This window comes from Paenibacillus sp. G34, assembly GCF_056856875.1.
This window is the reverse complement of record NZ_CM166469.1, coordinates 2,364,528-2,422,198: the sequence shown is the minus strand read 5'-3', so window position 1 is coordinate 2,422,198 and position 57,671 is coordinate 2,364,528. Positions and strand designations below refer to the sequence as shown.

The window sequence follows — 57,671 nt, the reverse complement described above, 5'->3', positions numbered from 1 at the left end:
TACGGAAAACCTCTCCATACATAAAACAAGGTACCCAGCGTATACATCAGACCTCCTGCAACCAGTAGCACGATTCCACCTGTCGGAATAGCTACCACAAGCGGTTGCCAGGCAGTAACGATTAGCCAGCCCATCGCGATGTAGAAGATTGTGGACATAAACAGGAACTTCTTTGTAAAAAAGGCTTTGAAAATAACTCCAGCGAGAGCAATGCCCCAGATGATACCGAACAGTGTCCAGCCAAGTGTTCCTCGGACAGCAACGAATAAAAATGGCGTGTATGTCCCTGCAATAAACAGATATATGGAGGAGTGGTCAAAAAACTCAAACAAGTCTTTGGCCTTCCCCTCTTTGAGTGCATGCACGAGTGTTGAATTCGTATAAAGCATCAGCATTGTAATACCATAAATCGTAAAACTGACAACATGCCATGCCGTGCCTTTCATACTGGAAAATACAATCAACAGCACTAACGCAGCCACACTAAGCGCAGCACCAATTCCATGTGTTACAGCATTTGCGACCTCTTCACGGCGGGAATAGGTATAAGTATTGGCCATATCAACCTTCCTTTCTAACCCATGGCTATTTCGATTATCTTCCATTATACACGTATTGCCGATGACATTACACGTGAGCTCTCACATGATGCAGCGGCAATACGATAAACCTAGTTATTCATTTAAGCCCGAGATCAGGCTTGTGTATTCTCGTCTTCCGCGACCTCAGCTGACTGCTCCTGAATTAATCCGGCAAACAGCGCGTGTACAAACTGCTCGGAATCAAACTCCTGCAGATCGTCAATCTTCTCCCCGAGACCAACCAGCTTCACAGGCAAATCCAGTTCCTGCCGAATCGCAACTACGATTCCGCCTTTCGCTGTTCCATCCAGTTTTGTTAAAACTAGACCCGTCACACCACTTTTCTCTCCGAAAAGTTTAGCCTGATTCAGGGCATTCTGTCCTGTCGTTGCATCGAGCACCATCAGCACTTCATGCGGCGCGCTCGGAATCTCACGCTGAATGACACGATAGATTTTGTTGAGCTCATCCATCAAATTGCTTTTATTTTGCAAACGACCTGCCGTATCACACAGCAGTACGTCGGCCCCACGCTGTTTCGCAGCTTGGACCGCATCATACATGACAGCCGCCGGATCAGAACCGGATTGTTGCTTGATCACATCTACTCCAGCACGCTGTCCCCATACTTCAAGCTGCTCGATTGCTCCGGCACGGAACGTATCTCCCGCAGCCATAATCACTTTTTTTCCTTGCTGCTTGAAACGATGCGCCAGCTTGCCGATGGTTGTTGTTTTACCAACACCATTCACACCGACAAACAAAATGACCGTAATGCCGTCCGGATTCATTTTCAGTTCATTGTTTTGCTCACCGCGAAGCAAATCCGTCAATTTCTCAGACAACACCGGCTGCAACTCAGCCGCATCCTCAATTTTACGTTTTTTCACTTCTGCACGCAGATCTTCAATGAGATTCATGACGGTATTGACGCCTACGTCTGCCCCGATCAGAATCTCTTCGAGTTCCTCGTAGAATTCCTCGTCAATTTTTTTGCGGCGAATAACCAGATCGGTAACTTTCTCCACAAGCCCCTTACGAGTCTTTTCAAGTCCATCTTTGAACTGTTTGGTTACCGACTCCGTTTTACTTGCGATGCTGTCTCTCAGCTTTTTAAAAAAACTCATAAAGCCCCTCCATCGTGTACATGATCAAATCGTAATTGGTAATGATTTTTATAAGAAATTCAATGAGTCCTGCTTTAAGGGAGCACAACTGTCTCGATTCAATCAGGCAATTTCAGCTTCGTCATCTTCCAGTTTAACCGAAACGAGCTTAGATACTCCGCCCTCTTCCATGGTAACCCCGTACAGAACATCTGCTTCTTCCATCGTGCCCTTCCGGTGCGTAACCACAATAAATTGTGTTTGTTCAGAAAACTCACGCAAATATTGTGCAAAACGAACAACGTTGGCCTCATCCAGTGCAGCCTCTACTTCGTCCAGTACGCAGAATGGCACAGGTTTCACATGCAGAATCGCAAACAGCAGAGCCATAGCCGTTAAGGCCCGTTCTCCACCTGACAACAGCTGCAGGTTTTGCAGTTTCTTGCCTGGCGGCTGGGCTACAATATCAATCCCTGTATCAAGAAGCCTTTCAGGGTCCATCAGCACAAGATCGGCACGTCCCCCGCCAAACAGCTTCGTAAAGACGGTACCAAATTCACGGCGAATGGCATCAAACGTAAATTTGAACCGCTTGGCCATTTCATCTTCCATCTCTTTGATGACCTGATACAGTGTTGTTTTGGCTTCCACCAGATCATTCTTCTGTTCATTCAGGAACTCATACCGCTCATTCACCCGCTGGAATTCTTCAATCGCACCGAGGTTAACATCACCAAGAGCGGAGATCGCACGCTTCAGCTTCTGAACCTCTGCCTGTGTACTCTCCACATCCTCCGGTACCGGATAACGTTCTTTGGCAAGTTCATAACCCAGTTCATACTCATCTGTCAGCTTGCGCAAAATATTTTCCAGTTCAACATCCAGCCGGTTTACGGAAATTTCAGTCTGACGCATCTGCTCTTCTACCGCTTTGAGCTGTGTGCGTTGCTCCTTCGTCTCACTCTCAGCCAGCTCCAGCTTCTTCGACAATTCACTTCGCGCAGCACGTTTGAAGTCGAGCTCCTGCGAAGTCTTTGTCTTCTTCAGCTTGTACTCATTCAGATCTTCAATCTGTTTTACACTCTCGGTCTGTGTTTTCTTGAAATCAGCTTCCATTGAAGCGAGCAACGTTCGATTCTGGCGAAGATCTTTTACAAGAGAATCGACCTCACGTTCCAGCCTCCGTAGTTGCTCCTCATTTGAAAAGCGTTCCTGGTCCAGCTTACCTTCCCGCACTTTCAGTTCGGTCAGCTGAGTCTGCAATTCTTCTTTTGCAGATTCATTTGCTTTCCGAGCAAATTCTGCTGCATGAATGGCACGGTGAGTTGCTTTTTCCTCTTCCTCAAGCTGCTCGAGCTTTTTCTCAGCTTCAACTCGGGATTTGTCCAGTTCCTTGATCTCTTCGGTAAATCCACTCTTTTCCTGACCTGCCACAGCAACCTGCTCCAGCACATGGCGCAGTTCATGTTCAACCTGCTTCATCTCCATGGAGGCTTGCTGTTCGGCGTTCCGGGTATCATCACCAGACTGGCGCAACTGATCCAGCTTGTCCTGACACTGTTCTAGCTGAGCTTTGACATCGTCCACGCTACGATGCAGCTTCACAATCTGCTGCTCAGTGTCCAGAATATCCTGATCCAGTTGATCCAGTTGTCGCTTGCGACTGAGCAAACTGCCATTCTTTTTGTGCTGACTGCCGCCTGTCATGGAACCGCCAGCATTGACGACGTCCCCTTCCAGGGTCACAACACGGAAACGATATTGACAGCGTGCCGCAATTTTATTTGCAAACTCCAGTGTTTCCGCAATAATGACATTACCAAGCAAACTCCCAATAATCGAGGCATATCTTGTATCATACTGCACAAGTTCTGCGCCGATACCAACGAAACCGTCCATACCCTCAACCATCGAACGCTCTGCTGCCCCAATTGCCCGCGGGCGAATAACATCCAGTGGCAAGAAGGTAGCACGTCCCAACTGACGCTGCTTCAGGAAAGCGATAGCCTGTCTCGACACCGCCTCGTTCTCCATAACGATATGCTGCAGCGCAGCACCCATTGCTGTCTCTACTGCAAGCTCGATCTTCTCGGGAACTTTAACGAGTTCTGCTACTGCACCATGTACTCCGTTTAACGTTCCTTTTCGCGAAGCTTTGAGCACTTCTTTTACACCCAGCATGAAGCCGTCGAAATCATCCTGCATTTCTTTCATCGTGTCCCGGCGGGACACCTGTGCTTCCCGTTTTTGCTCCCATTTACGTACGGTGCTCCGGCTTTCTTCCAGAAGCTTTTGCAAAGACTGCAACCGCTCACTTTCCGATATATATCCCCCGCGCAATTCACTGATTTCCTTACCTAGCTGAACAACTTTTTTCTGGATTGCAGCCTTGCGGCTTTCCAGCGTTTCTTTCTGTTCTTCCCATTTGCCGGATTCCTCTGATGCACGGTTCATTCTGCGCTCCAGCGTTTCTTTTTGCTGGTCCACATACCGAATTTCGTTCCGAGCCTGCGCCATCTGATTCATCAGTTCCAAAAGGTTTCCCTTGAGACTTTCTTCCTGCTGCTGACTTATGCCACCCGTAACACCGATCAGCTTGGCTTCTTCCTCGGACAACCGATTTTTCACATCAGCCAGTTCCAGTTCAAGCTTGCCAAACTTCTCCCGCAAGGCAATCAGTTCAGCTTCACGCTCCCGATGTCTCTCCTCGCTCACCGCTAGCGTTTCTCTCAGTTGCTCCTGGTTCGCTTGCAGATTACGCGCACGTTCCCGAAGAAGTTCTCCATGTCCTTCGCTTTTTTCTGTTGCCTCACTGAATTGCAGCAAAGCAGCCTGAAGCTCTTCCGTCTCCGTTTCCAGCAGACGCAGGGCATTTCGATCATTTTCCAGCTTGGCATCATGTGTGGATACAATCGCAGCTAAGCCAACCTCTTCATGTTTGAGCGACTCCAGACGTTCACTCGCCTTACTCCAAGAAGCATGGATCTGTTCAATCTGATACACATACATCGAAATTTCCTTCGATTTGAGTTCAGAACGAAGCTGCTTATAATGCATAGCTTTCTCAGATTGTTCCTTAAGGGGACCAATCTGATCTTCCAGTTCAGTAACAAGATCGTGAATACGCAGCAGATTCTGCTCGGTTTCATCCAGCTTGCGTGTCGCATCCCGTTTACGAGATTTATATTTAACAATTCCTGACGCCTCTTCGAAGATTCCCCGACGATCCTCCGAACGAGTACTCAGAATTTCTTCAATTCGTCCTTGTCCAATAATCGAGTAAGCTTCTTTACCGATCCCCGTATCCATGAACAGTTCGGTTATGTCTTTCAGACGACAGGATTGTTTATTGATAAAATACTCGCTGTCTCCGCTGCGATGAACACGACGGGTTACGGTTACTTCACCAAAATCCAGGGCTAATGCATGATCCTCATTATCGAGCGTAAGCGAAACCTCTCCGTAGTTGACGGCTTTACGCGCATCGCTACCCGCAAAAATAATATCTTCCATTTTGCCGCCACGCAGTGACTTGGCACTTTGCTCCCCGAGTACCCAGCGGATACCATCAGATATATTACTTTTACCACTTCCGTTCGGACCGACAACCGCCGTAATGCCACGAACGAATTCCATTTCCGTTTTGTCGGCGAATGACTTGAATCCACCCAATTCTATTCGTTTCAGAAACATAGGGCTTCTCGTCACCTCCTCTTGCAAATTTCAAACAATGCTTGTAGCACCTAGTTAAAGATCCGAAGATTTCCTCCCGAGTCTCTTTACAAAAAAAAGAGCAAAAAGCAGTCCGGCCGTTTACTTCCGCCGGGGCGGGCCCGCGGGCTGCTCTTTGCTCTTCGTTTGTCTAAGCGTTGCCTGGTATAATTCAGGCTTCCGGAAGCTTCAGCCGTTCAAGCGCCGCAGATGCCGCCTGTTGTTCCGCCTCTTTTTTGGAACGTCCTGTACCTCGGCCAAGCCGTTCTTGACCCATATGGACTTCCGAGACAAACTCACGTTCATGGGCTGGTCCCCGCTCTTCTACGATCCGGTATTCCAGAGCCCCCATATTGTGATGCTGTGTGAGTTCCTGCAACTCTGTTTTGTAATCACTCATTTGCAGCTTGCTGCCAACAACGATTAACGGGAAAACATGCTGATCCAGAAATGCTCGCACAGGTTCAAGACCCTGATCCAAGTATAATGCACCAATAAATGATTCAAACACATCCGCTAGAAGAGCCGGGCGTGTACGTCCTCCAGTTAATTCCTCACCTTTTCCAAGAAGTACATATTGACCAAAACTAAGCGCTTCAGCAAATTTGACAAGGGAAGGTTCACAAACAATGGATGCTCGCATCTTTGTTAGTTCTCCTTCCGGACGGTTAGGATACAGATGATACAAGTACTCCGATACAGTCAACTCCAGTACAGCATCGCCCAAAAACTCAAGCCGCTCATTATCCTGATGTTGACTGAATCGGTGTTCGTTTACATAAGAAGCATGGGTAAACGCTTGTTTTAGAAGCTGCCTGTTGTCAAATTTGATTTGAAGTTTTTGTTGTAACTGCTTCAGATCTTCACTCAAACGAACTAGCCCCTTATGCTTCAAATTTTTTGAGAATGATGGTAGCATTGTGACCGCCGAATCCAAATGAATTGGACATCGCTACATTCACTTTGGTTTGACGTGGAACGTTAGGCACGTAATCCAGATCACATTCAGGGTCCTGATCCTCCAGATTAATCGTTGGAGCCAGTGTCTGATGTGTCAGGGATAATCCGCAGATTACAGCTTCCACGCCACCTGCAGCACCAAGCATATGGCCTGTCATGGATTTCGTCGAACTAACTGCCAGCTTGTACGCATGATCACCAAACGCCTTTTTGATTGCCAGTGTCTCGGAACGGTCACCAACCGGTGTTGAAGTTCCGTGTGCATTGATGTAGTCCACTTCTTCTGGATTAATGCCTGCATTGCGAAGTGCCATCGTCATGCAACGTGCTGCTCCATCTGGATCTGGTTCAGTCATATGATGCGCATCACCTGTCAGACCATAACCGATCACTTCGCCATAGATGCGTGCACCACGAGCCTGAGCATGTTCCAGAGATTCGAGAATCAGAATACCTGCACCTTCACCCATCACAAATCCGTCACGACCTGTATCAAAAGGACGGCTTGCCTTCGCAGGATCATCATTACGTGTAGACATCGCACGCATCGCACAGAAACCTGCAAGTCCTGTTGGCCTAATGGTTGCTTCAGCACCGCCGCAGATCATCGCATCTGCATCACCATTTGCAATCAACTTGAACGAATCTCCAATGGAGTGTGTTCCAGTTGCACAAGCGGTAACAACGTTGATATTGGGACCTTTGGCACCAAGTGAAATGGACATCTGTCCAGATGCCATGTTTGAAATCATCATCGGGATAAAGAATGGACTGACACGTTTAGGACCCTTTTGCAAGAGCGCGTTGTGCTGATCCTCCCAAGTTCCCAATCCACCGATACCAGAACCAATGGATACGCCAAAACGCTCTGCATCAATGTTCTCGTTGATCTTGAGACCACTGTCTTCTACGGCTTTGAAACCGGCTGCTACAGCGAACTGTACAAAACGATCCATCTTCCGTGCATCTTTTCGATCCATGTACTCTTCCGGGTTGAAATCTTTGATCTCGGCTGCAATCTGTGTCGTGTATTCACTAACATCAAACGCCTCAATCTGAGAAATTCCGGACTTTCCTGCCATTAAACTGCCCCAGAACGTTTCTAAATCTTTTCCGAGCGATGTCATTACGCCCATTCCGGTAATTACGACTCTTTGTTTCAACCGACTCACCTCTATATCGACTGCATTACGCAAGTATTTTGTGGGAATATCCGCAGACTCAGATGCGAGACGCCTTTCCAAAGATCAGCGTAGCACCCCTGTCTGCGGGATGTGAAAAACCAATGAATGATGAGAAGTCCCGCCTGTTCAAAAACAGGAGCGGGACTAAATTGACTTTAGGTATGAGATTGTATGTAGTTTACAACTTCACCTACGGTCGTAATTTTTTCTGCATCTTCATCAGAGATTTCCAAATCGAATTCATCTTCCAATTCCATGACCAATTCCACTACATCCAAAGAATCAGCACCCAAATCTTCTTTGAAAGATGCTTCAAGTGTAACTTCAGCTTCGTCTGCGCCCAAGCGGTCGACGACGATGCGTTTTACACGCTCCAATACATCGGACATCCGGTTCACCTCCTCCTTGGTATTATACGAGAATCGCAGGCAAAATGCCATAGAAGACATATGCGGCTCCCGGCCGGGGAACCCGGCCTTTTTCCGGCATTTCGGATCGTCCAGCGCCCGTTCCCCGACTGTAAGTTCAAGTCCAGGAAATTTACATGTACATGCCGCCATCGACATGCAGTGTTTGACCTGTCATATAAGATGAAGCTTCTGATGCCAGGAATGTAACCACTCCTGCAATTTCATCGGGCTGACCCAAACGGGACAACGGAATGCCACTAAGCATACCATCGACCAGCTCTTGAGACAATTCCTTTGTCATATCGGTTTCAATGAAACCTGGTGCAACACAATTCACCGTAATCCCACGAGAAGCAAGCTCTCGGGCAGAAGCCTTCGTTAAACCGATAACTCCCGCCTTGGCAGCTACGTAATTGGCTTGACCTGGATTACCCAGAACACCGACAACAGAAGAAATGTTAATAATTCTTCCTGAACGCTGCTTCATCATTGGACGTGTTACTGCTTTCAGACAGTTAAACACCCCTTTGAGATTTGTTTCGATCACCTGATCGAACTCTTCTTCTTTCATACGCATGATGAGGTTGTCCCGAGTAATTCCTGCATTGTTTACCAGAATGTCGAGATTCCCCCACGCTTCAAGTGTCGTTTTCACCATTTGCTCCGCTTCACCCATCAGACCTACATTCGCCTGAATGGTAATAGCCTGAACACCTTTTGCTCGAATCTCGTCAGCTACCGCTTCTGCAGCAGCCTGACTGCCAGCGTAGTTTACAGCCACATTCGCTCCAGCTTCTGCCAGGGCAAGCGCAATGCTACGACCGATTCCGCGGGATGCTCCGGTTACCAATGCATTTTTACCTTCTAACGGTTTAGACATAACCATTCCTCCTCTCCCTGAATCTACACAAGTAATAGTTTTGCTTATGTGATTTAATTATTTCAGATCAGTTGCGGTTGCTTCCAAGGTTTCGAGACTGTTTACATTGTATAATTTTACGGTTTTATCTGTTTTTTTAATCAAACCGGTTAATACATTGCCTGAACCAATCTCAATAAACGTATCTACACCTTGCTCAATCAGCCATGTCACACTGTCTTCCCACAAAACCGGAGAATAGACCTGAGACGTAAGCAATTCCTGAAATTGTCTATCTTCAGCAGGTCTTGCAGTTACGTTAGCTACCACAGGAACTTTTGCAGGTGAGAACGTCACTGTACTCAACTTATCGGCCAACCTATCAGCAGCACCCTTCATCAATGAAGAGTGAAACGGACCACTAACTTCAAGTGCAATTGCGCGTTTGCCACCTGCCTCTTTCACCCGTTCTGACACGGCAGCAACACCTTCTTTTACACCTGAAATAACGATTTGTCCAGGACAGTTAATGTTGGCCAGTTCAACTGCATGTCCGCTCTCTGACACTTCACGGCAAAGCACCCCCAGCGCTTCCCGATCTGCACCCAGTACAGCAGCCATCGCTCCCTGTCCCCCTGGAACTGCTTCTTCCATATATTGACCGCGCGCCCGGACAATTTGCACAGCATCCTCAAAGGATAGAACCCCTGCTGCCACTAATGCACTATATTCGCCCAAGCTATGACCTGCAGCGTAGTCTGCTTCAATCCCTTTTTCTTTGAAAGCCTCCAGCAGTGCAATACTCGCAGTGAGCAATGCCGGCTGTGTAATGGATGTCTGTTTCAGCTCCGTGTCTGGTCCTTCAAAGATCAGGTTGCTCAGCGAGAAACCTAAGGCTTCATCTGCTGTACGAAAAATAGTTGCGGCTGCAGGTACAGATTCATATGCATCCTTCGCCATACCTACTTTCTGTGATCCCTGCCCAGGAAATACAAAAGCGATTTTACCCATTTCATTCATCCTCCAGCTGTCTAGTTTACCATACGAGTACGGATGCGCCCCAAGTCAAACCGCCGCCGAAACCAACCATCAAAACAGTATCTCCTGCTTTCATACGGCCTTCTTCTGCTGCTTCAACCAGAGCAAGTGGAATAGATGCCGCCGACGTATTCGCATACTTGTCTACATTGACAACCACTTTCTCTTCCGGAAGCTCCAGACGCTGCATTGCTGATTGAATAATTCGTACATTTGCCTGATGCGGAACGAATAAATCTACATCCGTACGATCCATACCAGCTTTGCGAAGGACTTCAATCGTTGCTGTACCCATAACACGAACGGCAAATTTAAACACTTCACGGCCGTTCATATAGATATAATGCTTTTTGTTCTCAATCGTCTCCGCACTTGCTGGCAGGCGTGAACCACCACCCTCAATGTTAAGAAGGCTGCCTCCTGCCCCTTCTGCACCGAGATCAAATGCTTTGAATCCACGGCCTTCCGGAACTTCACCAACGACTACCGCACCCGCTCCATCACCGAAAAGAACACAAGTGTTGCGGTCTGTGTAGTCTGTAATACGTGACAGGCAGTCCGCACCAATCACAAGTGCATTGTTATACATACCACTTTTAATGAAGCTGGTTGCCGTAGCAAGACCATATACGAACCCGGAACAAGCAGCAGACAGATCAAATGCCGCAGCTCCCTTGGCTCCGAGTTTGTCCTGCAGAATGCAAGCTGTTGACGGGAACGAGGAGTCAGGTGTAATTGTTGCAACAATGATCAGATCCAGATCGCTACCAGTCATGCCAGCCGATTCAAGAGCCTTCAAGGCTGCTTCATATGCCAAATCAGAAGTGGCTTGATCCGGTGCAGCAATATGCCGCTCCTTGATACCTGTACGGCTGACAATCCACTCATCATTCGTATCGACCATTTTTTCCAAATCACTGTTTGTCAAAATTTTCTCTGGCACATATTTACCTGTACCAATGATCCCTACTGGGCGCAAATTATTCATATCGTCACTCACTTCCCGCTAATTTCCTTAGATATGCTGTCCACCAACTGATTCTGCACTGCAATCCGCGCCTGACGCACGGCGTTTTTGATCGCATTGCCATCCGCCGAACCATGACTTTTCACGACCAGTCCACTTAAACCTAACAAAGGGGCACCACCGTGCTCCGTATAATCAAGCTTGCTCTTGAGACCACGCAATTCCGGCATGAGCACCGCCGCAGCCAGTTTATTTTTGAAAGACGAAGTAAACTTGTCTTTGAGCAGACCAAAAATGGCACCTGCCGCACCTTCCAGGGATTTGAGCAAAATGTTGCCGGCAAACCCGTCACACACGAGCACATCACAGGCGCCGGTAAGTACATCCCGTGCTTCTACATTCCCCACAAAACGAATAGGCAGTTGTTCTAAGAGCGGATAGGCATGCTTGGTCAGCTCATTTCCTTTGCCTGGCTCTGTCCCTACGTTGAGCAAGCCCACTCTTGGAGAAGCAATGCCTTGTACTTTTTGTCGATACAAACTACCCATTAGCGCGTATTGTGCCAAATGTTCCGGTTTAGCATCCATGTTCGCACCGAGGTCGAGTGCAAGCACGCCCACATCATCCATCGTAGGAATCATCGGGGCAAGCGCAGGACGTTCAATCCCGTCCATCCGGCCTACAACAAGCAAACCTGCTGTCATTAAAGCTCCGGTATTTCCTGCCGAGATCATCGCGTCGGCTTCCTTCTCTTTGACCATACGTCCAGCTACAACCATCGAGGAATCCTTTTTGCGCCGTACCGCTTTTACCGGTTCATCATCTGAACCAATCACTTCGGAAGCGTGCCGAACGCTCAAGTTGGACGGCCTTGCTTCAGACTGACTTAAAAGAGGTTCAAGCTTGGCTTCATCGCCAACCAGGACGATCTGTGTATCCGCCCATTCCGTAGCCGCGGCAACAGCACCTTCTACGGTTGACGCAGGGGCATTATCGCCGCCCATAGCATCAATGACGATTCTCATTCCAAATGACCTCCTTCTTTGATGTCTTCTCCACCTGAATGATAGATCACAAAATTCCCTTGAAACACCATTTCTTCACCTACATAGGTGAACACTTCAACTTTTGCTTTGCCCTTCTGACCGGGGATGGATTTGACATAAGCCTTGGCTATGCATTTCTCTCCCAAACGAACCGAACGAACAAAACGGATATCTGCCGAAGCTGTTAATGCAATTTCATCATTAATGACAGCGACTGCCAGTGAATTGGCTTGTGCGAAAACATAGTGACCACGGGCAATACCCGTTCTAGAGAAAACATGTTCCTCTTTGATCTCAAATAAGGATATTCCGCTCTTGTCCAGTTGCAAATCCACGATATCTCCAATGATCTCATGCAGGGGTAGTGACCGCACCTGATCATACGAGCGCTCTGCCATCAGTTTCATCCGTTCACGAAGCTCGGGTATTCCAAGTTCCAGTCTGTCAAGACGGATCGTTTGAATACTTACCTTTAATTGACGTGTAAGCTCCTGATCGGTCACAAACGGATTCTCATCTATCATTTTAGTTAACTGTTGTTGCCTCTGTCTCTTCGGTAAACGCTCGATGCCTGACACCCCCCGCTGTATCGTTTGTGGAACCGCCCCTTCGGTCAGGTTCAATCATTCAAATCTTACTTCTCTATATCCTGCAACCCCCCGCTCACCCAAGGGAGCTTCTCATAAAAGTGTATGATGATCTGTATGTAACGTCAAATCTTAGAACCTGGTACTAAACTATAGTATATCTCATCCTGTGTCAAAAAGAAAGGCTGGTGTAACAAAATCACATCACTTCGGCAAAGCGTCGATTTGCAAGTCTTCTCAATACACGCTACTGCTTACATACTGCTATCGCCGACTTCTTCCTCACAAAAAAAAGCAACACCTCATCGGAATGAAGTGTTGCTTCATGTCTAGCTATTATTGAGAGATGATCTCTCTTGCTTTGTACGTTCCGCACACTTTGCACACGTGGTGACTCAGTTTAAGTTCGCCACATTGTTCACATTTCACCATGCCCGGTACAGCCAATTTAAAGTGAGTACGACGTTTGTCGCGACGCGTCTTGGACGTTCTCCGTTGAGGTACTGCCATTATTCCCACCTCCTTATCAAAATCAACCTTTACAGGTAGTTGTTACGTTCGATTTTCAATCATGCTCATTTAAAAAAATCCTTGAGTCCTGCAAGCCGCGGATCGATAACCTGGGTATCACAACCGCAGTCACCTTCGTTCAGCTCATGGCCACACTTGGGACAGAGCCCCTTGCATGTATCACTACAGAGCGGCACAAACGGAAGATCCAGCAGAAAAGCTCCCTCGGCATAAACCTTCAGATCAACGCTATCCCCATCCACATAGAGTGTATCGTCATCCTCAGATAATTCCTCCGGCTGTTTTCCCTGCTTGAATTGCTCATGAAAATCAATATGAAAATGTTCACTAAGCGGCTTAAGACAACGAGAGCACAACATGTCCACCCCTACTGTCAGTTTGCCATGAACATCCACAACGTCTCCCTCTCTGATCTCAGCAGATAAATCTGCAGTCAGCGGGGTAACGGCTGTGATATCTTGTCGGTTAGAAACCAGATGTTGAATATCCCATTGATCATTAAACGTTATGGGACGATCACTGGTCGCCACTTTGCGAAATGGCATTAACATGTTTCATCACTCCAAACGAAACCAATTTCATAAATAGTTACCCTACGAATGGCGGCAGTATACAGTTCAAGACGATCCTAATATGCGCGTTCATTCCTGACTGTATGTATTATGGCTATCACCCGCAAAAGATTTATGAAACTGACTTAACAAACAAAAATCATTATACCGATTTTCCAAGAGGTTTGTCAACACTTTTAACTTTACACCCTTTTTGGAAAACGGTAGCTCCGACGAAACCGTCACATCTGATCTATTATAGACCTACTCCAGAATAACTACAAGTCATCTCTAGATGTATACCAGTGAAACTATTTTCTGCTTACACCTCATGTGCATCTCTCCATAAATATTGGTCACTAATCGTTAACGAATGGTGTGATCTATGTCACACAGGCCAGTCAACCTGCTGTCTATACTGGCTATAAATCGAAAGCACAATTAACATACATGAGCATTTTCACAAGCTAACTTTGCAGACCATATATCAATGATAATCGGGAGGGAAATTACATGTTAAGCCAACAAACGATTGCTGTAATCAAATCTACTGTACCCGTACTTGAAGTTCACGGTGAGGCCATTACACGCCATTTCTATCAAACGATGTTTGCGGCTCACCCGGAACTGCTGAATATTTTCAATCATGCCAACCAGAAACAAGGTCGTCAGCAAGCCGCACTTGCCAATATGGTTTACGCCGCAGCCCTGCACATCGATAACCTCGCTGCCATTCTACCAGCCGTTCGCCAGGTTGCTCATAAACATCGCAGTCTGGGCATCGTGCCTGAGCAATATGCTATTGTAGGTACTTATCTACTGCAAGCTATTAAGGATGTACTCGGTGATGCCGCGACGGATGAAATCTTGACCGCATGGGGTGACGCCTACCAAGTTATTGCAGATGCCTTCATAGGTATTGAGCAGGATATGTATAACGAAGCCTCGAATCAAACGGGCGGATGGGACGGTTTCCGAAATTTCAAAGTTGCGAAAAAAGTGCAAGAAAGCGAAGTCATCACTTCATTTTATCTCATGCCGGAAGATGGCAAGTCTATCGCTTCATATCAACCAGGACAATATATCAGCATTAGAGTCCAGCCTGATGGACAGGAATTCACTCAGATTCGTCAGTATACCCTGTCCGACGTACCCGGCAAACCCTATTATCGGATATCCGTAAAACGCGAATTGGGCGGACCCGATCGCCCAAGCGGATTGATCTCTAATTACCTTCACGATCACATTACAGAAGGCAGTATGGTAGAAATCTCTGCTCCAGCTGGTGATTTTACATTAGATATAGAAGATCAGCGTCCTGTTGTACTGCTGAGTGGCGGCGTAGGCTTGACGCCAATGGTCAGCATGTTAAATACGCTGATTGAATCAAATGACCGGCGTTCGATCACCTTTTTACACGCCAGCCCGAATGGAATATCTCACGCATTCCGCGATCATGTGAACCAACTGTCTCAAGAGCATTCGAATCTAAAGGCATACTATTGTTACACGGCTCCTGTTGATTCCGATCTGGAGAACAACTTGGTTTACAAGCAGGGATACATGGATGCGGCATGGCTTCGTCAAGTCATTCAAGAACCGGATGCGAACTATTATCTGTGCGGCTCTGTCGCGTTTATGCGTTCGGTATATGCAGAGCTTCTCTCGACCGGAGTGGCAGAGGATCGTATCCACTATGAATTTTTCGGACCAAAAGCCAGCCTAGCTCCCTCTTCCAAAAATGTTTGAGTGTATAACATAGTCGGTGAATGTTTGAGTATATAACACAGCCGGAGAATGTGTAGAATTCATCTGAAGGAACAAGTACAAGCATTGCTTATCGTGGACGTGGTGCTTCATTCATAGGTGGTTTCCTATAAAAGTATTTCTCAAATATATTCAGGACTAAATTTTAGGTACAGGCGACATCTGCGGATGCTGATCCTGTGCCTTTTTTCATGATTTGCTCTAATTCCTGCTCTCCTCTATGATGGAAGTGGTACATATGACCTTTGACGGTCAACGATTTTTTTAAATGGGATACTGTAAAGATTATATCCATGGGTTCATTTTATGTGCAGATACAGAGAGAGCAGAGAAAATGTGAAAAACGACTTGTAAGCCCTAAACTTCTTTTTGAAAAGATAGATACCGTTAAATAAGAAAGGAGTAACACTCGTGAAAGCTGTGGGGGTTATTGTAGAATATAATCCGTTGCACAACGGACATGTGCATCATCTGAATGAATCTCGGCGGCTTAGCGGAGCAGACGCCGTTGTGGCCGTGATGAGCGGCCCTTTTCTCCAGCGTGGCGAACCTGCCATCGTTGGTAAAAGGGCACGCGCCGAGATGGCGCTCCATGCCGGCGCCGATCTGGTGCTTGAACTGCCGGTTGCGTATGCGGTTCAACCGGCGGAGTGGTTTGCCTTTGGTGCGGTATCGCTTCTGCACCGCACCGGGGTTGTAGACTCGCTCTGCTTTGGCAGCGAGTCCGGCGACATAGACAGCCTGCAGCGCATTGCGCGCGTGCTGGCTGTGGAGCCCGCAGGGCTACGCGAGGATATCGCGCGCCGCCTGCGGGAAGGCGCCAGCTACCCCGCCGCGTACGCAGGCGCGGCGGCAGCGCTGGCGCCCGGCGGCGTCGATGCTCACGACGCCGCGGCACTGCTGGAGCAGCCCAACAATTCGCTTGGGCTGCACTACCTCATCGCGCTGCAACGGCTTGACAGCGCGATCCAGCCCTTGACGGCGGCGCGTACCGGTGCCGCCTATCACCAGGCGACGCCCGGCCCGGGGGCGATCGCCAGTGCCACTGCCGTCCGCCGCCTGCTGCTGGCGGACGGTCCAAGCGCCGCCGCACCATACGTGCCGGCGGCAACGCTTGCCATTCTGCAGCGCGAATGGCAGGAAGGGCGCGCTCCCATGCACTGGGAGCGCTTTGCACAGCCGCTGCTGCACATGGCGGCTACCCGTCGTGCCTGCGAGCTGGAACGCATCGCCGAAGTCACGGAAGGACTGGAGCATCGGCTCATTCGTTCACTCGCCCAGCTCCCGGAGCCTTCAGTCGAAGCTCTCCTGAATGCGCTCAAAACCCGGCGATATACGCGCACCAAACTGCAGCGCATGCTCGCCCACCTGCTCCTGAATCACACGAAGGACGAGTGTTCACCAGAGCGGTTAGCGAGCGGACCCGGTTATCTACGTGTCCTCGGCTTTACTTCCAAGGGCCAGAGCCTGCTCAAAGAGATGAAAAAAAGAGCTTCTCTGCCCATTGTCATGAAGCCCTCCACGTTTGATCACGCTCAACTGGAGCTGGACATTCAAGCGCAAGCCGCCTACGCGCTTGCACATCAACAGCATGATGCACGCAGCATATCACGCATCATGTATAGCGACTACTACGATTCACCTGTGAGAATGTGATTGAACATTTGATTGAGTAACGCCTCATTCGATACATAGGTGCAATATCACGCCTGCCATAACATTCAGCAAAAAATCCCTTGTGCGCCGCCAATCCGGCCGTCATCACAAGGGATTTTGTCATTTGTTTTTTCAAAAAGTTCTGAGCCTGTTTCCTCTGCCCGGATACTACATTGCATTACGATTTCACAGACAAGGTATTCAGATAAGACAGAGCATCGTCAAGCGTACTTACAGGTACGAGCTTCATCGGGGTATGGATTTCTTTTGCTTTGGCCTCGGCTTCTTTGTAATTGTCTTTCGGCACGAAGAAAATCTCGGCATTTTTACGATCAGCAGCAACAATTTTATGTTGAACGCCACCTATGGCACCTACGACACCATCTTTCGTAATCGTGCCTGTGCCAGCAATACGATGTCCTTTGGTCAGATCCCCAGGCGTTAACTGATTGTAAATCTCAAGCGTAAACATCAGCCCCGCAGATGGCCCGCCCACCTGAGTACTCGAGAATGTAATCTGTTTATTCGGATCTTCCGGTTTCACCTTCTGAACCGAACCGATCATCACCCCGAGGCCCGTTCGCGTCTTGCCTGTCTTACTGTCTTTGACTTCAACCAGCGTCACATCCCGACTGATTGTCTCACCGCCCCGTTCCAGCTGCATCTCCACCGTATCTCCGGCTTTTTTATCCTTCAACTGCTCGGCAAGGATGGTGTTATCCGGTGTAGCTGTCCCGTTTACGCCCATAATAATGTCTCCGGGCTCAATATCCCCATCCGGCTTCGGATTTTCCGAGAGACCAAATACAAAGATATGCTCAGGCACAATAGAGTACGCGATGCCCGCTTTTTCATACGCTGCTTCCATGGCAGATGATTGCGAGTCACTCATGAACCAGACCTGTTCAGCCGAATATTCTGCCTCGCTTTTGCCACGCAGACGATCTTCCTTTTTATCCACTTGCGCATTTTTATCAAAATACGAAGTGCCTAACAAAAATAAATTAGCATACGTTGCCGACACGGTGGTCATCATGAATACGCCTTTTTCATCCTTGTCACCGTCCTTTACGGTAACCATGGGTTTAACTTCATCCGCGCTTCCAGGCTTATATATAATGTATGGCGTTGGCATGTATACCGTAAGGTAGACGATCAGAGCCACCGCGATCACATAGATCGAAGCTCTGAAAGCGCCCGATTTCCGGAACCGATTCATCTCTTGAGCCTCCGTTCTTTGTATCTCTATACAAGCTGAACCCAAGCTCTACACTGGACTGCCGCTCTAGCAGCATCCACCCTGATTGGAAAATAACCTCCATGAACAACTCCGAGAGGGTTGCTTTCGTGTAAATATTTAGCTCATCTTATTTTATATTATGTTTAATGCAAGTCTAACACCTTGCCGTTCCTGCATACAATGGTACAGGCCGGATAGGCCGCTGTATCGCTCACTGTCTGTCTGGTCAAGGCCGAACCGTTTTCGGACGTCATTCGGCCGTCCATTACAATCCCGATGCCTGAAAGGCGTTAATCGATATGAGGTGAAACGATGTCCGTATCAAGTGAGGTTCGAAGTCCGGGTTTAATGCGAACCGTATTTCTGAGCAGTGGTGCTTTCTTGCTGGTTATTGCAATAGTTGCATCTCCGAAGGATGCGTTTGATGCCTCGATTCAAGGTCTGGACATCTGGTGGAAAATTGTATTTCCTGCTCTGCTGCCATTCCTGATGTTATCACAAATGCTGACCGCGTTTGGCTTTACCCACGCTTTGGGCGTGCTGCTCGAGCCCTTAATGCGTCGTTTGTTCAAACTACCCGGCCATTCTGGCTATGCGCTCGCCGTAGGCATGTGTGGAGGCTTCCCAGCCGCTGCCGATGCCATATCCCAATTAGTCAAGGATCAACAAATGACCGCCAGACAGGCGGTTATTATTGCGGCGGCAGCTCATTTTGCCAATCCGATGATGATTCTGCTTGTTGTGGGAGGCGCTTTTCTTCATCAGCCTGCCGCCGGATATTTTCTACTGATGATACACTGGATTAGCGGCTGGATCGCAGCGGCTGTTGGCATTCGTCTTCTCCCACCATCTCGCAAAAAAAACCTTTTGTCAGGCTCGTCCTCACCCGACAAGAGTATTCAATCTCTGACATTAGCCCAATATCAAACACAGACGGCGAAAAGTCAACCGTCCCCCTTACCTCCAGCACCTCGAAAAAGCAATATCGGTTCTCGTATGCTGCTCGCAGCCAGAGAAGCGCATAGCCGTGACGCACGAGGATTCGGAAAATTGCTAGGTGACACCGTATCCCAGGCAGTACAGACACTATTGTTAACCGGAGGTTACATCATCGTGTTTGCTGTATTTATCCGGTTACTCTCGATTTATCTTACCCCTGGCATTTCAGTTGCATTTTGGCCATCCTTGTTTGAGCTTCACCTGGGCACATATCACATCAGCAAAACGCTACTAGCGCCTGCTATACTTCTGGCGTTGCTGGCAGGCGCGCTGGGCTGGGGTGGATTATGCTCGCATTTACAAGTCTCATCGATGCTAAAGACAGCGATTCCTGGACTGCAATCCATGCTGTTTTTTGTGCTCGTTCGATTGGGACATGGATTAACTGCCTTCTGCCTTACCCTCTGGTTATGGGAACCATTTAGCCGAATGACCACAGAAGTTTGGACTACCTGGCAGACCGTCGCAGTGAAGCGCTCAGACTCTGTATTCTCCTGGGCATTCCTGTATTCTTCAGACACCACGAACACATTACCAATGATCTGGAGCACCTTCCCTGCAGCAATGATAGGCCTCTCTTTACTTCTCGGGGTGATGATTGCTCTTTCAGGCCTTACTTTATGGATTAACCGCCTTTTTTCTCGCTGATCTTTTGGCGAAGCGCAGCTTCAACTTCAGGCGATACCAGATCCGTTACGTCACCATGATAGTGAGCAATTTCTTTAACAATACTGGAACTGAGGTAGGAGTATTTCGGGTTGGTCATCATAAAAATCGTTTCCGCATCCGGATTCAACTTGCTGTTAGTCGATGCGAGTTGTAACTCATATTCAAAATCGGTTACGGAGCGGATACCGCGAACGATAACCTGCGCTTCCTTTTGCCGCACATAATTAGCAGTCAGATCACGGAAACTATCCACTTCCACGTTTGGTAGATGACTGGTTACAGTGAGGATTAACGCTTTGCGTTCCTCTACCGTGAACAGCGGATTTTTACTCATATTGTTCAACACAGCGACGATGACACGGTCAAACTGCTTCGATGCTCTCGCTATAATGTCGAGATGTCCCATCGTTACGGGATCAAAGCTTCCTGGGTATACGGCAATGCGTTCCTGCCGATGAATCATTTCAGTCATGAGGAGCCTCCTCTTCTGTGATGCTGTTTTCTTCATCCTCTGCCGCACCGGGTACATAATCGTAAATGGATACAGCCGTCTCCCCGTACACCGCTTTACGCGTTTGCTCAAACGGGCCAAATTGCTCCGGGTATTCATGTTTGGATTCATACTCAAGCACCATGGTTGCACCCTCTTCGAGCAACTCCAGTTCGTGCATCGTTAACATTAACTCGTGTCCGTTCTTCATGCGATAGGGCGGATCGAGAAACACCAAATCAAATGTTACGTTACGTTTCGCCAGCGCTTTGAGCGCACGACCTGCATCATTCCGGTATACAGCCGCCTGACCCTCCAGCTTCGTTGCCTTCAGATTTTCGCGGATCACTTCAATACTTTTCGGTTCCAGATCAACAAAAACAGCCTTGTCCATGCCGCGGCTCAGCGCCTCGATCCCGAGTCCTCCACTGCCTGCAAACAGATCCAATGCTGCTCCGCCCTCAAAATAAGGGCCAATCATGCTAAACAACGCTTCCTTCACCTTATCAGTGGTCGGACGCGTACCTGTGCCGGGAACAGCCTTTAGCGGCCTGCCCTTCGCACTTCCAGATACCACTCTCACGAATGTGTCACCTTTTCTCTCTATGTAAGTTTATTGATAAAGCTATCGTACCACACTCAGGTTCGGTTTGAAAAACACTGCTTCTGCCTATACAAAAAATTGTTGACGGATTGTTGACGAATATGTATAAAAAGGAAACCCTTGGGCCATTCTATAATTATCGACATCACAAGTGTCGTAGACAACCGCGGAGAAGACTTACGTTTCCCCATAAGCTCTTCGTCCGGTTTCTCCTCTCCCATGAAAAAGAAGCTCTCAAAAGAGGGCTTCTTTTTGTTAAGCAATTTATCGAGAGAAAAATCGGGTTAATGCGAAAAGTACAGACCATAAAATGATCCCAACAAAGATAAAAAACAAGAAAACTTTAAAAGCATCGAAAACAGAATGAATCGTAAACCAGCCACTTAACAGCAGGATCGGATAAATAGTTACAAGCATTACAATAAAATGGATACCGCTTTTTTTCGCCAAAGTCCAATGTTCTATGTTATAAATAACAGTTGCAGCACCGACAAAAAGAGCAATCAGACTTGCAACAAAAGTGCCTTTAGCGTCAGCATATTTCCCTTGATAATAAAGAATCAGAGCGATACTGCTCATAATCACGAAAGGTATTCCACCTCTTAATAGTGCATTCGTCACCAAGATTTCCAACCTTCTTTCTCAAAAGAAATAGATATACATTTTCTTTATATTACTATATTAGAAAGTGATGTGTTTGAATATTCAAACATGGAAATCATGCGGTATCTAAGAAAAAGAACTTCAGGTCTCGCCCTTCTAAAAGATATCCATGAGAACATAAAAAGATGACTCCTGTGGAATACAGAAATCACCTTTTAACTGCGGCTTACAATGATTTAATGTCCTCTGCAACTTTACGAACCGGAATCCATACTTCAGTGATGAAATCCTTCTGCCGATCATCCACCCAGTAATACTTTTCTATACAGGGTCCTTCCACTTGTTCAAAACTCGTTGACGGGAACCACTCGGTGTAGATCCGTTTCCAAACATCCTGAATACTCAAGTCAATCTCGACATCATCTGTCATCGTCCCTCGACTGTCGAAAACGGCATAAGTTTGATCAGATACATGAAGAACGGTAAATTCATCCGATACCTCAATGCCCTCTGGTGCTTCTGCTCCCATCAAATACCGCTTCGAGCCATCCTCAGCAAAATCAAAATGATACCCATATAACAATGTTCCATCCGATTTCTCTAACAACTCGAGTATCTGATCATGAGTCCCATCTTTCCAAATCCCCTCTACAAATACGGGGATCTCTTTATACGCATCTTCATGGATGATAATACTTTTTCCAAATATAATAGAACCTTTTTCCTCAACAATTCGATAATCCATCTCTGATTCCCCTCTAACCTGAATTTGAAAGGAGATTCGAGGAAATGCTTTAAGTTTCACATTCATTTTCTTTGCCTCAAGAGGTGTCACACCATGCATCCTTCGAAATGCTTTTGTAAATGCTGCTGGACTTTCGTAACCATACTTAAGTGCAACATCAATAACTTTACATTTTGTTCCCGCTAATTCCTGGGCCGCAAGTGTAAGCCTTCTATTTCTTACGTACTGGGTAACCGTTACGCCGGTTACTGCATGAAACATTCGCTGGAAATGGTATTTCGAACTCATGCCTGCCCTAGCAATGTCTTCAATCTCAATCGGCAAATGTAGATGTCGTTCCACATAATCAATCGATTGGTGAAGCAGTTTAAATATTTCCAGGATCTCTCATCTCCTTTCTTTTACAGTGTAAAAGAACCCTTTAAGATCTTCTTGCTCAGAAATGCTCTACTTTGTCTATTACTAAAAAAACCGACTAATCAGTCGGCCAGATACTACTATTTTGACATTTTAATTATTTCTTATAGGATACTCTAAGAATCATTGAACTCATTGTTTTCTACTCATACTTCTTCTGCATATCAACTAACTCCGCTTCCTCTTCCGTCTGCAACCATCCAATTTCTTTAAGCCACCCACCCATATCTTCAATAAATGCATCCGTATCCAGATGATCTATCTTATACTTCTTCATCTTGTCACTCACAAATGTATAAAACGCATGGCTTAATTCATATCGCTGTTTACTTTTGCTCCAGGTCTTATAACGGTCTTCGCTAACCGTCATATCGAAATAGATCACCTTTTCTGCCTTCACATGTCTGACGCTTGATTTGCGCCCATATTCATCCGGAAGGCAGCGGAACACAAAGTACAGTTCAATATCACACGAAGCATATTTTTCAGCGGCTTTGTCAAAAACAGGCTGCAATTCATCGGATAGGTCAGCAACTTGGGTCAACCCTGACGTATCGGTTGTTTTGTCCAGAATCAAAGTACAGCCTCCTTGTCTCGACAACTCAAGTACATTCTTGTTTAACACGTTCTCTTTCTTTTCGATTCGAGATGCGCATATTGATCAATGGTACGAGAAGTAAGACAGACGGCAAGAACATAGAAGATGATCCTGATCTGATCGCAGAGAACGCAACAAAAATCAGTGCAAGCCAAGTTATGATTTCCATGATTTCCAACTTCGTTAACGTCACTTTAAAAGCTTTTTTTGAAATGATGCGAATCAGGACATAAGCAATTAAACTATAGAAAGTAATCATACCCAGTAATGCGAGAGTAACCATTAACATCATCATTTTGAATCACTCAATTCTCATACTTTTCCTTAATCTTACTACAGAAGTAGAATTATGTCTCTTGAATCTGTTACGACACTCTGAATATTCAGAATGTCAGTCACTTCGTAACTTTTATTTTTCTTCCGTCACAATCGTTGCATTATAGATCACAACACGTTTCCCGTTCAGGTCAAACAACACTTTATTGCCATACTCCGTATCCTGCACATCAATCTTGCCTTCGTAAGTCTGAATCAGCTGACCTGAATTACTATACACTTTCACTACACGTTCCAGCCCGCCAGCATTATTCGATCTCATCGTTTTGAGTGCACGTTCACCGGAAGCCGTATTGAAATACCATATAAATGATCCAACAATGATGCCTAGAACGGCGATCACTGTCACCCACACCCCTGTTTTTGCTTTTCTGCTCATCCTGTCCCCTCCTCGGTCTCTTTGTCCTTTACATTACGAGAATGGAGCAAGAACGGTTTCAATAAGGGGAATCTCAGGACTTATTAATTACAGGACTCCTGTATCATAAACCAAAAAAACAGAGGCCCCCATCCAAGGGAACCTCTGCTTCTGATATAATCACGTTTCAATTCAAGATACCACAACATTGAAACCACTGGCAACAGTACTTGTTGTTCTTGCCACACTTTATTCCTTACAGTGAACGAATAACGAATTCAAAGCTCAGCTCACCATTGGAAGGAATTTGATATTCCGGATGTACCGGAGCGCCCCAGCTATCGTCACCGCCAACACCCATTTGTTTACCGGCTACAGTCACGACAGTGTAATGCACGGGTGGCAACTCATAGACATGTTGTGCATTTTCCAGTTCAAACGCTGTATACGGTGATACATTCAATTCAACCGGTGCACCGGAAGCTTCGATTTTGAAACCGCGTCCTGCATTGTCCGTCAGCTTAGCCCAGCGTACACCTGTACGGTTGCCCGACTCCTGCGGTACGAGATATGGAGCCATCGTATCTGCAACCTTGCTGCCATGAATGCCTAGACGAGCGCCAAATGCGCGATCCGAATAGTTTTCCTCTGGACCCATCGCCAGCCATTCCACGTTCTCATAATCGGGAGACGTTCTGAACGACAGTGCGTGGATTGGCAAGTTTGGCAATCCTTCGGTACCTTTGTACGTGTTGTGCACATGTACACTTCCATCCGCAAGCACCGTATAGATCACTTTCACCTCTACATCTGACGAGATGTTCAATTTATAGGTGAACTCAATCCGGTATTGATTCGATTTTTGTTCATGTTTCCATTCTACAGAACGTGGCAACAGACTAGCAGCGTACCATGCGCCTAGCTCGAAACCCATTGCTGTACCCTTATCATTGTCTGTCGTTGCACGCCAGAACAGTGGTGCAGGTGGAATCGCAATCGTTTCACGCCCAGAGAATTTCAGGGAAACCAGTGTTCCAAACTGCTTGGAGAACAAAGCATGCGTTTGACCAACGCGAACGCCGATGTTGACGTCACCTTCAACCACCTGAATATCGCTCACAACGTTTTTATCCGTTGCATCAGCTGCTTGATTACCTTCTTGTGTGAAAATGAACTGACCGAATGCTACTTCGTCACCTTTGTCTGCCCACAGCGTTGCTTCTTTCAACACGAACGCCACGTTTACAGCGTATTCTCCACCTGCAAGAGCTTTTGCATTCAAAGGAAGCTCTACTACGGTTTCACTTTCCGCAGGGACATTTACATCCAGTGTGCCGCGCAATACTTCATGTCCTTCACGCTCCAGGCTGTACACCAGTTCATACGCGGAAGTATCTGCGAACAGATTCTGGTTCACAATTTTAACGCCATCACGGCTTGGGAACAGTTTAATGTTCTGATACAGGAATTTAACCTCCTGCATTTTAGCTGTTACTTTGCGATCTGCGTGCACAATCCCGTTGCCGCAGAACGAATAATCCGAAGGACGATCTCCAAAGTCTCCGCCATACGCCAGGTACTCTTTACCGTAACGGTCTTTTTTGTAGATCGATTGGTCGATGTAATCCCAGATGAAGCCACCTTGATACATCGGGTACTTGTCTTCCAGTTCGGTGTATTTATGCATACCACCAATGGAGTTACCCATCGCGTGCATATACTCACAGCTAATATATGGTTTGGACGGGTTATCGTTCAGGAACTCTTCGATGTCAGCCGGCTTCGCATACATCCGGGATTCCATATCACTTGTTTCATCGAAACGGCGGTCGTGGAACACACCTTCATAATGAACCATACGTGTCGGGTCTGCCGATTTGAAGTATTGTGACACTTTGTAGATCACTTCACCGCCATGGGATTCGTTACCACAAGACCAGATCAGAATGGACGGATGGTTCTTGTCACGCTCTACCATCGAAATTGCACGATCCATAACAATGTCATGCCATTCCGGCTTATCGCCAGGGATTACCCAAGAAGGCTCTACCGCACCAAGCTTTTGCCAAGAACCGTGAGTTTCCAAGTTCATCTCATCAATCACGTAGAGTCCATACTCATCGCAGAGCTCATACCACAAGCTTTGGTTCGGGTAATGTGATGTACGAACGGCGTTCATATTGTTTTGTTTGATCGTACGCACATCCCACAGCATGTCTTCCTTCGTTACAGCACGACCACGGCGGGGATTGAACTCATGACGGTTTACGCCTTTGAACACAATGCGCTTACCGTTGATGTGCATCACTTTATCAATCATTTCGAATTTACGGAAACCAACAGCTTGAGGAACAACTTCCACAAGGTTGCCTTCTGCATCATACACACGGATGTACAGACGGTACAGATACGGAATCTCTGCACTCCAAAGGTTTACTTTACCGATTTCTTCGCGAAGTTGAACCAGACCATTATCAACGACATTACCGCCAAAAGTTTTGACCGTCTTCCCGTCCTTGTCCAGAAGTTCAGCTTCGATCCGTGCACCCGCTGCTGCTTTTCCTTCCAGTTTCAAATCCAGTTCCAACGTACCGTTCGTATACGAAGCATCCAAATCCGTGCGAACATGAACGTCACGAACGTGCGCAGCTGGCACAGTATACAGATACACATCTCTGAATATACCGGAGAAACGCCAGAAGTCCTGATCTTCTAACCAGCTGCCTGTACTGCGTTGATACACCTCAACCGCTAACTTGTTCTCCCCGTCGTGAAGGAATGGTGTCAGATCAAAGTCAGATGGCGTGAAGCTATCTTCCCCATATCCCACAAATTGTCCGTTAAGCCACACATAAAATGCGGATTCCACACCTTGGAATGAAATGTATACCGGGTTTGCTTCCCAGCCTGTTGGCAGATGGAATGTACGAATGTAGCTACCTACTGCATTTTTATCCTGTGGCAGAGCCGGTGGACGAAGTTCATTCAATCCATCCCAAGGATATTGCGTGTTCACATATTGAATCTGTCCGTACCCTTGCAGCTGAATATGTCCTGGCACTTCAATATCATCCCAGCCTTCGCTGGAGTACTCGGAAGAATAAAATAGTTCTGGACGGCAATCCGGACGAATCGCATAGTTGAATTTCCATGTTCCATTCAGATCGTAACGCATTGACATCGTAGCGGAAGCCTTTGCCTCCTCCATCGTGCTGTAGTAACGGTGATCGGAGTAGGCATGAAGACGGTTGACCTCAAATACACTAACGTCACCTAACCAGTTGATATCTGCTTTTGTTGCTTTCATCGGCTCTCTCTCCCTCTATAATACAAATTTCGTTATGGATTTTCGTTGTGAGTTCATTGAAACTTACGCTGCAGTTTCTCGATCTGCATCTATACAAAAAAGATAGAGGTACGCCTGTACAGGCGTCCTCTCTTCTTTCCTGCATTCGTCCAGTTGGACGTAATATGCACTTATGCTTATTTTACGGAACCAACCATACCTGCAACAAAGTGTTTTTGCATGATGAAGAACACCAGTGCAGTTGGAAGTGTTGCAATAACAACTGCTGTCATAATAACGCCGTAATCTGGAGCATAACCTGCGCCCAGGTTGGAGATCAGGAGCGGAATGGTTTGCTGATCTGGCGTTTGCAATACGATGAGTGGCCATAGATAGTTGTTCCAGCTGCTCATGAATGTAATGATCGCTGCTGCTGCGTATGTTGTTTTCATCGTAGGCATGTAGATTTTCAAGAAAATACCCAGCTCGCTCAGACCGTCAATCCGACCTGCTTCCAACAAATCTTTCGGGAACATTTTGGTGTTCTGACGGAAGAAGAAGATCAGGAACGCTGTTGTGATGGTCGGGATAATAACCGAAGCCATTGTATTAATACCGATTGCCGGTGCTGCACTCGAAATGGTTGCAAACATCCGATAGAGCGGAATCATAATCGCTGCAAACGGGATCATCATCGACATGAGCAGGATGTTAAACACGATATCGCGGGATTTTGTCCGAAATACTTCAAACCCGTAACCCGCCATGGAACCAATCAAGAGAGCAAGAATGGTTGACACGATGGAGATAATCGCTGAGTTGCTCAGTGCCTGAATCAGATTCGTAGTGTCGAGCAATTTGTTGATGTTTTCAATCAAAGCGGAGCCCGGCAGCAACGTGCCTCTAGTTACGTCTACTGATTTGTTTGTAGCGCTGACGATCATCCAGAAAAATGGGAAGATGGAAATAAAAGCGACGAGGGACAGGAAAACATATGTGAAAATGCGTTTTGCTTTTGAATTAGCCATTTTTATTATCACCTGCCACTTTGAACTGGATGATGGACAAAATAATGATCAGAATTACGATGGAATACGAAACGGTTGCTGCATAACCGAAGTCCGGTGAATATTTGAACGAAAGGTTGTAGATGTATTGTGAGATCGACATGGTCGCGTTACCTGGACCACCTTTGGTAATATTCATAATTTCATCAAAGATTTGCAATGTACCAATCGTTGATGTAATGGACGTAAAGAGAATGATCGGTTTGAGCAATGGTACAGTAATCTTGAAAAATTGAGTGAAAGCATTGGCTCCGTCAATCTTCGCTGCTTCATAGATCGATTGATCGATGTTTTGCAAGGATGACAGATAGAAAATCATGTTATATCCGGTCCAACGCCAAGTAACGGCGATTATGATCGTAATTTTAGCCCAGAACGGGTCGGTAATCCATTGAATTGGTGTGCCGATAATGTGTAAACCCAGCAAAGCTTGGTTCACCATACCATCCGGTGCAAACAAATATTTGAATACAACCGAGTAAGCAACAAGTGAAGTTACACAAGGCAAGAAAATTGCAGTACGGAAAAAGCTCCGGAAACGCAGTGTGCTGTCATTCAGCAATACGGAAATGAACAAACCGAGAATGATCATTAAAGGTACTTGAATGATTAAGTAAATGAACGTGTTTGATAATGCCGTACGGAACGTGGTATCAACGAGCAATCTTTTGTAGTTCGCTAGGCCCGAAAACTCAAGGTTGGCACCTTTGCCTGACTTGAATGATAAGAGCAGCGCTTGAATCATCGGATAGAAGTAGAATGCTACAATTCCGACAACAGCCAGCAAAACAAAAGCCCATCCAGTCAAATTATTTTTCTTTTGGAGACTGTCTCCTGTATTTATGGCTTTCACAGTATGGCTCCTCTCTCTCCATGCAACATGGTCAGAACCTACAGAGCCTCTCGCCATGTCCAGCTCGACTTGCGCCAGACAAGGGAGACGGCTCCGTTGTTTCCTAGGTTCTATAAGTTACCTTGGGATATTAGTTTAATTGTGCCTCAGCTTGTTTTTGTGCATCATTCAGAACGTCATCGATTGATTTACCGTTCAGGTATGCTTGCATTTCAACAACCAAGATATCTTCGATTGCATAAGTGTTGCTACCATAGTTTACTTTTGGAATTTCTTTTGTCCAGTTAGCGAAATCAGCGAAGATTTTTTGACCGCTGAAGAACTCGTCTGGTTTGTTGTATGCTTCACCATCAACAGCCGGCGTGTACGTACCGATTGCACCGATTTTAGTCAACAATTCTTGATACAACTCTTTGTCGGAACCAAAAGTTTTAGCCATAAAATCAGCCGCTTGATCTGCACCAGGAACATCATTCATGATGTACCAAGAGCTACCACCCAAGTTGGATGCGTGTACAGAGTTTGCTTGACCAGCCATTTTCGGCATTGGAGCTACAGCCCATTTACCGGATTGGGAAGCTTCTTGACGAACGGATGGTGAGAACCAGTTACCTGTAGGAATTGTTGCTATAGCACCGTTATTGGCGTTGGCAACGAATTGGCTCCAGTCGGAATGCAATTTAACAATGTTAGCATCCATCATTTTTTTGTATGTTTCGAACGCTTCTTTCAATGCAGGGTTGTTGTTCAGATCAGGTGTTTTACCATCTTCAGCTGTGTACCATTTACCTGCAGTTTGGATCATCATACGGATGATACCCAGGTCGTTCGGGTCAAGAGACAGAAGCTCTTTACCTGTTTTTGCTTTTACAGCTTCACCGATTTTGATGTAATCATCCCACGTGATATCTTGCAGGTCAGCAGCTTTGTAGCCTGCTTCTTCAAGCAAGTCTGTTCTGTAGTACAAACCAGCTACGCCGGAGTCAAACGGAATACCGTATTGTTTACCTTCGTAAGAAGTTGGTCCAATTTTATACTCTGCAAAATCGGATGCTTTAATTGTTGAAGACAAATCTTTGAACGCATCTGGATAAGCGCTCAGGAAGCTTTGTGCACGATAGTCTTCAATCAGAACTACGTTTGGCAGACCGCTGCTTGTTCCGGAGTTCAATCCAGTGTTCAGCTTCTGAATGATCGCATCTTGAGCATTTTCAATGATGTTGATTTTAAGATCAGGGTTTTCTTTTTGATAAATGGCTTTAGCTTGCTCCAGAGCAGCAACGTTAAATGCTTTATCCCAAGCCCAGATCGTAATTTCTTTTGCTTTCTCGCCGCCACCACCGCTAGCAGCTTCTTTACCTCCACCGCCGGATGAACATGCGGACAACAGCAATACGGTTACGAGCATCAATACCCACATTTTTTTCAAAACATTCAACTCCCCTTCGACCTCTTTGTTTGTAAATTTGTTTGCGTTTTCTGAAAGCGGTTGCTTCCGATGTATTCATCTTATCATTCCCATTTCTCCATTCGTTAGTAAAAATTTTGTGCAGATTTGTCTTCTTATTGCCACAATGAAAACCTTTACAGAAAACGGTTGCACTTAATTTGGTTTTTTGTACTTTCTTTTGATTTTGTACTATTTTGAGCTGAAAATTTTACAAATATGCAGTGAGTCCGTGATTTTGCATATGAAAAACCCCTCATCTCCGGGGATCAGAAATGAAGGGTTGTTGTATTTTGAGACTTTTTGTTATCTTTTTCAACTCGTAATCAACGGCAACGTTACAGTGACTCTTGTCCCCTCGCCAACGTTGCTCATAATCGTCACACCATAAGGTGAGCCGTACAACAACTCAATTCGATCATGCACGTTTCGAATACCTATGCCACTGAACAGTTGACGATTATTTTTCGGATTGGGTAGTGCTCCTTCTACATTAAGTCCTGCAATACCATCTCCATTATCCATGATCTCACAAACCAATGATTCCCCTGCGCGGGAAACCATCACATGGATCGTACCCGTTTCTTTTTTGATAAATCCATGGAAGAAGGCATTTTCGATAAATGGCTGAATCACCAGCTTGGGAACATGAAAGTGCGTGCAGTCCGGAGCTACATAAAAAGCTGCTTTGATCCGTCCGCCATAGCGCACATGGTTAATGAAGACATAATTTTTCAGGTTCTCGACCTCTTGCTCTACTGTTACCGTCTCTCTGACATCGCTAATCGTATTTTGCAACAAACCAATTAGCGCATTAATCGTTTCCGCGGCCCGATCTTTATTGCCCTGCTGTACCAGAACTTTGACAGAAGCCAGAGTGTTATACAGAAAATGAGGATTAATCTGGCTTTGCAGCGCCGCGAGCTCGGCATTACGTTGCTCTCGCTGCGTCTGTACCAACTGGTCCACATAATCATGCAGTTCGTCTAACATGTAATTGTATGCATGCCCCAGTTGTCTGCTCTCATAACTGCCACTGATCGGGATATAGTTATCCAAATCACTCTTCGTAATGTTGGACATCTGTTTGACCAGTCTGCGCAGTGATTTCGTCATCTGACTTGTAATCAGGAACACCAGCAACAGAGCCGCAAACACAATTGCAGCGCAGATCAAGGCGACCGTTTTCATATCAATCAGCTGTCCCATCGCAGATTCTTTATCCACAATGTTCACCATGTACAAACGGTAAAATGGTAAATATTCAGATACGATGATGCTTTCCTGCCCCATGACTCTTGCCGTAATATTTTTGGGTGCTGTTTCATTCATCGTCTGGGCATAAGATAACAGTTCACGTTGCGTCGTACCGATCCAGTCTTCCCGGTTAGAGGATACGATCTCCCCTTTTTCGTTCATAATGACGACATCATTGCCTCGGCTTGTAAAATTGGCATAGAAATTACGAAACGACTCTTCTCTCATCGTGATATAAACGGTACCGTAAATCCGGTTTCTCGCTCGATCTGTCAGCGCTTTGGTCGCAGAGATCATTTGCAATTTACCCTCTTTGGTTTGGGCCTGATAGTCATCAAAGATCAGACGGCTCGGCGACTCGGTCGCTGCCTTCGTGATCTGATCCTGTTTCAATTCTTCCGCTGTTTTCTGAATGTATGAAGGATTCGTAGAAAAACTTCGTCCATTGACACCCGCAATCGTAATACCTACTTCATAAAACTCAATGATGGATTGAACCCGCTTCATCGTTTCACGCATACTGTAGTACGATCTGGACATGGTAACCGAATTCCCATCTCCATCCGACAGGAACCCTCGAATCGCTCCACTCTGGGCCACATTGTTAGTCACCGCAGCGATGGAATCGTTAAACGCATCAAAATTCGTTTTGATCTGGCTGAGCACCTTCGAATTCGTGATACTGAACGTTTCTGTAAACAGGTTGGTTGACATATGAATTGTTGTCCACAATATAAGCACCGAAACCAGGACAATACTGACAACCATAACCGATATTATCTTGGGGAATAATCCGAGGCGCGACAAGCCATTTTTCCACTTTTTCATGAAGTAATCTCATCCATTTCTAGTTAAGCCCAAAATTTACGCCGATAACGACTTGGAGATAGTCCTGTGAACTTTTTGAACACTTTACAGAAGTAACTGTGATCTGAATAGCCTACCATGCTGCTAATTTCCGATATCGTGACATCATCCGATCGCAACAATTCCTCCGCTTTTTCAATGCGAATCTTGTTCAGATATTCATTAAATCCTTCTTTTTTATGAGAAGAGAAGTAACTGGATAGGTATGACGGGTTAAAATGAAAGTGTTTGGCCACTTCGGACAGCCCCAAGGGCTGGTCATAGTTTGCATGCATGTAATCAAGCAACATCGTCATATTCGGGTCACTTCGTCTGCTTCCTGAACCGGAAACACATTCCTGAACCTCCGTCATGAATTGATCCAGAACCAGCATCACTTCGGTAAGGGTCGAGGCTCCATCCACATTTTTAAAATACGTATATTTACCCTCTTCAAGCCCAGCTGACTGCACATCCATATCTGCCAGAGTAATCGTAACATTGAAGATCAAGTTACCCAGAAATGATTTGATCTCAAATACATCAGCAATATAGTCTCTCCCAAGTGTCGCTGCATGTTCATGTAAATATTCTCTGGCTGTTTCCACCCGATTGCGTTTCACATGCTGCAAGAACATATTAACGTTGAATTGATACCCTGCAGGATGCATCGGTGGAAGCTCACCATCAATCAAAATAGAACGATTCGTATAATAGAAGCAAAACTCCATTAGTTTAATCAGACGATCACGATAGATTTCACCCATCTTTTCAAATAAGTTAAATCTCTCACTGAGCACCCACACTGGAGCATTTTGCCCAGTTCCTGCTTCCTCGGCCCATTCCTTGATCTGATCCACCATACCTGCGTCTTGCTCAGGTTTTACATTTAACAACATAACAGGCAGTCGGCTATCTGCTGGTAAAACGACACATTCGATCTCAGGCATACGACGCCGAACTTGAGCTTCAATCTGTTCATGATCCTGATTTTTCAAATGGCGATCAACAGGCTGAAATGCCAGTAAACGAAAAGCACCTAACGGGAAACTTTCACGAATGACCGGCATTTCGTTGTCTTCATCCAGCGTAAAACCAGACAACATTTTCTCCATTAATTGACCAAGCCGCCAGCCATCATGAGAAGGCTCGTATTGAAGCTCAGGTATTTTACCAGCCGTACGTCTTAGCACTTCCAGAAGTTCATTGGTGTCCAGCTTGGGCTTCAATATGTAATCTGCCGCTCCATGCTGCAATGTAGATCGAACATATTCGAACTCACTGAAACTGCTCAGCACAATGACCTCAATATGCGGATACCCCGCTTTGAGTGTACGAACAAACGTTTCACCATCCATAACAGGCATTACAATGTCGGTAATGACAATATCCGGTTTTAGAAGCTCCACTTGTTGCAAGCCCTCTTCACCATTGGATGCTTCTCCAACAATATTAAATCCTTCAGCTTCCCAATTCATGTGATGCTTGATGCCCTGTCTAACCAAAAATTCATCGTCAACAATCAGCACCTTGCATAACCGGTTCATGATCGCGACCCCCCTGTCTCATCTATCACTCTATATCTATACGGTTTAGCCCTCTATATGTTGGTTATCGAACTCTCCCCTTGTTAGCGGTTACATGAACAATATAATAATCGTACATATTGTTATATCTTAAATCCTATGTTTAAGCAATAGTTACTACCTATAGTTTACACTATAATTCGACAAAACAAGAAGTCCCAAAACGCCGCGACCTACTCTGGCATCTTGAGACCTCTTGTTCATTATTATTTTCTCAATTCAATCATAAACCGAATGTTACGGCTCCATTCCCCATTCAAGTTGTCCAGCAACATATCCAGTTACTTTGGACCAGTCAGCATAAGAGGTATGTGTCCCTTCAAAGGAGTAATCATCCGTTTGAGTGTAATTGGTCCAATTGTCTTTGGAAAAGCGAGTCTGGATTTCCGTGCTCTGTCCTACGTCTAACGTTCCTGCAGTTGCCTTGAATCCAACCTCTAACATATGATCCGCTCCTGGCAATGCCGGATTAATGGAACTGAACGTACCGGTAACATTGGCACTTCCCACAGCAGCCCAATCGCAGAAGAAATTTTGAGGCTGACTACCGTCAATCGTATAGTAATATCGAATTTTCACATCGGACAGATGGAGTGGAGTCGTGCCCGTATTGGTGAGTCTGAATTTAGGAGTGATTGAACTGCCCGTAGCTGACGTTGTACCGTTGTACATCTCAATGCGAATCGTTCCACCTGGAATCACAACCGTAGTGTCCTTAATGGTCAGGTTCAGCACAGCAGGATTACCTGCACTGAACTGGAATGTTAACGCAACTGAGCCCTTAGGCAATGTAGCTAAATAGCTTTGTTGAAGCACAACCTCATTACCGGCTACGATATAGTCAGTGCCAGCCGTAAGTAACATGTTACCATTACGAATCGAAGTCAGTGTATTGCCATTGAGAGTTAACGCGACAGGGATGTTAGCCTGATGATTCGGATTCAGATCAAATTGAGCTGTTACCGGAGTAATGGTTGAATTCGGTACAGTTGGTGTGCCGCCATTACCGTTAACCGGGTCAGCATAGAATATTCCGCGTCCATTGGTACCCAGATACGCTCTGCCATAAATGCGCGGGTCCCCTGTAATGGTAGTTACACGAGCATACTGGTGCTGATCATCGTTAATCCGCACCCAGCTCGCTCCACCATCGTCAGAACGGAAAAATCCACGGGTTCCGTCAATCTGTGCAACGATATACAAGGCAACAACACTTTGGCCTGGGGCTGCTTTACCAAAACCAACGCTGTCCGCTTCTTCTACATTGGCAAGCTTGGTAAAAGTCGCTCCAGAGTCTGTTGAGTGCCACAGACCATAGGGGCCCTCTTCTTCATTCCCTCCAGCAAACCACAGTTCACCTTCTACACCTGGAACAGCGTCGAGATCCGAATTGCCTGAGGCAGGAAGCCCAGTAGCCGGAGATACTGTGAATGTTGCACCACCATTAACACTAACGTAGATTTTCCCTGCGGCAAAGCCATAAAACTTGTCAGGGTTGACCCGGTCGGAAATCACTTTGGCCCCCGCAGGTATACCTGTACTTGCCGTCCATGAATTACCGCCAGCAGAGTAGAACACTCCGCGATCCGATGTGCTCCATAACAGACGATTGCCTGTGGCTGAAATGGCTACTGTCCCGCCTCCAGCTGTACCTGAAGGTTCTGAACTAGCTTTGTACCATGTTTTTCCTCCATCACTGGATAAACCAATCGACTTCGCGTTGGGATCAACCGTATAATCCGCTTTGCCCACACGTACCATCGTGTTCGGGCTAAGCTCGGCAAAATCAAGGCTTTCCGTTGAAGGATAGTTTGGATTGGTGAACATGGTGGCTGGAGCTTGAGTCAGATCGTCATGACGGAACCCAGCAACGTCACCCAATCCGCTAACTAGATGGGCCCCGCTTGGCGGGCTGATCAGATCGATGACATTCGTTTCTTCAATGCCTTTGGCCATGACCGAAATGTTGATTTTCTTGTCGTCATCCCAATCAGTTAGATTGTTAGTTCCGTAGATCGTCGCACCGGTTCCATACATCAACCGATCCGAATCAAACGGGTCAATCTCCAGAGCAGCAATCATCCAGCCCAGCTTCGGTGAAATTTCAGGCGGAGCAGGATTAACACCGAAAGTTAACCAAGGTGCCGCGGAAATATCCTGCGTGTATCTGAATTTACGATCAGGATATCCTTCAAAGTCCCAAATACGTGTCCAGGTGTCCCCTCCATCTTTACTACGGAACAAGATGGCATCTGGCCACCAGGAGTTGAGCGTAGCAACCATCATTGTGCCAGGCTCCTGTGCATCAATGGCCAAACCGCCATATCCATAGTAGTTATCTGAACTACTGCTGGGTACAGGACTAATGTTCTTCCATACTCCGGTTGCTGTGTTCAGCTTCCAGACGTCCCCTTTGGTTCCGTCATAGGGGCCAGCACCATTGCTGTAAGTGATATACAGGCTTCCATCCACGTCCATTTTCCCGTGATGTGGCAGATAACCCGTTGGTTGTCCGGCAACCGCAGTCCAAGTCAATCCTCCGTTTGTACTGCGATAGATGCTTTCACTTTTGTCGGCTACCCCAACGTAAATCGTCTGTGATGCCTGTCCGGCAGAACCACTCGTTTCATCAAAGGTGATCCAAGCCAAGCCTACAATGTCACTTGTATATTCCGTAGCAGGATTTTCAACATAGTTACCCGGATTCGGAAAACTGGTCACTTCACTCCAAGTTACTCCATAATCTGTACTTTTCCATAGTCCGTTACCGCTTCGAGCTCCAAAATACAAAATGCTGTGATCATTCGGATCTACAACCAGACGCTCTCCCATGGAACGGCCAGGCATATTACCTCCTACCTTGAAGGGCAGCTCGGTTTTCTCCCACGTATCTCCGCGATCAGTGGAACGGAAAATATATCCGTTGTCCTTTACCCATGAGTTCGTATACGTCCCTACAGCCATATACACCCGATCCGGATCAACAGGGTCGGAGGCGAGTGCATCTACCCCGTTATTGTTCCAGTCGTCCCAGCCTACAAAGTCAGTAAGCGGAGTCCAGCTACTATCCACAGGGTTCCAGCGATAAGCTCCTCCTATGTCAGTACGCGCATAGATCAAGTCCTTTTCAGATTCATTAAAGATGATGCCGGGTATAAATCCTCCGCCTCCGCCAGTAACGACGTTTTTCCATTCGTAGGCCTCACTTGGCGCTGCCTCTGAAGTTCTTGCCATCCCCAGACCACCCAGTGAAGCTGTAACAATCGCCACACTCAAACTCATGATTCGGAGCTTGCTCATCCACGTTCTCATCTCAACAACTCCTCCTTTTCACGTTTGTACATCTTGGCAATTCGGTCTATCCCCGCTGTCTCATCCTGTTGATGATGGCGTATCAGACGAATCCATACCTTCTCCTGTAGAGCAGCCTCACCTCCCTTCACTCATGGTTAAGCGCTTACAAAACATATCGAACACCGCTATAAAATGGATAATTCTCTCAATAATAACATTCGATAGAAAACGTTTTTTCCCTCTGTCAAAAGAGCCGCTTTTTCAAAAAAATTTGTAAATCTTAAGGCTTGTCCGAATATCCTAGTTTGGGACAACAAAAAAGATGCTGTTCTCACAGCACCTTTGATTCATCTGTATTATCGTCTGGTCATTTTAACTAAGCTTTTCGTCCATAAGCATGTGTTTCTTGTCCCCGGACACCCGGTTTAACGACAAATAACGAACCAGCTTGCGGCATTTCCTGCAAACGTTCCTCTTTAATTCCAATGCGTGCGGTAGTGATATATAGGTCCTCAAGGTTTGGTCCGCCAAAACAACAGGAAGTCACCTGATCTGCAGGCACTTCGATCTGATGTAACAGTTCCCCTGTCTCCGGGTTCCAGCGGGTTACTCTTCCTCCACCCCAATGGGCAACCCACAGCATACCTTCGGCATCCACAGTCATGCCATCCGGGAATCCCATATCTTCTGGCACCGAAATAATACTCGTTCGATTGGAGATCGTGCCAGCAGCCAGATCAAAATCAAAACGATCCACGGAACGTGTTGGCGTATCAATGTAATACATGAACTCACGATTCGGGCTCCAGCCGAGACCGTTGGAAGTGGATACGTGCTGCACCATATTGCGCACAGGTTTTCCTTCCTCCAAGCAGTACAATGATCCGGCCTTTTGCTCGTTGTTCAGACTCATCGTGCCAGCCCAAAAACGTCCGTATGCATCACATTTCCCATCGTTGAAACGATTGGTGGATTTGTCTTGCTCGGGGTCTGCGATAGCCTGCTTCTCCCCCGTAAGCAGATGATATGTATAGAAACCGCTACGGAGTGCAACGATCACTTCATCACCGCGATAGGGCACCACCGCTCCGACATGTTCACCCACGTCATAAGCCTGATCCGCACCAGTCACTGGATCGTACGCATGCACCTTGAAGCCTTCAATATCTACCCATAACAAACGGTTATTTTCCGCATCCCAACTTGGTCCCTCTCCCAATTGCGCTGGCGTATCTACAACAACAGTTACATTACTCATATCATCGCTCCTCCTTAGAATTTCGTATTGCCTGTCCATTCAAATCCGACTGCATCCAGAAAAGCCTTGCTCAACACCATGTGTCCTGTAGCATCCGGGTGTACGCGATCATGTGTGAGTACCGATGTATAGAAATGATCCCACAGCGGCGCAAATGCTGCTTGCGTATCCACAAACAGCGCATCGTACTCCGATGCTACCCTGCGAACCGCATCTCCGTAAATATCCATCGTCGCCCGCATCGGATCTTCCGGGTTGGCCTCAAGATAATACGGTGTCATAAGCACTAACCCTTTCAGATTCGGGCGCACCGATGCAACCAGCTCACGTAATGTCGCTTCGTACTCTTCCAGAAATACCTGTGAGTCAGCCAGCGGATGATCAAACTGACGCCACACATCGTTAATACCGATCATAATTGTGAGCCAGTCCGGTTTCAGATCAAGTACATCCTGTTGCCAGCGTTGTTTCAGATCACGCACGGTATTCCCACTATTACCCACATTCTGTACTCTCAGCATCAGTTCGGGGTAAATGGACCGCAAAAGGGCATATACTTGTGCCACAAATCCATGTCCCAGTCCTGAACTACCTTCACCTACAGGATGTGTACGTCCACAATCGGTAATGGAATCCCCGATAAAAAGAAGTCTGTCATTCTTTTGCAATTTCATAGCGTTGTTCTCCTTTGCTAGATATTAAACCGTAATACACTGACAAACTAAAATATGTACCGACATTACCAGCCTTGATTTTTCAGCCAAGTGAGACACAGATCAGACCATACCCGAACCGTAGCATCGTGCTCCGCCAGTCCCAGGCCGTGTGGACCTTTTTCAAAAATGTGAAGATCATATGGAATCCCATGTGCACCCAATGCCAGAGCGTATCGCAAACTGTTCTCCACGGGTACAGCCTGATCATCACTCGTATGCCAGATGAATGCTTCCGGAGCATCTGCTTTAACCTGCTGCTCTGCACTAAACGCTTGAACCTGTTCTTCGGTTGCATCCTCGCCTAGTAAGTTGATACGAGATCCTTCATGTCCATATGACTCCATCGTGATCACAGGGTAACAAAGAATGACACGGTCCGGACGAGAACTTACCCGTTCAATCGGATCCTCATGTACCGGTTGACCCTCGTCATACTGCGTGCCCAAAGTGGCTGTGAGATGACCTCCTGCCGAAAAACCAAGCACTGCAATTTTGGAAGGATTAATCCCGTATTGTTCCGCATGAGCCCGTACATAACGGATTGCACGCTGCCCATCCGCCAGAGGCGCAGGATGACTGTGAGGTGCTACCCGATATTTTAGGACAAAAGCACTGATACCAGCCGCATTTAACATTTCAGCAATAGGTGCTCCCTCATGATCAGCAAGATGGCCGTAACCGCCCCCTGGGCAGACAATGATAGCGCTCTCGGAACCCGGTTGAATAAAAGGAATCAGATGTGGCATTTCGTCTTCATGACCTACAGCTGCGTATGGAGCCGCCTGCTCCCACAAAGGAATAATTGAACTCATGATCGGACTCATCCTCTCTCATGCATATGAAATAGTTTCGTTTAATCGTTTTCGATTCTAGGATTCGATACCATCATAACGGCAACAGGAAGAAGCATCAATACCCTTCTGCATATCTTTTTGTTCAACCTTGGCTAATTAGTACAAGTTGCGAAACTGTTCAGGTGTGACCCCTTCAATCCGGCGAAAGGTGGCCACAAAATGGCTGGTATCCCGAAACCCAGACCTCCCCGCAGTCTCCTTGATCGTAAGTTCCATACTGCCTGTCAGCATTTCTTTAGCTTTACGTATGCGAAGCAAAATGAAGTAACTGTAGGCCGTTATGCCGAAGGATTGTTTAAACAGCGTATTCATATGCCTGGATGAGATTCCAGTAATCGATGCCATCTGCTCTAGCCCAATATCCGGGTCACCATAATGTTGCTCCATAAAAGCAAGCAGCGGAGCAAGTCTTGTTACGGCTTGCGAGATGGAGGAACGATTGCCGGTCATTCCGTGTTTTTTAAGTAATATTAAAAAGCGGTACATGTCCGCCGAAGCTTCCAGCCCGGATAAATCCTGGTCACTCTCGATTGAACTCAGCACATGCTGAGCGTAATCGCTTAGTGGACTATCTGAATCCCACTGTCGAAATGCTGCTTCGCCCAAACCGAGTGAATCGACAATGGCGTTACACTGCGAACCGCCAAAGGTAATATAGATCGTCTCCCACTCCGTTTGAACACGATCATATTCATGCGGCAGGTTTGGGGGCAGCAAAATACCAGAGTTCTCTCCAACAATTGCAGAGGTTCCCGAGAGCTTGAACTCCCCTGCTCCCTTGACCGTTTGCAGCCAGTGGTAACACGGATAACCTGCAGGTCTGTAGACTTTTTCCTGATTTCCGTTATAGCCTATACTCTCGATATATAGCGGAAGCGGCTGATCCCTCGGTGTCATAAAAAAGCGTTGATGTCCAGGTGAGATGAGCATGATAACCTCCCCAAATCTAATTAAATGGAGTTCCATATTCTTATATGGATCATTACTTTTATTATATTTTAAAAGTCATATGTATCATATAGTATAGGATTATTCTTATACAAGAGGTGAGCACGTTGATCAGCAGCAAATTACCCAAAATGTTTTATGGAGGCGATTACAATCCTGAACAATGGGATCATGAGACCCATCTGGAAGACCTCCGTATGTTTAAACTCGCAGGTATAGATATGGCCACGATTAACGTTTTTTCCTGGGCACTGATTCAGCCTGATGAAGTGACGTATAACTTTGATTATCTGGACCAATTAATTGAACGGCTGTACCAAAACGGAGTATACATCTGCCTTGCCACAAGTACCGCTGCTCATCCAGCCTGGATGGCCAAAAATTACCCCGATGTTCTACGCGTGGATGCGGACGGACGCAAACGGAAATTTGGCGGACGGCACAACTCCTGCCCGAACAGTCCGACCTACCGGAAGTACTCCGAAATCATCGCAGACAAACTTGCTGAGCGATACAAAGATCATCCCGCTGTGCTCGTCTGGCATATTTCCAATGAGTATGGGGGCGACTGTTATTGTGATAACTGCGAGAAAGCATTCCGCGTCTATCTCAAGAAACGTTATGGAACTATTGAACAGGTTAACCAAGCCTGGAACACAAACTTCTGGGGTCATACATTCTATGATTGGGACGAGATCGTACTTCCAAGCAACCTGAGCGAACATTGGGGTCACAACAGTTCTTCTTTCCAGGGGATCTCGCTGGACTACTCCCGTTTTAACTCGGACAGCATGCTCGAATGTTATCTGCTGGAGTATCATGCGATCAAAAAACATATTCCCGATTCCGTCGTGACAACGAATTTGATGGGCTTTTTTAAACAGATTGACTATTTCAAATGGGCAAAATACATGGATATCGTGTCCTGGGATAGTTATCCGGGTCTTGCGACACCGATTAGCTATACCGCCATGGCTCATGATCTTATGCGCGGTCTCAAAGACGGTCAACCCTTTATGCTGATGGAGCAGACGCCAAGTCAACAGAACTGGCAGCCTTATAACTCACTGAAACGCCCTGGGGTCATGCGGCTGTGGAGTTACCAGTCCATCGCACACGGCGCGGATACCGTGATGTTCTTCCAGCTTCGCCGTTCCATCGGTGCATGCGAGAAGTATCATGGTGCCGTCATTGAACATGCAGGACACGAACATACACGGGTGTTTCGAGAGGTCGCGCAACTTGGCCAGGAGTTGCAACGTCTTGGTGACACAACACTTGATGCCAGAGTACAGTCCAAAGTAGCGATTGTATTCGACTGGGATAACTGGTGGGCTATCGAAAAATCAAGCGGACCGACTGTAGCTCTAAAATATGTAGATCAAATTCATAAATATTATGCGGCTTTCTTCCACAGAAACATTCAAGTGGACATCGTCAGTGTAGATACCGATATCAGCGCATATGATCTGGTTCTTGCTCCTGTTCTTTACATGGTCAAACCCGGCTTTGTTACGAAACTGGAGCAGTTTGTAGCGGCAGGAGGTACATTCCTGACCACTTTCTTCAGCGGAATTGTCAACGAGCATGATCTCGTAACCACTGGCGGTTACCCGGGTGAGCTTCGCAACCTGCTTGGCATCTGGGTCGAAGAGATCGATGCCTTGTTACCTGAACAGAAAAATAGCATCGTTCTGAAGGAAACACTGGGCACACTCGAAGGCGTATACGAATGCGGTATGTTGTGCGACCTCCTGCACAGTGAAGGTGCCGAAGTAATTGCAGAATACGGTGAAGATTTCTATCAAGGCATGCCTGCACTTACACGCAATACCTTTGGTCAAGGAGAAGCATGGTACGTCGCCTCTGATCCGGATGACATTTTCTTGGATGGACTGCTTGCCGAACTTGCAGCTTCCAAACATATCAAGCCGCTGTTGGAAACCCCACAGGGTGTAGAAGCAAGCGCGCGAACCAAAGACGGGGTGACCTATCTGTTCGTGATGAACCACAATGCGTCCATACAATCTTATAACCTGGGTGACACAGTTGTTCGTGAATTGTTAACGGGTCAGGAAGTTACCGGAGCGATTGACATTGAAGCTCGCGGAGTACAGATCTTTGCATGCACCACGTAGTGGTATATCTTATCCGAAGCGCACATTAATTCGTTTGGCTTCGAACCTGAATAAGGCAACCATCCGGCTTTCTGCTGTAAACAGAGCCGGATGGTTGCCTGGTTTTTATTTTTGCAATAGATGCATCCAGTTAGAGAATTACTCCGTCTTTGAAGATCGCGATCTCCCGGAAACCATGCTGCTCACTGAGAGTATGCGCCCGTCCTGAAGCAATATCAATAATCTGACTGAATAATTGCTCTTTGACCTGATCCATCGTCTGTCCTTCAAGCAGTTGACCTGCGTTAAAATCAATCCAGTGCTTTTTACGATTCGCCAGATCCGATTGCGTTGCAATTTTGACGGTAGGAACCGGGCCGCCAAACGGTGTACCACGCCCTGTTGTAAACAGCACGATATGAGCTCCAGCGGCAGATAAAGCTGTCACGGAAACAAGGTCATTTCCAGGTGCCTCCACAATGTTCAGACCGGTTTTGGTCACCCGTTTACCGTACCGGAGCACATCGACAACAGACGAGCGTCCTCCCTTTTGCGTACATCCAAGTGATTTTTCTTCCAGTGTTGTAATTCCGCCAGCCTTATTCCCCGGCGAAGGATTTTCATAGATATTTTGACCATGATTCACGAAATATTGCTTGAAGCCATTCACAAGGTCTACCAGATCGTTAAATACATGCTCATCCGAAGCTCGGTTCATCAGAATCGTTTCCGCACCAAACATCTCCGGAACCTCTGTCAAAATTGCTGTTCCACCCGCAGCAACGAGCAGATCGGCTACAGCGCCTACAAGCGGATTCGCTGTAATGCCGGACAGGCCGTCTGAACCTCCACACTTTAAGCCAATTTTCAGTTTGCTCAGTGGCAGCGGCTGTCGTTTCTCTTGCTCCGCAATTTCAACCAGCTCTTCCATTAAACGTAGCCCTTCTTCCAGCTCGTCTTCGGTTTCCTGCGCTTTAAGAAAACGTACCTTATCCCGATATTCTGGTGCGATGCACTCACGGAACTGATCCACCTGGTTGTTCTCACAGCCCAGACCAATCACAAGTACCCCACCAGCGTTGGGATGCTCCACCAGCGAAGCGAGTAGCTGCTGTGTATACTTCAGATCATCTCCGAGCTGTGAACAACCGAAAGGATGCGGAAAATGATACACGCCGTCAACACGGCTACCGAACTGAGACTGTCCCATACGGGCAAGAGCTTCACATACCTTGTTAATACATCCGACTGTATTGACAATCCAGATTTCGTTACGGATTCCCGCTTCCCCATTCGGACGCAGGTATCCATCGAACGATCGCAAATGTTCAGGAGGCATGTCAATAGTCATGGGTTTTCCCGGCTGATATTCATATTCAAGCAATCCATGCAATCCTGTCTTCAAGTTATGGCTGTGTATCCAGCTTCCCCGGGCAATGGCTTCCTGCGCGATGCCGATAGAAAAGCCATATTTCATGACGTCCGCTCCCAGAGCAATATCCTTTACGGCGATTTTGTGCCCTTTAGGTACATCATCCAAAAGTGCGAACGAGTCCCCTTCCGGCAGATCAATACGCTCTCCCTTGACATAATCTCGAAGTGCTATAATGACATCATCCTGAGGCTGGATCGCAATCCAATCACTGACTGTTTTTGTTGTACTCATTTTCTTTCACCTTCCAGTCTACCGATTTCATGTACGAGTGCTTCTCGCAATCCTTCTTTTGCATTCAGGTTTTCTCCCCAGATCACTTCATTGGAGAGCACCGCAGCAACTCTTTTATCCAGCTCAGTAGCTCCATCGCTCGAATAACTGTAACCATGCCAGTGAGATGCCAAAGCTGCGAGTACATCCGGATCATCTCTTAATGAAATAGATTCTCCGTTTAAAAGCTCTGCCGTATAACCATCCTGTGTCTGCACTGGACGATATAAATACAGAAATCCTGCAAAACCTTGAATTAAACGCTCAGGCCAGCTTCCCTGACTCTGTTCATAGGCCAGAAGAGTCGGCAGTACACGAACCTTGAATTTTCCAGCTGTATTCAGTGCAATATCCTGCAGCTTATGATCGATATACGGATTCAGAAAACGTTCAAACACTTCTTCCGCATATTGCTCCAGTCCAAGCTCAGGCATATCCAGCGCAGGCACAATCTCTTCAAGCACCGCTTGCCTGATCCATGAACTAAACTGCGGGTCCTCCATCGTTTCTCTTACATGTTGTTTACCGCGAAGCAAACCCAGAGATGACATCAGTGTGTGTGAACCGTTCAGGATTCGCACTTTCCGCAGTTGATACGGCTTCAAATCTTTAACCCAGTGCACATTAAGCCCTGCTTGTTTCAATGGAAGGCGCTTGTCCAGCGACTCCTCGCCTTGAATCGCCCAGAAATGATAAGGTTCTGCCGTATTGATCAGTTGATCCTCATAACCCCAGCGTTCCGTCAGTGCATCTGCCTCTTCTTGGGTAGGCGCACCCGTCACAATCCGATCCACCAGATTGTTCAGGAAAAGGTTATGATGTTCGATCCAGGACCGGAAGCCGTCAGAGAATCCGAAATCTTCACTATGACGGAGCACACATTCACGCAGAACATCGCCATTGCCCTCCAGCAATTCACATGGCAGATGAATAAGTCCTCTCGATGGATCTCCACCAAAACGTACATACCGCTGGTGCAGGAACACGGTCAGTTTGCCTGGAAAAGATTGAACCGGTTCCCCTGGAATATATTCTGATTGTATATATTTCAAGCCAGATTCTGTCGTATTCGAAATTACAAATTCAAGCGATGGCAGTTCCGCAAGTTCCAGAAACGTCTGCCACTCCTCGTACGGATTAATAAATTGCGAGAATACCGAGACCATTTCTGTACGTTCTACACGTTTCCCTTCAGACAGCCCACGCGTAATCATTGTGTATAGTCCGTCCTGATCACGGATCTGCTCCAGCTTGGCCTTCCCACCAGGACGAGGCTGCGTCACGGCTACTGAGCCATGAAACTTGCCTTGCCGAGCACTCTCATGGAGCATCCAGTCTGCGAATCCTCGTAAAAAATTGCCTTCCCCGATCTGCAAAACTTTGACGGGACGTTCAATCATTTCTTTGCATTTGCGCTGACTATCATTTCCGAGCAGATGCATCTTTAATCTTGGCCGCTTTGTGCTTGCAGACATGGACACTCACCTCACCGATTATTTGCGAATTCAGAATGCAAACCTCAAAAGCTGGCATCCTTTTATTGTAAACGCTTTAAATTCATTGTATCATCATTAAAAGGAAATTAAATTGCTTATATTGCGTTAAATATACTGTTTTATGATCAGAATTGTCATCTTACCAGAGACATTTGTCTCCAAAGGAGTCCCTATGGAACATTTCCCAGTACGCACCACCATACAGACTGAATCGGGCATACCGTTCCGTCTTGTCTATAGCGATACCAAATCTCCACAGAATGAATTGCCTGATCATCTGCATGACTGGCATGAAATTATCTATGTCTACCGAGGACAGGGTAGTATTTTCATCGATACGGGTCTTGAAGATATGCAGGAGGGCGATTTATTTCTTATTCCAGGCAGCACCGTGCACCGCGCGTTGCCGGATGCGGGTAACCCGGTTACCTCGTCGGCTCTGTTCTTCAGTCCTGGGCTACTCGCCTCTACTGCCGGAGACGTGTCCTCCTCCTTGTTACGCCCGTTCGAGCGCTGCCGCAAAAGCCGAGTATACAAAAGACACCTGGACCAGACCGAGCGGGCAGAAGTTTCTGCCATGATCGATAATATTCATGCCGAGTTCCGTTCCGATCATCACCTGAGCTCTCACGCGGCACTGCTCCGACTGCAGCTCTTGCTTATATTCCTGGAACGACTGGAATCAGCGGCCGGACCGACTCATACCACAACGTCGCTTCCAGCTCCATCATGGCTATCTTCCATCCTGTCCGACATTGATCATAAACTGCGAAGCGGTCTATCTTTACCTGACCTCGCACACCAAGCCGCTGTGTCTCCTGCTCATTTTAGCCGGGCATTTAAGCGTTACACGGGCATGACTCTAACAGATTATATCTTGGCTCGCAGAGTTATTATGGCGAAAGAACACCTCGTTCAAGGGGACGAAACGATGGCTGCTGTTGCAGACGCTTGTGGCTTCGATAGTCTTCCTCATTTTTACAGACAGTTCAAGAAACTGACGGGCACTACACCAGCCGCTTACCGCAGGACGATGGTGCGTAATCGCTAAGATGGACATTCAGGGATTCACTCTCCACATCCTTATGATTCGACGTGCAATCTCATATAAGGTGAATAGGTTCTATTTCCTATACAGGCACATAATCTTTCTATCATATACAAACGCCTATTCTCCCTACCATATACACACACATATTCTACCTATCATATATAAAAACATATTCTTCCAAAGGGTGATATGGTATGATATTCAAGGCGTGCATACGCGATTAAAATGTAACTGGAGTTGAATCTGTGATTATTAAATTTCTGATTTTTGGTCTGCTTTGGCAGATCATCGGCAATCCGTTCCTTGCCATTCTGATTTTGCTCGTCATTCTGTACTTTCTGGATCGTCGCTTTGTTGGCGTATTCCCAAGCTTCACCAAACCCCTCAAACGCATGCGTAACATTTCCCGGCTGAAACAGCAACTGGCGATAAATCCTAACGAAGTATCTTCCAAGCTGGAATTGGCCAGACTGCTTATCGAACGTAAACGCTACAACGAAGCACATGCCTATTTATTAGAACTGGAACGGCCTTACGAACAGTCTGCAGATTACTGGGAAGCTTTGGGCACAACCGAACTATATTTGGGAAATATATCCGAGGGTGAACGTCATATCTTGCACGCACTTGAGATTAACCCCAGAGTGAAGTACGGGCAGCCATACCTGAATCTTGCTACAGCCTTCAAGGATTCAGATCGCGACAAAGCACTTCATTATGTACAGCAGTTCCAAGAGATTCATTCTTCCTCCAGTGAGGCCTTTTATCTGCTTGGCTCGGTGTATCGTTCATTAGGGCGTAATGATGATGCCAAACAGGCTTATGATCAATCCTTGAATGTGTATCGTAGCTTGCCAAAATATAAAAAACGTCAGGAACGACGCTGGGCTGTCCGCAGTTGGTTCCGCAAACGAGCGCTGTAGGCTGGACTCCTTCGTATGTCAGCAGGCATCATATAGGAAACCTAAAAAGTGCACGGGTTATACTCTCTGTCCGAGAGCAGAACCCGTGCACTTTGTTTACAATTCAAACCTATTATTTCGTTAAAAGCTCGCGTAATTGTTCCTCATTCCTACGCATCCAATCGACTCGCTGCTTCAGCTTCTGGATCTGATCCACAGCCACTTCCGGCTCATCCGTTCCTTCCAGCATTCGGCTGATAAAATGCATCACCACGTCGAGGCTACGCAGCAAAATCAACTGGGGGATCGCTGCGAGTTCGGTGGCACTCAGTTCAACGTGCCTTCTAAATCCCTGAATCAAATTAGCCTGCGCCTGCCACATCCATTCTTCACTCTTGTCTATCGTCAGCATGTCAGACATCGGAACGGCTAGCTCCATCACCCGCAGATCCCAGGTAGCAAACTCATAATCAAGGATCGCACTCACGTTTCCGACCGGATCCACCAGCACATTGGATGCATTCACATCGCCATGCACGAGCTGATGCGGAAGCTGCTCCATACCGCGCAGTGCTTCGAACAAACCTGGCAGTTCATGTTGTAGCTGTCTTAACTCCTCTGTACATGCTGTCAGCTCCAGTGGCGGTGAAGCACATAACTCCAACAAAAAGGCTGGAGTACAGAGTGGATAAGCATCTTCAATCCGGTAATATGGAGGGTATACCGGTTCGAGTTTCATTTCAAGTCTGGCAAGCGCTGCTGACAACTGTCCTGCCGCCTGACCCAATTCGAATAACTGATCAGGAAAATCCCATACGGGATTGACACCTTCCAGATAACGAAACAAAGTTACTATTTTTGTGGCACCCGTGTGATAATCCTGAATGACCTGGTACGTCTTTTTGTTTTTTCGAACAAACTTATTATTCTCCTTAGATTCCCGACTCTCACAATCGTTAGATAATGAAATGACTGGTTTAGGCGATTCAAGTTCAAAGTCGATATCAGACAGTGCAGTAAGCACGCCATGTTCAAAAGCTATTTTCGCTTGATCATTATGTGTTTCGTATTGTCTCATAACATAAGTTTCATCACTTGTATGCAACACAAAAGTAGAGTTATTCATGCCACCCTTGCTGCGCTCACCTTGCCATTCTGATGTGAATCCATATAAGGCTAACACTTCAGAGATCATTTGCTTTTCAGCTGAAAGAAGAGAATTTTGCTGCTTGTTAGACACCGATTTTAACTCCTCTATATACTATAGTTTGAACGAACTCTTTCATCATATCGGAAGTCTAAGGACAGGTCTAGTTTTCTTCAGCTTTCAAGCAAAAGGAAAATAACCCGTTCGATTCAACTGATCAGCGATAACCCGATATCCCCTTGCGTTCGGATGGACTCTGTCCCAAAATAATAATTCCCGTTCCCGTCCTTCAAACTTGTCATAAACTTGTGCGCATGAATAATTACCTGATCCGGCACCATTTAGATAAGAATTGTACTGCCGCACCCAGTATGCCGCATCGGTGGATTGTGGATACGGGTTGTACAATCCTATGGAACGGACAAAGTACTTCTGGTCTCCTTTTAATTGCCGAATTTGTCTCATGACCTGAGATACATGATGACGTGTTTCACCCAGCACCTGTGTCATTTTCCCGGCACTTGGAATACCTCCGCTAGCTTTAAATGTACGGATCAGATCGTTTCCACCGATGGAGATCGTAATCATATCCGCTTCACGCAGCGCCTGACGTACCCGAGGATTCCCGTTAATCATCTGCTGCAGTTCTCCCGATGTTAGCCCGTTTACCCCCAGATTGTCCATGGATACAAATGTACGAAGATTCATTTCAGCCATACGGCGATATATTGGAACAAATCCGGTTCCGAGCAATGCTCCTGTTCCTACCGTCAAGGAATCCCCTATAGCCACATAACGATATACCATCCCGCCACCCCTCTCGCTGCTGATCTTCCTGATCATTGATGAACTCCCTATATCCTATGAAGATAGGTCTGGCAAAGCGCGGGATAGTGTCCTTAGGCAGACATCTGTCTTTGTGTCCATTTTTTATAATATGAAAAAGAAGAAGCCCCACCGCATCATGCGGCAGAGCCTCCCTTCCATATGAAATATCAATATATCCTTGATGACACATGCCAGATGATTACATGCCAATGGTATGATTCGATTCGGAAGATTCCGACTGTTCTTTGTTACGGAACGGCCACCAGTTGGCCCGACCAAATGTCTTCACCATTACAGGCACGAAGAATGGCAGGAATAACAGGGAATACAGAATCAGACCACTTAGCACAACGGTCGCAATTTGCATCATCGAGAGCACCCCTGAAGGGTACATCGCGGCGAAAGTTCCACTGAGAATAACCGCTGCAGACAAAATAACGGTTCCCATGTTTTTCATCGCGTATAAGATCGCATCTTGTACTCTCATGCCTTTGTTTTCGTTGAAACGATCCATAAGGAAGATGCTGTAATCGACGCCAAGCGCAATCAGCATAACGAATCCAAAGAATGGCGTAACCCAGCTGATTCCGGCATAACCCATGATATTCACAAACACCACTTCCGTAAGTGCCATTGATGTGAAGTACGCAAGCAGTAGCGAAATAATGAGATAGATCGGCATGATGACAGAACGAAGCAGGATTACCAAAATGATAAATGTTCCTGCGAGCATCAGCATAACGGTACGTGTGTAGTCTTTATTCGAAATCGACTGCAAATCTGCAAACGTACTGGTTACACCGCCCACCGCAACATCGGCTTTTTCAAGCGCACTGCCTTGAACTGCACGATGTACTGCCGCTTCGATATCCGGCACACGGTCAATCGCTTCTGTACCATACGGATTTTCTGCAAAAATAACATCCAACGTCATCGTCTTGCGATCTTTCGATAGATACGTGTCAAACACTTTTTTGAAGTCTTTATTATTCAAGGCCTCTTCAGGTACGTACCAACCTGCGAGATCCGAATCCGGTGAATTTTGGAGTTGTGTCAAATAATCCTGAGCAGAATCGAGACCGCCCGACACCTTCTTGATTCCATCAACACTTTGGTTCAAGCCATCTGTCAGTTGTGTTAATTGACCACTGAGATCCGAAAAGCCCTTCTGGATCTTCTCCTGTCCTCCCTGAAGTTGACCCAGACCGTTTTGGATAGAAGGGATTTCTTTGATCACTTTACCTTGACCATCGGCAGCCTGTTTCAATCCTGTCTCCAGTTGACCAATACCTGTTATAATCTGACCCAGACCATCAGCCAGAGCCTTCTGTCCAGATGCTGCGGAAGCAAAACCTTCATTCGCCTGATTGATTCCAGCCGCTGCTGCACTCAGATTCGTCTGAATTTGGGACAGTCCTTGCGCAAGCTGCGCTGTGCCTGAACCGGTTTGACCAATCGTGCCTTTAATGCGTTGATAGTCAGCATCTTGCTGCAACTCAGGGAAACGCTCCTCCAGAGCAGAGAACGATGAGGTCAGACTCGTCAAGGCCGTTGAAATACCTGTCAGTTGCTCTTCCAGTTCCTTCGTTCCATCACCCAGTGCAGCAACCCCTGCTCCAGCTTGACGATAGGCCTGCAACAACTGGTTATTCGCTTTGGCAAGCTGGTCTGCACTCGTTTTGGCTTGTTGAAGTCCAGCTTTCAGATCCCCTGCGCCAGATGAACCGTCCCGAATGCCTTTTTCAATACGCTTCAATCCATCGCTAAGCTGCGTAATACCCGATCGCAGCTGAGTTGTGCCCTTAGTCAGCTCTCCAGCTCCACTCGCGGCTTGTTTAAGCTGAGGCCCATTTTTACTCAGTTCATTGCTAGCTTTGCTAAGACCATCGCTTATTTTGTCCAGACCTGTCTTCCCCTCGCCCAGACCATCAGATAATGTACCTACTTGTTTTGTTACTTCAAAATCTTTAATCTCATCCCCTGTTGGACGTGTCATACTACGAACGCCTGCAACCCCGGGAACCTTCTCTACTTCGCGGCTGATTTTCTCTGCTACAGCCATGTATTTTGCATTATCCATCGTTTCGTCGTTCTGAATAACGATCTGACCCGGCAAAGATTCACCTGGGCCGAAGCTATCCGAAATAATGTTAAACGCTTTAACCGAATCGTATTTGTCACCGATCTCGTCAAGACTGTTAAATGACAACTTCCCGTCATATGTCATAAGAAGAGGCACAGTGACTGCTGCAACAATCAGCAGGGCTGCCCACGGACGTTTAAGGGAAAACTTCCCTGCTGCCCCGTAGATCTTGCTTTCGGCATGTTCCAGTGAACCTTTGGATGGCCAGAATAATTTTCTGCCCAGTACTGCCATAAAGAATGGCACAATCGTTACAAGTGCCAGCATCATCACGGCGATTCCCACGGCTACGGCTACCGCAGAGCGGTACAGCATAAACTGGGCAAAACCGATTGCCACGAATCCAACCAATACTGCCAAAGCTGAGAAAAATACCGTTTTACCTGCGGTGCGATATGTAGCAATAATGGCATCCCATGTGTTCTCATGGTGCGCGAGCTCTTCCTTAAACCGGCTGATCAGCAGAATACAGTAGTCTGTTCCAATCCCGAACATGACTGCAACCATAAAGATTTGTGTGAACGTGGAGAGCGGGAAGTTAACTCCATCTACCAGGAACGCAACAATCTGCTGAGACACGATATAACTGATACCCACTGTCAGCAGCGGTACAAATGGAGCTACGAACGAACGGAATACCAGGAAAAGAATAAGCAGAATAAAGACCACAGTAATGTACTCTGATTTCTTAAGTCCTTCCTGAGAACTCTCAATGGTGTCCTCATCTATCAAACCTTTACCTGTAATATAATGTTCGACATTCACTGATTTCAGCACGCCATTCAGGTCATTTTGCATTTCCTTAACCGTGCGATCACCCATCTCAATCGAGAGTGAAGTCAGAATGGTTTTGCCATCCTTCGAAATCATTTTGTCCGATAGTTCCGGCTGGGAGAAAGGCTCCAGCACAGACAAAATGCCGAGTTTTTTCTTATCGGCTTCGAGTAGTTTGACTGCCTTTTCTGCCTCTTGTTTGCCTGTTGTTCCAAGACCATCCGGATTATAAAACACCAGTGCGATGGAGGTCCCTTTTTGTTCCCCATTTTGGGCCGCGGCTTCATCCAGAATCGCTGCTGCTTTTGTGGAAGAATACCCTTCCGGAACAGAAAACTGTCCCTTTTCACGAATCAATTCGCTCATGTTTGGCGCGGTGAACATCAATACAGCTGCGGCGACAATCCACAGCCCCATAATCCACCAGCGCCCTTTTAATATCGCTCTCATTGCTCCTCCAGCCCTTCTTCTTGTGTTAGCAGTGCTGCCAGCTTCTCAAAAGAATCAATAAAATTTTGAACAGCTTCCGGTGTAAAATGTTTTAGGTAAGGTTCCAGCAGCTTCTGAATCTCCAATTCGGTCTCTTTGTACATCTGCAGGCCAGCATCCGTCAAAGTCAGATAGATAACGCGGCGGTCACGCTCATCACCTGTTCGATGCACCAGATTACGGTCGGCCAGCTTGTTAACTAGAGCCGTAATGCTGCTCTTGCCTACACATAGAAGCTCTGCGAGATCCGATGGGGTGCAGGCAGGTTTCTCGTGAATGAGACGTAGAGCACAGAACTGATCGGTTGTGACCGTCTGGCCTACCTTTTCACGTATGCGTGTATCAAATCGCTTGGTTACCAGAAACGAAGCGTCCAGATAACGATTCACCAAGCTTTTGGCATCTGGCGTGTTCATGTACCTTCCTCCTTTCAAAACTAGTTCATCTAACGAACTATTCATCAGCAAAACTATTCTATAATGAAACTATGTTCGAGAGCAATACTTTTTTCCTATTTTTAAAACAAAAAAACAGGACATCCGGCTCAGCACATATGCCAAGCCAAATATCCTATCTGATTTCTTTCATTCCAATTATATGTTGAATGTGTTACGCGCATACGCTGTTATACGTCATCCTCATCCTCATCCTCTTCTTTCTCAAGCACACAGCGGAATCTCTCCACACCTGGGTATAATTCGCCAAGACTATAGACGACAAATCCTGTGTTCCGGTAAAACTCCACCGCTTCCTGATCTGTCTCTGCGATCAAAGTATCTGGATTGTACTCTGCAAGCAGCTGTGAAATCATGCCCCGCCCATAATTCTTGAACCGATTCTCCGGCAGCACGGCAATATGGCGAATGGTAATTTCACTAGCTCCTGTATGTTCATAGCCAATCAGACCGACCAGCTGTTCTTCATCCTCATATCCAGTCAGAAACAGATTACTTTGTGTCACATACTGCTGTACCGTCTGATTAACCTGTTCAGGGTCAGGAAAGACAGCGTAAGACAACAACTCCTGTACTTCTGGTTCCTGCAGTCGTGGCTTCAAATTTTTCAACAAATCTATTCCTCCAATATACATACTTCTCGGGCAATATACGTACTTCTCGGGCCGAGAATAATTAAAGCTTATTCAATCCTGCGATAATAAAGGCGTTCTCAACCCGTTATCGTATTGTAGACTGTAATTTTGCAAAGTTCAAGACAAGTCCATTAATCTTTCTGCACCGCAAACCGAAGCAGCTCACAACGGAACTCTGTTGGTTTATCATACTTCTCTTCCTGGATCGTCTGGGTCACATGCTCCTGAAATAGGATGTTCCACCCCTCGTAAGCTTGCTCCAGCAGCACAATGGCCTCGGAAGTAGACAGATTCAACTCAATCAACGGCTCGATCTGACGGCCTGTCTCGATTTCTTTTTCCTCTACACTGGTGCTCATCGTAATACAATGAATGCCCCCGATCCTTGTTCCTGCCTTTAACCGCTCTACTGTTTCAAGAAAGGCCTCTTTGCTGGATGTGTGTTCCAAACAGGAACAAGCCGCAATAAAATCAAAACCATTCGGTGGAATCTGATAATGCTCCACATCTGCTTTTTCAGCCTGTACGATGTGATCCACATTATACTGTTTCGCATACTTGCGAAGTCCATCTACCGCTTCATCCAACAGATCCACGCCAATAACCTCGCTGTTTGTATCTACCAAACGTTGTGAAATTGGAATCGTATGCCTGCCCACACCACATCCCAGGTCCAGCACACGTAATTCTTGTTTATGAACAAGCAAACGTTCCAACATCTCCATCACCATAGGCATGGGTCTGGACATCCATGTTCCATCTTCAAACAATTCATTATTTTTATAAAAGTTAGAATGATATCCCGCTTCGGCTTGACGAGCAGCCTCAAATTGTTCTTCTCTCATTCCGGTACCTCCTGTAATGGATTTAGTCCCTTACAGTAACGTTCCCCCAAAAACGAAGAAAAGAATCAGATAGATAATCATCATGATCATACTAGCAGTGACAAGAACTTTCCCGGCATCCCGTTTACTGGCATGGTCACTAAACAACAGCACTCCACCGACGGTCATGGCAATGGGGGCAAAAAATAATGTCATGATCACAAGTAACCCCGTCGAGTACTGATCCAGTGCGGATTGTTCGTACTCCATCATGTGAGGTTGTTCCGGTTTGGACGTTTTGGTCGTGACCATGTTGCCGCATGACTTACATTTGAATTCATCCGCTCCCATAGGTTTATGACAATACGAGCATTCTCTTGAAAAACGTGGCATGTCTTCTACCTCCAAGTGAAATCTAGGTTTGTTAGTCAATCTAGAACTAAGAACTCAACAATACTTAGGGAATCAGTGAGCTGATTCCTCTCGATATGGCATGTGTTTCTTCAAAAAAGTGTCTAGTACTGCTTTATATTTCTCGCGATCCACCTGAAAGGCAGTGCCATGGCCTGCACGAGGAATCGTAAGCAATTCCTTAGCGGTTGGACAAGCTTCGTACAAACGATAGACCATATCCGTTGGTACAAAGGTATCCGCTTCTCCATGAATGAACAGCACCGGAACGCCTACTTTAACAAGTTGTTTCAAAGCCGATGCTTCCTTAAATGAGTATCCGGCTTTCCACCTTGTGATCAAACTGGTAACCGGAATAAATGGAAAGGCAGGCAGTTTGTACAGCTGCTTCAACTGAAACGTCAATTCTTCTTCCACCGATGTATACGCACAATCCGATACGATGGCTCTAACCTGAGAGGGCAGTTCTTCACCGCCTGTCATTAGTACCGTAGCTCCTCCCATCGATATACCGTGTAGTACGATATCTGTATTCGTACCTACATGTTCCAGTACCCAACCGACCCATTGAACATAATCCTTCCGGTCTAACCAGCCAAACCCGATGATTTCTCCTTCACTCTGACCATGTCCACGATCATCCGGCATCAATACGTGGTAACCCAGCGTCTCGGCGTAAAATCTGGCGAAACCTGCCATTTCTCTACCTTTTCCGGAGTAGCCATGGGCCAGAATAACCGTTCGTGCAGATTGGTTCTTGGATGGAAGCCAGATGCCAGAGAGCCTGAGTCCATCCTGAGACTGAATGGTAACCGTCTTGCTATCCTGAGCATCAAGCCAGTGTAGATCCGCAGCACTGCTGATCAGTTCATTGTCTGCTTCCGTTTTCAGATTTGGATTATCGACCAAAAATGTTTTCGGGGTACGCCGAATGGCTGTCTTGAAGAAATAGAGTCCGCCGGCCCACAGCAGAGCCGTTATTATTATAATGAGAGCCGCCAGGCCGTAAAATATCATGAAATAGATCCTCCCTTGCTGTCGATAAGGTACAGCGACTCGGTAAAATAATACAACCCTATCATGGCATAATTCAATTTTTATTAGCCTGCTGAAGTGCACCACACGCAGCCTGATACGCGGGAAGAAGCTTATCAAGCAAAGGCTCTGCCTGATGAGTTTGCTCTTGCTTAGCGTATTCCTCAATCTGACTGAACAAGGTTGAAAGGTAACTGATGCCGAGACTCAAACTCCCCGATTTTAAATCATGTG

The 57,671-nt window shown here is 46.5% G+C and carries 48 protein-coding genes (2 of these 48 cut by a window edge); 6 read left to right on the top strand and 42 right to left on the bottom strand.

The window, feature by feature from the left end:
• The 13 genes from trhA to AC1VYS_RS10950 all read right to left on the bottom strand — a co-directional run.
• Positions 1–560, bottom strand: partial view of a PAQR family membrane homeostasis protein TrhA gene (trhA, locus tag AC1VYS_RS11010; protein ID WP_482914269.1) — the 5' portion only. 88 nt of this gene lie to the left of the window's left edge; 560 of the gene's 648 nt are visible here — the first part of the coding sequence; its start codon is at positions 558–560; its stop codon lies beyond the left edge, outside the window.
• A gap of 134 nt (positions 561–694) precedes the next feature.
• A complete protein-coding gene (gene ftsY / locus AC1VYS_RS11005) occupies positions 695–1,708 on the bottom strand; it encodes a signal recognition particle-docking protein FtsY (RefSeq protein WP_482914268.1) in 1,014 nt (337 codons plus the stop codon).
• 102 nt (positions 1,709–1,810) lie between these two features.
• Positions 1,811–5,380: a chromosome segregation protein SMC gene (gene smc / locus AC1VYS_RS11000; protein WP_482914267.1), complete on the bottom strand. Its 3,570-nt coding sequence runs from the start codon at positions 5,378–5,380 to the stop codon at positions 1,811–1,813.
• 190 nt (positions 5,381–5,570) lie between these two features.
• Entirely contained in the window at positions 5,571–6,269 is a 699-nt protein-coding gene (gene rnc, locus AC1VYS_RS10995) for a ribonuclease III (protein ID WP_090923901.1), read from the bottom strand.
• A 13-nt stretch (positions 6,270–6,282) separates the two neighbouring features.
• The gene (gene fabF, locus AC1VYS_RS10990) at positions 6,283–7,521 is read right to left on the bottom strand and encodes a beta-ketoacyl-ACP synthase II (protein ID WP_441929231.1); all 1,239 of its coding nucleotides are present in this window, start codon (positions 7,519–7,521) and stop codon (positions 6,283–6,285) included.
• Between the two features lie 176 nt (positions 7,522–7,697).
• Positions 7,698–7,931: an acyl carrier protein gene (acpP, locus tag AC1VYS_RS10985; RefSeq protein WP_024630176.1), complete on the bottom strand. Its 234-nt coding sequence runs from the start codon at positions 7,929–7,931 to the stop codon at positions 7,698–7,700.
• A 151-nt stretch (positions 7,932–8,082) separates the two neighbouring features.
• Positions 8,083–8,832, bottom strand: a complete 750-nt coding sequence (gene fabG, locus AC1VYS_RS10980; RefSeq protein WP_441929230.1) for a 3-oxoacyl-[acyl-carrier-protein] reductase — start codon at positions 8,830–8,832, stop codon at positions 8,083–8,085.
• 57 nt (positions 8,833–8,889) lie between these two features.
• The gene (gene fabD / locus AC1VYS_RS10975) at positions 8,890–9,822 is read right to left on the bottom strand and encodes an ACP S-malonyltransferase (RefSeq protein ID WP_482914266.1); all 933 of its coding nucleotides are present in this window, start codon (positions 9,820–9,822) and stop codon (positions 8,890–8,892) included.
• Positions 9,823–9,847: 25 nt separating this feature from the next.
• On the bottom strand, positions 9,848–10,837 hold the full coding sequence (locus tag AC1VYS_RS10970; protein WP_434751721.1) for a beta-ketoacyl-ACP synthase III: 990 nt from the start codon (positions 10,835–10,837) through the stop codon (positions 9,848–9,850).
• Between the two features lie 8 nt (positions 10,838–10,845).
• Positions 10,846–11,841, bottom strand: coding sequence for a phosphate acyltransferase PlsX (gene plsX, locus AC1VYS_RS10965; protein WP_482914265.1), 996 nt, complete (start codon positions 11,839–11,841; stop codon positions 10,846–10,848).
• Positions 11,838–12,386, bottom strand: a complete 549-nt coding sequence (gene fapR, locus AC1VYS_RS10960) for a transcription factor FapR (RefSeq protein ID WP_482914965.1) — start codon at positions 12,384–12,386, stop codon at positions 11,838–11,840. The genes plsX and fapR overlap by 4 nt, the downstream gene beginning before the upstream one ends.
• A gap of 399 nt (positions 12,387–12,785) precedes the next feature.
• Positions 12,786–12,959: a 50S ribosomal protein L32 gene (gene rpmF, locus AC1VYS_RS10955; RefSeq protein ID WP_017689233.1), complete on the bottom strand. Its 174-nt coding sequence runs from the start codon at positions 12,957–12,959 to the stop codon at positions 12,786–12,788.
• A gap of 65 nt (positions 12,960–13,024) precedes the next feature.
• Positions 13,025–13,531: a YceD family protein gene (locus AC1VYS_RS10950; protein ID WP_482914264.1), complete on the bottom strand. Its 507-nt coding sequence runs from the start codon at positions 13,529–13,531 to the stop codon at positions 13,025–13,027.
• A 513-nt stretch (positions 13,532–14,044) separates the two neighbouring features.
• Here AC1VYS_RS10950 and hmpA point away from each other — a divergent pair.
• Positions 14,045–15,280 carry an NO-inducible flavohemoprotein gene (hmpA, locus tag AC1VYS_RS10945; protein ID WP_482914263.1) on the top strand — a complete coding sequence of 412 codons (1,236 nt, stop codon included), beginning with the start codon at positions 14,045–14,047 and terminating at the stop codon, positions 15,278–15,280.
• Positions 15,281–15,709: 429 nt separating this feature from the next.
• Entirely contained in the window at positions 15,710–16,954 is a 1,245-nt protein-coding gene (locus tag AC1VYS_RS10940; RefSeq protein ID WP_482914262.1) for a nucleotidyltransferase, read from the top strand.
• Between the two features lie 178 nt (positions 16,955–17,132).
• Here AC1VYS_RS10940 and AC1VYS_RS10935 read toward each other — a convergent pair whose 3' ends face one another.
• A complete protein-coding gene (locus AC1VYS_RS10935) occupies positions 17,133–18,173 on the bottom strand; it encodes a SepM family pheromone-processing serine protease (RefSeq protein ID WP_482914261.1) in 1,041 nt (346 codons plus the stop codon).
• Between the two features lie 333 nt (positions 18,174–18,506).
• On the opposite strand from AC1VYS_RS10935, the gene AC1VYS_RS10930 reads away from it, so the two are divergent.
• Positions 18,507–19,841: a nucleoside recognition domain-containing protein gene (locus tag AC1VYS_RS10930; protein ID WP_482914260.1), complete on the top strand. Its 1,335-nt coding sequence runs from the start codon at positions 18,507–18,509 to the stop codon at positions 19,839–19,841.
• On the opposite strand, the gene coaD is transcribed toward AC1VYS_RS10930, so the two are convergent.
• From coaD to AC1VYS_RS10845, 17 genes are all read right to left on the bottom strand, one after another.
• Positions 19,819–20,325: a pantetheine-phosphate adenylyltransferase gene (coaD, locus tag AC1VYS_RS10925; RefSeq protein ID WP_482914964.1), complete on the bottom strand. Its 507-nt coding sequence runs from the start codon at positions 20,323–20,325 to the stop codon at positions 19,819–19,821. The two genes, AC1VYS_RS10930 and coaD, sit on opposite strands and share 23 nt — an antisense overlap.
• 1 nt (position 20,326) lies before the next feature.
• Positions 20,327–20,935, bottom strand: a complete 609-nt coding sequence (gene rsmD, locus AC1VYS_RS10920) for a 16S rRNA (guanine(966)-N(2))-methyltransferase RsmD (RefSeq protein WP_482914259.1) — start codon at positions 20,933–20,935, stop codon at positions 20,327–20,329.
• Positions 20,936–21,220: 285 nt separating this feature from the next.
• Complete coding sequence (locus AC1VYS_RS10915; protein WP_482914963.1) at positions 21,221–21,535, bottom strand: DUF3021 family protein; 315 nt, start codon at positions 21,533–21,535, stop codon at positions 21,221–21,223.
• Positions 21,536–21,785: 250 nt separating this feature from the next.
• Positions 21,786–22,646: an AraC family transcriptional regulator gene (locus AC1VYS_RS10910; protein ID WP_482914258.1), complete on the bottom strand. Its 861-nt coding sequence runs from the start codon at positions 22,644–22,646 to the stop codon at positions 21,786–21,788.
• Between the two features lie 217 nt (positions 22,647–22,863).
• The gene (locus AC1VYS_RS10905) at positions 22,864–23,298 is read right to left on the bottom strand and encodes a hypothetical protein (RefSeq protein WP_482914257.1); all 435 of its coding nucleotides are present in this window, start codon (positions 23,296–23,298) and stop codon (positions 22,864–22,866) included.
• A gap of 430 nt (positions 23,299–23,728) precedes the next feature.
• Positions 23,729–24,034, bottom strand: a complete 306-nt coding sequence (locus AC1VYS_RS10900; protein WP_482914256.1) for a hypothetical protein — start codon at positions 24,032–24,034, stop codon at positions 23,729–23,731.
• Between the two features lie 235 nt (positions 24,035–24,269).
• A complete protein-coding gene (gene lacZ / locus AC1VYS_RS10895; RefSeq protein WP_482914255.1) occupies positions 24,270–27,320 on the bottom strand; it encodes a beta-galactosidase, LacZ type in 3,051 nt (1,016 codons plus the stop codon).
• A 176-nt stretch (positions 27,321–27,496) separates the two neighbouring features.
• Positions 27,497–28,327 (bottom strand): carbohydrate ABC transporter permease, encoded by an 831-nt coding sequence (locus tag AC1VYS_RS10890; RefSeq protein WP_090923918.1) that lies wholly within the window; start codon positions 28,325–28,327, stop codon positions 27,497–27,499.
• The gene (locus tag AC1VYS_RS10885) at positions 28,320–29,219 is read right to left on the bottom strand and encodes a carbohydrate ABC transporter permease (protein WP_090923919.1); all 900 of its coding nucleotides are present in this window, start codon (positions 29,217–29,219) and stop codon (positions 28,320–28,322) included. The genes AC1VYS_RS10890 and AC1VYS_RS10885 overlap by 8 nt, the downstream gene beginning before the upstream one ends.
• A 130-nt stretch (positions 29,220–29,349) precedes the next feature.
• On the bottom strand, positions 29,350–30,648 hold the full coding sequence (locus tag AC1VYS_RS10880) for an extracellular solute-binding protein (RefSeq protein WP_482914254.1): 1,299 nt from the start codon (positions 30,646–30,648) through the stop codon (positions 29,350–29,352).
• Between the two features lie 333 nt (positions 30,649–30,981).
• Positions 30,982–32,751, bottom strand: coding sequence for a cache domain-containing sensor histidine kinase (locus AC1VYS_RS10875; RefSeq protein WP_482914253.1), 1,770 nt, complete (start codon positions 32,749–32,751; stop codon positions 30,982–30,984).
• A gap of 23 nt (positions 32,752–32,774) precedes the next feature.
• Positions 32,775–34,316 carry a response regulator transcription factor gene (locus AC1VYS_RS10870; RefSeq protein ID WP_482914252.1) on the bottom strand — a complete coding sequence of 514 codons (1,542 nt, stop codon included), beginning with the start codon at positions 34,314–34,316 and terminating at the stop codon, positions 32,775–32,777.
• 276 nt (positions 34,317–34,592) lie between these two features.
• Positions 34,593–37,667 (bottom strand): X2-like carbohydrate binding domain-containing protein, encoded by a 3,075-nt coding sequence (locus AC1VYS_RS10865; RefSeq protein WP_482914251.1) that lies wholly within the window; start codon positions 37,665–37,667, stop codon positions 34,593–34,595.
• 358 nt (positions 37,668–38,025) lie between these two features.
• Positions 38,026–38,907 carry an SMP-30/gluconolactonase/LRE family protein gene (locus AC1VYS_RS10860; protein WP_482914249.1) on the bottom strand — a complete coding sequence of 294 codons (882 nt, stop codon included), beginning with the start codon at positions 38,905–38,907 and terminating at the stop codon, positions 38,026–38,028.
• A 14-nt stretch (positions 38,908–38,921) separates the two neighbouring features.
• Positions 38,922–39,581, bottom strand: a complete 660-nt coding sequence (locus AC1VYS_RS10855) for an SGNH/GDSL hydrolase family protein (protein ID WP_482914248.1) — start codon at positions 39,579–39,581, stop codon at positions 38,922–38,924.
• 65 nt (positions 39,582–39,646) lie between these two features.
• A complete protein-coding gene (locus AC1VYS_RS10850) occupies positions 39,647–40,435 on the bottom strand; it encodes an alpha/beta hydrolase (RefSeq protein ID WP_482914247.1) in 789 nt (262 codons plus the stop codon).
• 138 nt (positions 40,436–40,573) lie between these two features.
• Complete coding sequence (locus tag AC1VYS_RS10845; RefSeq protein ID WP_482914246.1) at positions 40,574–41,407, bottom strand: helix-turn-helix domain-containing protein; 834 nt, start codon at positions 41,405–41,407, stop codon at positions 40,574–40,576.
• 125 nt (positions 41,408–41,532) lie between these two features.
• On the opposite strand from AC1VYS_RS10845, the gene AC1VYS_RS10840 reads away from it, so the two are divergent.
• Positions 41,533–43,563, top strand: coding sequence for a beta-galactosidase (locus AC1VYS_RS10840; protein WP_482914245.1), 2,031 nt, complete (start codon positions 41,533–41,535; stop codon positions 43,561–43,563).
• Between the two features lie 130 nt (positions 43,564–43,693).
• Here the strand turns inward: AC1VYS_RS10840 and AC1VYS_RS10835 are convergent, their stop codons facing one another.
• Together AC1VYS_RS10835 and AC1VYS_RS10830 are read right to left on the bottom strand one after the other, a co-directional pair.
• Complete coding sequence (locus AC1VYS_RS10835) at positions 43,694–45,208, bottom strand: UxaA family hydrolase (RefSeq protein WP_482914244.1); 1,515 nt, start codon at positions 45,206–45,208, stop codon at positions 43,694–43,696.
• Positions 45,205–46,722, bottom strand: coding sequence for a tagaturonate reductase (locus AC1VYS_RS10830; protein ID WP_482914243.1), 1,518 nt, complete (start codon positions 46,720–46,722; stop codon positions 45,205–45,207). Before AC1VYS_RS10830 ends, AC1VYS_RS10835 begins: the two co-directional genes overlap by 4 nt.
• Positions 46,723–46,915: 193 nt before the next feature.
• On the opposite strand from AC1VYS_RS10830, the gene AC1VYS_RS10825 reads away from it, so the two are divergent.
• Together AC1VYS_RS10825 and AC1VYS_RS10820 are read left to right on the top strand one after the other, a co-directional pair.
• Positions 46,916–47,794 (top strand): AraC family transcriptional regulator, encoded by an 879-nt coding sequence (locus AC1VYS_RS10825; RefSeq protein ID WP_482914242.1) that lies wholly within the window; start codon positions 46,916–46,918, stop codon positions 47,792–47,794.
• Positions 47,795–48,039: 245 nt separating this feature from the next.
• Positions 48,040–48,717, top strand: coding sequence for a tetratricopeptide repeat protein (locus AC1VYS_RS10820; protein ID WP_482914241.1), 678 nt, complete (start codon positions 48,040–48,042; stop codon positions 48,715–48,717).
• A 112-nt stretch (positions 48,718–48,829) separates the two neighbouring features.
• Here the strand turns inward: AC1VYS_RS10820 and AC1VYS_RS10815 are convergent, their stop codons facing one another.
• The 9 genes from AC1VYS_RS10815 to AC1VYS_RS10775 form a co-directional block, all read right to left on the bottom strand.
• Positions 48,830–49,936 carry a phosphotransferase enzyme family protein gene (locus AC1VYS_RS10815; RefSeq protein WP_482914240.1) on the bottom strand — a complete coding sequence of 369 codons (1,107 nt, stop codon included), beginning with the start codon at positions 49,934–49,936 and terminating at the stop codon, positions 48,830–48,832.
• An 87-nt stretch (positions 49,937–50,023) separates the two neighbouring features.
• A complete protein-coding gene (locus tag AC1VYS_RS10810) occupies positions 50,024–50,686 on the bottom strand; it encodes a GDSL-type esterase/lipase family protein (protein ID WP_482914239.1) in 663 nt (220 codons plus the stop codon).
• 184 nt (positions 50,687–50,870) lie between these two features.
• Positions 50,871–54,038 carry an MMPL/RND family transporter gene (locus AC1VYS_RS10805; RefSeq protein WP_482914238.1) on the bottom strand — a complete coding sequence of 1,056 codons (3,168 nt, stop codon included), beginning with the start codon at positions 54,036–54,038 and terminating at the stop codon, positions 50,871–50,873.
• Positions 54,035–54,493, bottom strand: a complete 459-nt coding sequence (locus AC1VYS_RS10800; protein WP_482914237.1) for a MarR family winged helix-turn-helix transcriptional regulator — start codon at positions 54,491–54,493, stop codon at positions 54,035–54,037. The genes AC1VYS_RS10805 and AC1VYS_RS10800 overlap by 4 nt, the downstream gene beginning before the upstream one ends.
• Positions 54,494–54,702: 209 nt before the next feature.
• Positions 54,703–55,143 carry a GNAT family N-acetyltransferase gene (locus AC1VYS_RS10795; RefSeq protein WP_482914236.1) on the bottom strand — a complete coding sequence of 147 codons (441 nt, stop codon included), beginning with the start codon at positions 55,141–55,143 and terminating at the stop codon, positions 54,703–54,705.
• Positions 55,144–55,298: 155 nt separating this feature from the next.
• Positions 55,299–56,012, bottom strand: a complete 714-nt coding sequence (locus AC1VYS_RS10790) for a class I SAM-dependent methyltransferase (RefSeq protein WP_482914235.1) — start codon at positions 56,010–56,012, stop codon at positions 55,299–55,301.
• Between the two features lie 30 nt (positions 56,013–56,042).
• Entirely contained in the window at positions 56,043–56,384 is a 342-nt protein-coding gene (locus tag AC1VYS_RS10785; RefSeq protein WP_482914234.1) for a hypothetical protein, read from the bottom strand.
• A 72-nt stretch (positions 56,385–56,456) separates the two neighbouring features.
• Positions 56,457–57,419, bottom strand: a complete 963-nt coding sequence (locus AC1VYS_RS10780) for an alpha/beta hydrolase (RefSeq protein WP_482914233.1) — start codon at positions 57,417–57,419, stop codon at positions 56,457–56,459.
• A 73-nt stretch (positions 57,420–57,492) separates the two neighbouring features.
• Positions 57,493–57,671 carry the 3' end of an ATP-binding protein gene (locus AC1VYS_RS10775; protein WP_482914232.1) on the bottom strand. 1,537 nt of this gene lie beyond the right edge of the window, so only the last 179 of its 1,716 coding nucleotides appear in the window; its start codon lies beyond the right edge, outside the window; the stop codon is at positions 57,493–57,495.

Excerpts from the sequence above, each read along its gene's own strand:
- ftsY (WP_482914268.1), bottom strand. The coding sequence starts at position 1,708 with ATGAGTTTTTTTAAAAAGCTGAGAGACAGCATCGCAAGTAAAACGGAG.
- smc (WP_482914267.1), bottom strand. The coding sequence starts at position 5,380 with ATGTTTCTGAAACGAATAGAATTGGGTGGATTCAAGTCATTCGCCGAC.
- acpP (WP_024630176.1), bottom strand. The coding sequence starts at position 7,931 with ATGTCCGATGTATTGGAGCGTGTAAAACGCATCGTCGTCGACCGCTTG.
- fabG (WP_441929230.1), bottom strand. The coding sequence starts at position 8,832 with ATGTCTAAACCGTTAGAAGGTAAAAATGCATTGGTAACCGGAGCATCC.
- fabD (WP_482914266.1), bottom strand. The coding sequence starts at position 9,822 with ATGGGTAAAATCGCTTTTGTATTTCCTGGGCAGGGATCACAGAAAGTA.
- AC1VYS_RS10970 (WP_434751721.1), bottom strand. The coding sequence starts at position 10,837 with ATGAATAATTTGCGCCCAGTAGGGATCATTGGTACAGGTAAATATGTG.
- plsX (WP_482914265.1), bottom strand. The coding sequence starts at position 11,841 with ATGAGAATCGTCATTGATGCTATGGGCGGCGATAATGCCCCTGCGTCA.
- fapR (WP_482914965.1), bottom strand. The coding sequence starts at position 12,386 with ATGATAGATGAGAATCCGTTTGTGACCGATCAGGAGCTTACACGTCAA.
- rpmF (WP_017689233.1), bottom strand. The coding sequence starts at position 12,959 with ATGGCAGTACCTCAACGGAGAACGTCCAAGACGCGTCGCGACAAACGT.
- AC1VYS_RS10950 (WP_482914264.1), bottom strand. The coding sequence starts at position 13,531 with ATGTTAATGCCATTTCGCAAAGTGGCGACCAGTGATCGTCCCATAACG.
- hmpA (WP_482914263.1), top strand. The coding sequence starts at position 14,045 with ATGTTAAGCCAACAAACGATTGCTGTAATCAAATCTACTGTACCCGTA.
- AC1VYS_RS10935 (WP_482914261.1), bottom strand. The coding sequence starts at position 18,173 with ATGAATCGGTTCCGGAAATCGGGCGCTTTCAGAGCTTCGATCTATGTG.
- AC1VYS_RS10930 (WP_482914260.1), top strand. The coding sequence starts at position 18,507 with ATGTCCGTATCAAGTGAGGTTCGAAGTCCGGGTTTAATGCGAACCGTA.
- coaD (WP_482914964.1), bottom strand. The coding sequence starts at position 20,325 with ATGATTCATCGGCAGGAACGCATTGCCGTATACCCAGGAAGCTTTGAT.
- AC1VYS_RS10915 (WP_482914963.1), bottom strand. The coding sequence starts at position 21,535 with ATGAGCAGTATCGCTCTGATTCTTTATTATCAAGGGAAATATGCTGAC.
- AC1VYS_RS10900 (WP_482914256.1), bottom strand. The coding sequence starts at position 24,034 with ATGAGCAGAAAAGCAAAAACAGGGGTGTGGGTGACAGTGATCGCCGTT.
- lacZ (WP_482914255.1), bottom strand. The coding sequence starts at position 27,320 with ATGAAAGCAACAAAAGCAGATATCAACTGGTTAGGTGACGTTAGTGTA.
- AC1VYS_RS10890 (WP_090923918.1), bottom strand. The coding sequence starts at position 28,327 with ATGGCTAATTCAAAAGCAAAACGCATTTTCACATATGTTTTCCTGTCC.
- AC1VYS_RS10875 (WP_482914253.1), bottom strand. The coding sequence starts at position 32,751 with ATGAAAAAGTGGAAAAATGGCTTGTCGCGCCTCGGATTATTCCCCAAG.
- AC1VYS_RS10870 (WP_482914252.1), bottom strand. The coding sequence starts at position 34,316 with ATGAACCGGTTATGCAAGGTGCTGATTGTTGACGATGAATTTTTGGTT.
- AC1VYS_RS10865 (WP_482914251.1), bottom strand. The coding sequence starts at position 37,667 with ATGAGAACGTGGATGAGCAAGCTCCGAATCATGAGTTTGAGTGTGGCG.
- AC1VYS_RS10860 (WP_482914249.1), bottom strand. The coding sequence starts at position 38,907 with ATGAGTAATGTAACTGTTGTTGTAGATACGCCAGCGCAATTGGGAGAG.
- AC1VYS_RS10855 (WP_482914248.1), bottom strand. The coding sequence starts at position 39,581 with ATGAAATTGCAAAAGAATGACAGACTTCTTTTTATCGGGGATTCCATT.
- AC1VYS_RS10850 (WP_482914247.1), bottom strand. The coding sequence starts at position 40,435 with ATGAGTTCAATTATTCCTTTGTGGGAGCAGGCGGCTCCATACGCAGCT.
- AC1VYS_RS10845 (WP_482914246.1), bottom strand. The coding sequence starts at position 41,407 with ATGCTCATCTCACCTGGACATCAACGCTTTTTTATGACACCGAGGGAT.
- AC1VYS_RS10835 (WP_482914244.1), bottom strand. The coding sequence starts at position 45,208 with ATGAGTACAACAAAAACAGTCAGTGATTGGATTGCGATCCAGCCTCAG.
- AC1VYS_RS10830 (WP_482914243.1), bottom strand. The coding sequence starts at position 46,722 with ATGTCTGCAAGCACAAAGCGGCCAAGATTAAAGATGCATCTGCTCGGA.
- AC1VYS_RS10825 (WP_482914242.1), top strand. The coding sequence starts at position 46,916 with ATGGAACATTTCCCAGTACGCACCACCATACAGACTGAATCGGGCATA.
- AC1VYS_RS10810 (WP_482914239.1), bottom strand. The coding sequence starts at position 50,686 with ATGATCAGGAAGATCAGCAGCGAGAGGGGTGGCGGGATGGTATATCGT.
- AC1VYS_RS10805 (WP_482914238.1), bottom strand. The coding sequence starts at position 54,038 with ATGAGAGCGATATTAAAAGGGCGCTGGTGGATTATGGGGCTGTGGATT.
- AC1VYS_RS10800 (WP_482914237.1), bottom strand. The coding sequence starts at position 54,493 with ATGAACACGCCAGATGCCAAAAGCTTGGTGAATCGTTATCTGGACGCT.
- AC1VYS_RS10790 (WP_482914235.1), bottom strand. The coding sequence starts at position 56,012 with ATGAGAGAAGAACAATTTGAGGCTGCTCGTCAAGCCGAAGCGGGATAT.
- AC1VYS_RS10785 (WP_482914234.1), bottom strand. The coding sequence starts at position 56,384 with ATGCCACGTTTTTCAAGAGAATGCTCGTATTGTCATAAACCTATGGGA.
- AC1VYS_RS10780 (WP_482914233.1), bottom strand. The coding sequence starts at position 57,419 with ATGATATTTTACGGCCTGGCGGCTCTCATTATAATAATAACGGCTCTG.